This is a genomic window from Ktedonospora formicarum (genome assembly GCF_016587355.1).
In the GTDB taxonomy this organism is placed as follows: Bacteria; Chloroflexota; Ktedonobacteria; order Ktedonobacterales; family Ktedonobacteraceae; genus Ktedonobacter; species Ktedonobacter formicarum.
In genome coordinates this window covers 2642691-2700361 of record NZ_BNJF01000001.1, presented here as the reverse complement: position 1 = coordinate 2700361, position 57671 = coordinate 2642691, and the positions used below count along the sequence as shown (strand labels likewise).

General features: G+C 50.0%; 46 protein-coding genes, 5 tRNA genes, 1 rRNA gene, 2 pseudogenes and 1 other annotated feature (2 of these 55 cut by a window edge). Of the genes and pseudogenes, 34 read left to right on the top strand and 20 right to left on the bottom strand.

The window, feature by feature from the left end; translation table 11 throughout:
* On the top strand, nt 1–1591 hold the 3' portion of the coding sequence (locus K3T82_RS11655; protein ID WP_220193625.1) for a transglycosylase domain-containing protein. It extends 815 nt beyond the left edge of the window; 1591 of the gene's 2406 nt are visible here — the last part of the coding sequence; the start codon falls outside the window, past its left edge; the stop codon is at nt 1589–1591.
* 81 nt (nt 1592–1672) lie between these two features.
* Here the strand turns inward: K3T82_RS11655 and K3T82_RS11650 are convergent, their stop codons facing one another.
* Nucleotides 1673–2530: a PHP domain-containing protein gene (locus K3T82_RS11650; protein WP_220193624.1), complete on the bottom strand. Its 858-nt coding sequence runs from the start codon at nt 2528–2530 to the stop codon at nt 1673–1675.
* 335 nt (nt 2531–2865) lie between these two features.
* Here K3T82_RS11650 and K3T82_RS11645 point away from each other — a divergent pair, with 335 nt between their 5' ends.
* From K3T82_RS11645 to K3T82_RS11620, 7 genes are all read left to right on the top strand, one after another.
* On the top strand, nt 2866–5328 hold the full coding sequence (locus K3T82_RS11645) for an ATP-dependent helicase (RefSeq protein ID WP_220193623.1): 2463 nt from the start codon (nt 2866–2868) through the stop codon (nt 5326–5328).
* 333 nt (nt 5329–5661) lie between these two features.
* Nucleotides 5662–6492 (top strand): hypothetical protein, encoded by an 831-nt coding sequence (locus tag K3T82_RS11640; RefSeq protein ID WP_220193622.1) that lies wholly within the window; start codon nt 5662–5664, stop codon nt 6490–6492.
* A gap of 352 nt (nt 6493–6844) precedes the next feature.
* Complete coding sequence (locus tag K3T82_RS47655; protein WP_236031115.1) at nt 6845–7735, top strand: DHA2 family efflux MFS transporter permease subunit; 891 nt, start codon at nt 6845–6847, stop codon at nt 7733–7735.
* A gap of 5 nt (nt 7736–7740) precedes the next feature.
* Nucleotides 7741–8484, top strand: a complete 744-nt coding sequence (locus K3T82_RS47650; RefSeq protein ID WP_236031283.1) for an MFS transporter — start codon at nt 7741–7743, stop codon at nt 8482–8484.
* A 52-nt stretch (nt 8485–8536) separates the two neighbouring features.
* Complete coding sequence (locus tag K3T82_RS11630; protein ID WP_220193621.1) at nt 8537–9190, top strand: biotin/lipoyl-containing protein; 654 nt, start codon at nt 8537–8539, stop codon at nt 9188–9190.
* Nucleotides 9191–9279: 89 nt separating this feature from the next.
* Nucleotides 9280–9747: a hypothetical protein gene (locus tag K3T82_RS11625; RefSeq protein WP_220193620.1), complete on the top strand. Its 468-nt coding sequence runs from the start codon at nt 9280–9282 to the stop codon at nt 9745–9747.
* A 224-nt stretch (nt 9748–9971) separates the two neighbouring features.
* Nucleotides 9972–10607, top strand: coding sequence for a TetR/AcrR family transcriptional regulator (locus K3T82_RS11620; RefSeq protein ID WP_220193619.1), 636 nt, complete (start codon nt 9972–9974; stop codon nt 10605–10607).
* A gap of 70 nt (nt 10608–10677) precedes the next feature.
* On the opposite strand, the gene K3T82_RS11615 is transcribed toward K3T82_RS11620, so the two are convergent.
* The 8 genes from K3T82_RS11615 to K3T82_RS11580 form a co-directional block, all read right to left on the bottom strand.
* Nucleotides 10678–11109 (bottom strand): hypothetical protein, encoded by a 432-nt coding sequence (locus K3T82_RS11615; RefSeq protein ID WP_220193618.1) that lies wholly within the window; start codon nt 11107–11109, stop codon nt 10678–10680.
* A 179-nt stretch (nt 11110–11288) separates the two neighbouring features.
* Entirely contained in the window at nt 11289–12239 is a 951-nt protein-coding gene (locus K3T82_RS11610; protein ID WP_220193617.1) for a hypothetical protein, read from the bottom strand.
* Nucleotides 12240–12242: 3 nt separating this feature from the next.
* Complete coding sequence (locus K3T82_RS11605; protein ID WP_220193616.1) at nt 12243–12551, bottom strand: 4Fe-4S dicluster domain-containing protein; 309 nt, start codon at nt 12549–12551, stop codon at nt 12243–12245.
* Between the two features lie 8 nt (nt 12552–12559).
* A complete protein-coding gene (locus K3T82_RS11600) occupies nt 12560–14437 on the bottom strand; it encodes an NAD(P)/FAD-dependent oxidoreductase (RefSeq protein WP_220193615.1) in 1878 nt (625 codons plus the stop codon).
* 73 nt (nt 14438–14510) lie between these two features.
* On the bottom strand, nt 14511–14861 hold the full coding sequence (locus K3T82_RS11595; protein WP_220193614.1) for a hypothetical protein: 351 nt from the start codon (nt 14859–14861) through the stop codon (nt 14511–14513).
* Nucleotides 14862–15224: 363 nt separating this feature from the next.
* Complete coding sequence (gene selA / locus K3T82_RS11590) at nt 15225–16613, bottom strand: L-seryl-tRNA(Sec) selenium transferase (RefSeq protein WP_220193613.1); 1389 nt, start codon at nt 16611–16613, stop codon at nt 15225–15227.
* 117 nt (nt 16614–16730) lie between these two features.
* Nucleotides 16731–17162, bottom strand: a complete 432-nt coding sequence (locus K3T82_RS11585; RefSeq protein WP_220193612.1) for a type II toxin-antitoxin system PemK/MazF family toxin — start codon at nt 17160–17162, stop codon at nt 16731–16733.
* Between the two features lie 55 nt (nt 17163–17217).
* Entirely contained in the window at nt 17218–17442 is a 225-nt protein-coding gene (locus K3T82_RS11580; RefSeq protein ID WP_220193611.1) for a hypothetical protein, read from the bottom strand.
* Between the two features lie 684 nt (nt 17443–18126).
* On the opposite strand from K3T82_RS11580, the gene K3T82_RS11575 reads away from it, so the two are divergent.
* The 14 genes and pseudogenes from K3T82_RS11575 to K3T82_RS11510 all read left to right on the top strand — a co-directional run bounded on the left by K3T82_RS11575 (nt 18127) and on the right by K3T82_RS11510 (nt 29164).
* Nucleotides 18127–18210 (top strand) — tRNA-Tyr (locus K3T82_RS11575).
* A 23-nt stretch (nt 18211–18233) separates the two neighbouring features.
* Nucleotides 18234–18305 (top strand) — tRNA-Thr (locus tag K3T82_RS11570).
* A 257-nt stretch (nt 18306–18562) separates the two neighbouring features.
* A pseudogene (gene tuf / locus K3T82_RS11565) lies at nt 18563–19767 on the top strand (elongation factor Tu).
* A gap of 116 nt (nt 19768–19883) precedes the next feature.
* Entirely contained in the window at nt 19884–20054 is a 171-nt protein-coding gene (gene rpmG / locus K3T82_RS11560; protein WP_220193610.1) for a 50S ribosomal protein L33, read from the top strand.
* Between the two features lie 75 nt (nt 20055–20129).
* A complete protein-coding gene (gene secE, locus K3T82_RS11555; RefSeq protein WP_220193609.1) occupies nt 20130–20507 on the top strand; it encodes a preprotein translocase subunit SecE in 378 nt (125 codons plus the stop codon).
* A 32-nt stretch (nt 20508–20539) separates the two neighbouring features.
* Nucleotides 20540–21130, top strand: coding sequence for a transcription termination/antitermination protein NusG (gene nusG, locus K3T82_RS11550; protein ID WP_220193608.1), 591 nt, complete (start codon nt 20540–20542; stop codon nt 21128–21130).
* Between the two features lie 127 nt (nt 21131–21257).
* Complete coding sequence (rplK, locus tag K3T82_RS11545; RefSeq protein WP_220193607.1) at nt 21258–21680, top strand: 50S ribosomal protein L11; 423 nt, start codon at nt 21258–21260, stop codon at nt 21678–21680.
* A 145-nt stretch (nt 21681–21825) separates the two neighbouring features.
* Nucleotides 21826–22536, top strand: coding sequence for a 50S ribosomal protein L1 (gene rplA / locus K3T82_RS11540; RefSeq protein WP_220193606.1), 711 nt, complete (start codon nt 21826–21828; stop codon nt 22534–22536).
* A 66-nt stretch (nt 22537–22602) separates the two neighbouring features.
* Nucleotides 22603–22797 (top strand) — a sequence feature (ribosomal protein L10 leader region).
* Nucleotides 22798–22859: 62 nt separating this feature from the next.
* A complete protein-coding gene (gene rplJ, locus K3T82_RS11535; RefSeq protein ID WP_220193605.1) occupies nt 22860–23396 on the top strand; it encodes a 50S ribosomal protein L10 in 537 nt (178 codons plus the stop codon).
* Nucleotides 23397–23505: 109 nt separating this feature from the next.
* On the top strand, nt 23506–23886 hold the full coding sequence (rplL, locus tag K3T82_RS11530) for a 50S ribosomal protein L7/L12 (RefSeq protein WP_220193604.1): 381 nt from the start codon (nt 23506–23508) through the stop codon (nt 23884–23886).
* Nucleotides 23887–24235: 349 nt separating this feature from the next.
* Nucleotides 24236–24505 (top strand): 30S ribosomal protein S15, encoded by a 270-nt coding sequence (gene rpsO, locus K3T82_RS11525; RefSeq protein WP_220193603.1) that lies wholly within the window; start codon nt 24236–24238, stop codon nt 24503–24505.
* Nucleotides 24506–24919: 414 nt separating this feature from the next.
* Nucleotides 24920–27328 (top strand): polyribonucleotide nucleotidyltransferase, encoded by a 2409-nt coding sequence (locus K3T82_RS11520; protein ID WP_220193602.1) that lies wholly within the window; start codon nt 24920–24922, stop codon nt 27326–27328.
* A gap of 189 nt (nt 27329–27517) precedes the next feature.
* Nucleotides 27518–28159 carry a uracil-DNA glycosylase gene (locus K3T82_RS11515; protein WP_220193601.1) on the top strand — a complete coding sequence of 214 codons (642 nt, stop codon included), beginning with the start codon at nt 27518–27520 and terminating at the stop codon, nt 28157–28159.
* Nucleotides 28160–28645: 486 nt separating this feature from the next.
* Entirely contained in the window at nt 28646–29164 is a 519-nt protein-coding gene (locus K3T82_RS11510) for a L,D-transpeptidase (protein ID WP_220193600.1), read from the top strand.
* Nucleotides 29165–29220: 56 nt separating this feature from the next.
* Here K3T82_RS11510 and K3T82_RS11505 read toward each other — a convergent pair whose 3' ends face one another.
* From K3T82_RS11505 to ruvB, 6 genes and pseudogenes are all read right to left on the bottom strand, one after another.
* The gene (locus tag K3T82_RS11505; protein ID WP_220193599.1) at nt 29221–29724 is read right to left on the bottom strand and encodes a hypothetical protein; all 504 of its coding nucleotides are present in this window, start codon (nt 29722–29724) and stop codon (nt 29221–29223) included.
* 220 nt (nt 29725–29944) lie between these two features.
* Nucleotides 29945–31039: a peptidoglycan-binding protein gene (locus tag K3T82_RS11500; RefSeq protein ID WP_220193598.1), complete on the bottom strand. Its 1095-nt coding sequence runs from the start codon at nt 31037–31039 to the stop codon at nt 29945–29947.
* A 63-nt stretch (nt 31040–31102) separates the two neighbouring features.
* The gene (gene yjjX / locus K3T82_RS11495) at nt 31103–31645 is read right to left on the bottom strand and encodes an inosine/xanthosine triphosphatase (RefSeq protein WP_220193597.1); all 543 of its coding nucleotides are present in this window, start codon (nt 31643–31645) and stop codon (nt 31103–31105) included.
* 226 nt (nt 31646–31871) lie between these two features.
* Nucleotides 31872–33809, bottom strand: coding sequence for a S9 family peptidase (locus K3T82_RS11490; RefSeq protein ID WP_220193596.1), 1938 nt, complete (start codon nt 33807–33809; stop codon nt 31872–31874).
* 249 nt (nt 33810–34058) lie between these two features.
* A pseudogene (queA, locus tag K3T82_RS49865) lies at nt 34059–35146 on the bottom strand (tRNA preQ1(34) S-adenosylmethionine ribosyltransferase-isomerase QueA).
* Between the two features lie 23 nt (nt 35147–35169).
* Nucleotides 35170–36204, bottom strand: coding sequence for a Holliday junction branch migration DNA helicase RuvB (gene ruvB, locus K3T82_RS11475; protein WP_220193594.1), 1035 nt, complete (start codon nt 36202–36204; stop codon nt 35170–35172).
* A gap of 667 nt (nt 36205–36871) precedes the next feature.
* Here ruvB and K3T82_RS11470 point away from each other — a divergent pair.
* Nucleotides 36872–40042: an efflux RND transporter permease subunit gene (locus K3T82_RS11470; protein ID WP_220193593.1), complete on the top strand. Its 3171-nt coding sequence runs from the start codon at nt 36872–36874 to the stop codon at nt 40040–40042.
* Nucleotides 40043–40181: 139 nt separating this feature from the next.
* On the opposite strand, the gene rrf is transcribed toward K3T82_RS11470, so the two are convergent.
* Nucleotides 40182–40298: ribosomal RNA gene (rrf, locus tag K3T82_RS11465) — 5S ribosomal RNA — on the bottom strand.
* Between the two features lie 311 nt (nt 40299–40609).
* Here rrf and K3T82_RS11460 point away from each other — a divergent pair.
* Both K3T82_RS11460 and K3T82_RS11455 read left to right on the top strand, forming a co-directional pair.
* A complete protein-coding gene (locus K3T82_RS11460) occupies nt 40610–40834 on the top strand; it encodes an ATP synthase F0 subunit C (protein WP_220193592.1) in 225 nt (74 codons plus the stop codon).
* A 224-nt stretch (nt 40835–41058) separates the two neighbouring features.
* Nucleotides 41059–41781 carry a histidine phosphatase family protein gene (locus tag K3T82_RS11455; RefSeq protein ID WP_220193591.1) on the top strand — a complete coding sequence of 241 codons (723 nt, stop codon included), beginning with the start codon at nt 41059–41061 and terminating at the stop codon, nt 41779–41781.
* Nucleotides 41782–41925: 144 nt separating this feature from the next.
* Here the strand turns inward: K3T82_RS11455 and mgtE are convergent, their stop codons facing one another.
* The 3 genes from mgtE to K3T82_RS11440 all read right to left on the bottom strand — a co-directional run bounded on the left by mgtE (nt 41926) and on the right by K3T82_RS11440 (nt 46337).
* On the bottom strand, nt 41926–43866 hold the full coding sequence (gene mgtE, locus K3T82_RS11450; RefSeq protein WP_220193590.1) for a magnesium transporter: 1941 nt from the start codon (nt 43864–43866) through the stop codon (nt 41926–41928).
* Nucleotides 43867–44778: 912 nt separating this feature from the next.
* Nucleotides 44779–45474 carry a dTMP kinase gene (locus tag K3T82_RS11445; protein WP_220193589.1) on the bottom strand — a complete coding sequence of 232 codons (696 nt, stop codon included), beginning with the start codon at nt 45472–45474 and terminating at the stop codon, nt 44779–44781.
* Nucleotides 45475–45572: 98 nt separating this feature from the next.
* Complete coding sequence (locus K3T82_RS11440) at nt 45573–46337, bottom strand: dTMP kinase (RefSeq protein WP_220193588.1); 765 nt, start codon at nt 46335–46337, stop codon at nt 45573–45575.
* 384 nt (nt 46338–46721) lie between these two features.
* On the opposite strand from K3T82_RS11440, the gene K3T82_RS11435 reads away from it, so the two are divergent.
* Both K3T82_RS11435 and K3T82_RS11430 read left to right on the top strand, forming a co-directional pair.
* Nucleotides 46722–47381, top strand: coding sequence for an alpha/beta hydrolase (locus K3T82_RS11435; protein ID WP_220193587.1), 660 nt, complete (start codon nt 46722–46724; stop codon nt 47379–47381).
* Nucleotides 47382–47481: 100 nt separating this feature from the next.
* Complete coding sequence (locus K3T82_RS11430; RefSeq protein ID WP_220193586.1) at nt 47482–47946, top strand: GNAT family N-acetyltransferase; 465 nt, start codon at nt 47482–47484, stop codon at nt 47944–47946.
* A 79-nt stretch (nt 47947–48025) separates the two neighbouring features.
* On the opposite strand, the gene ppk1 is transcribed toward K3T82_RS11430, so the two are convergent.
* On the bottom strand, nt 48026–50191 hold the full coding sequence (gene ppk1 / locus K3T82_RS11425) for a polyphosphate kinase 1 (protein WP_220193585.1): 2166 nt from the start codon (nt 50189–50191) through the stop codon (nt 48026–48028).
* A 423-nt stretch (nt 50192–50614) separates the two neighbouring features.
* On the opposite strand from ppk1, the gene K3T82_RS11420 reads away from it, so the two are divergent.
* The 7 genes from K3T82_RS11420 to K3T82_RS11390 form a co-directional block, all read left to right on the top strand.
* A tRNA-Leu gene (locus tag K3T82_RS11420) sits at nt 50615–50697 on the top strand.
* A 47-nt stretch (nt 50698–50744) separates the two neighbouring features.
* Nucleotides 50745–50819: transfer RNA gene (locus K3T82_RS11415), tRNA-Gly, on the top strand.
* 83 nt (nt 50820–50902) lie between these two features.
* Nucleotides 50903–50977, top strand: a tRNA-Gly gene (locus K3T82_RS11410).
* A gap of 373 nt (nt 50978–51350) precedes the next feature.
* Entirely contained in the window at nt 51351–52793 is a 1443-nt protein-coding gene (gene tig, locus K3T82_RS11405; protein WP_220193584.1) for a trigger factor, read from the top strand.
* Nucleotides 52794–52861: 68 nt separating this feature from the next.
* The gene (clpX, locus tag K3T82_RS11400) at nt 52862–54133 is read left to right on the top strand and encodes an ATP-dependent Clp protease ATP-binding subunit ClpX (RefSeq protein ID WP_220195102.1); all 1272 of its coding nucleotides are present in this window, start codon (nt 52862–52864) and stop codon (nt 54131–54133) included.
* Between the two features lie 134 nt (nt 54134–54267).
* Complete coding sequence (gene lon / locus K3T82_RS11395; protein WP_220193583.1) at nt 54268–56892, top strand: endopeptidase La; 2625 nt, start codon at nt 54268–54270, stop codon at nt 56890–56892.
* A 535-nt stretch (nt 56893–57427) separates the two neighbouring features.
* On the top strand, nt 57428–57671 hold the 5' portion of the coding sequence (locus K3T82_RS11390) for a DUF4870 domain-containing protein (RefSeq protein ID WP_220193582.1). The gene runs 368 nt beyond the window's last position; only the first 244 of its 612 coding nucleotides appear in the window; it begins with the start codon at nt 57428–57430; its stop codon lies beyond the right edge, outside the window.

Below are 57671 nucleotides of genomic sequence, written 5' to 3'. Positions count from 1 at the left end.
TAAAAACTCGATCCTCGGTCAGCAGCAGACCGCGATTCGTAAGCTACAAGAAATTCTCCTTGCTCCTGATGTAACACGTAAGTATACAAAGGAGCAAATTATGACGATGTACCTTAATACCATCTATTATGGACATCAAGCATATGGAGCTGATGCCGCTGCCCAAACCTACTTTGGTCTTACCAAGAAAGGTAATCGTACTGCTGCTCAGCAACTAGATCTGGCTCAAGCCGCAATGATGGCTGGCCTTCCTCAGAACGGTGATTACTTCGATCCCTGGTATCATCACGAACGTGCGATGAATCGTATGAAAGAAGTTCTGCATAATATGCGCATGCAGGGCTATATCACGCAGAATCAGGAGATTCAGGCCTTCGCCGAAGCCCAGCAGCCAGATTTCCTTAAGAAGGCAAAAATTAATAATAGTATTGCACCTCATTTTGCGCTCTATACTTTGCGGGAACTTACTGACAAGCTTAATCTGAAGTCAAATGATCTCCCGCGTTCAGGGCTCTCAATCAAGACAACGCTTGATCTTGACAAGCAGAATCAGATTCTTAAGATTGCGCAGAAGCACATTGCCGAGAATGCCCGGACTCATAATATGTCTAATGCTGCTGTTGTGGTGATGAATCAGCATGATGGATCGATTCTGACCTTGCTGGGTAACATCGATCCAAGCAATCCAACCAATGGCGCATTTGATGTGGCGAGTCAGGGCTTCCGCCAGCCTGGTTCCTCCTTTAAGCCGTTCATTTATTCGACGGCTTTCAATCAGGGGGTAAGCCCAGGTGACCATGTGCAGGATGGACCACTTACCATTCAAATGTGCTGTGGACTTCCATCGTACTCCCCGACGAACTACGATATGAAGTACCATGGTAACATCACGTATCGTTATGCCCTGCAGAACTCGTTCAATATCCCCGCTGTGAAATTGCTTATGCAGACGGGCGTTGAACCTGCCCTGAACATGGCAATGAATCTGGGGATTACTCAATATCAGGGTGTTCCTAACTATACGATGGTGCTAGGTTCACTGAGTGTGCATTTGACCGATATGACGACCGCGTATGCGACGTTCGCGAATAACGGCGTAAAGATGACTCCACACGCGATTGCGCAGGTGACCGATTCGACCGGAAAAGTCGTGTATACTCCCAACATAAAAGGAAAGCGTATCATTAGTCCCCAGCTCTCGTACCTGATGTCCAACGTGCTGAGTGACAATGCTTCGCGTACCTTTGAGTTTGGTAAGTGTAGCGTGCTCTACCTGTACTCAACCTCGCAGTCCGCATGTTACGCTGGCAATCCTGGTGCTGTGCGCCCTGGCGCGGTGAAGACGGGAACCTCCAACGACTTCAAAGATAACTGGACTATGGGCTATACCACTGACTATACTATTGGTGTTTGGGCTGGTAACAATGATGCCTCACCAATGGTGAATGTTACTGGTGTTGATGGTGCGGCTCCCATCTGGCATGAGGCTATGCAGCTCTTTGAACAGGGGAGGCCTATCAAAAATTTCGTGAATCCTGGTGGTCTCGCTACTAAGGGCAACGACCTCTACATTCCACAGAATAAGAAATAGACCATTGTAGTACGAGCCAGTTAAGAAGCCCCCTGAATGTTAATGTCAGGAGGGCTTCTTATATGTGAATGCTGGCAGGTTTTAAGCGACTTTCACACCGAGCCGTTCCAGCAAACGCTTGCTGACTTCCGCACGGTGTTTGCGGGGCATACGGCTGGGCAGTCCATGTGAATCTGAGCCAGTGCTCAGGAGCAGGTCATGCTTGTGTACATACTCGATGTACATGTCAATTGTTTCCTGGCTATGGTAGGGATGGTAGACCTCGATGCCATCCAGAGGGATCTCCGTGCGTAACTTGTCCAGAAGCATGGTATCGTAGAAGGTAAATCCACTCTCTTTTCGTCCAGGGTGAGCAATGAGACAGACCGCGCCACTTTGGTGGGCCGCGTCAACGGCTTCCGCCATCTCTGCCATAATAGTGCGGAAACCTGCTTGCTCGATAAGCCTCAAGCCGCTGGCACGATCCGCGACGTAGCCATGTTCTAGCAACAAGGTAATATTATCTGTTGGACGGAAGAGCTTGCCGCCTCGCTCTTTAAGGGCTTCAGCCTCGCGAGGAAACTGATGGCCCTGACGCAGGAGGGTATCATGCACTTCATGTGTGTTGTCTAACTGCGTACGTGCTACACGCTCAGTCACTTCTTGAAGCACGTTATCTTGGGGATCAAAACCGTAGCAGAGCATGTGTACCATATTGCCATTCCAGGTACAGGTAATCTCTACCCCTGATAGGACTGGCAGTCCTTTGCTAGCCGCCAGCGCCTGAATTTCTGCTACTTTATCGACACGGTCGTGGTCGGTGACCGCTACAAGGTTAAATTCGTGTTCTATCAAATAATCGATTAACTGGTCAGCGGGCCAGCGTCCATCACTATAGGTTGTATGCATGTGCAGGTCTACTGCCGCATCGGGAGATATTACCAGGTTTGGCGTCGTCATGCCTATTTGCTCCTCTGCTTGCTACAGATGATACGAAAAATACCTGCCTTTATCGTATCACAGCCATAGAATGATTGGTTATTGACTCTGTTCGTAGTGCTCAGGGCAAGTAAAGAGTGTTCTAGATAGAGAGTACCAGGATGCTCCTCTCTCAGTTTTGACTGTGATACAATTGACTGTACTTAGGGGGGCGCATCATGAAATTGCGCCATTTTGTATGCAGAATTTGGTTTGATACGAAAACTAACACCATTGGTGTGACTAGCACTGACTCCATGAGGAGGTACGGTGCGCTCAGGTTTTCGCACAAGGAGCTACTTGTATCTGGGAGTGTGATGATGTTGGAACAGATTGATTTACTTGCCGGGTTGAATGAACCACAACGCCAGGCTGTGACGACGACACAGGGACCTGTCCTCATCCTGGCAGGCCCTGGTAGCGGCAAAACGCGTGTCATCACGCATCGTATAGCATACCTGGCACAGCATGAGCATGTCTCCCCCTGGAATATCCTGGCCGTTACCTTTACTAATAAGGCCGCGCGCGAGATGCGTGAGCGCCTGGAAAAGCTTGTTGGCGTAAGCGCTTCCAAAGAAATGAGTATTGGTACCTTCCATGCTATTTGTGCCCGTGTGTTGCGTATGGAGGCCGATGCCCTGCTTCCTATTGGCTTGAATAAGTCTTTCGTCATTCTCGATACTGATGATCAACTTACCCTGGTCAAGCAAGCTATCAAAGAGCTTAATCTTGACGAGAAGCTCTATCGCCCCAATGCCATTCATGGGCATATTTCGCGAGCGAAGAACGAGATGCGTGGTCCTGAGCAGATGGCTGAACTCGCTCGCAAATATAGCGAAGAGGTTGCTGCTCGCGTATATAAGGTTTACCAGCGGATGTTGCGCGCGAACAATGCCGTGGATTTCGATGATTTGCTTATGCTTACCGAGCAACTTTGGAGGCGAGAGCCAACAATTCTGAGCCGTTATCAGCGCCATTGGCAGTATATACATGTCGACGAGTTCCAAGACTGCAATTTGCCGCAATATAAACTGATTCGTCTACTTGGTGACGGGGTTGGCGACCATCATGAAGGGCTTCGCAATGTCTGTGTCGTTGGTGACGATGACCAAATGATCTATACCTGGCGCGGTGCCAGCGCAGAGAATGTTGTGCGCTTTGAGCAGGACTTCCCTCGTACGAAGGTTATTCTGTTGGAGCAGAATTATCGCTCGACACAGACTATTCTTGACGCAGCGCAGGAAATCGTACAGCAGAATCGCTTGCGCAAAGAGAAAAACCTCTGGACCGCTCAGGGGCAGGGCGAGAAGATTACCTTCTATGAAGCCTATAACGAGGAGATGGAAGGTCAGTTTATTGCTCACGAAATCGTTCGCTTGCTTGCACGCCTTGATGTTGAGAAGCGCGGTGATATTGCCGTTATGTATCGCACAAACGCCCAGTCACGCGCCCTTGAAGAGCAATTCTTGCGTCTCAATATTCCGTACAAGGTCATCGGTAGCCGGAAGTTCTATGAGCGCAAGGAAATCAAGGATATGCTCGCCTACCTGCGCTTGCTTGCGAATCCTGATGATGAACTAAGTCTTGAGCGTATCATTAACGTGCCGAATCGTAAAATCGGTCCGAAAACCCTCAGTGAGCTCAAGAAATGGGCCCGACACCAGGGCTGCTCACTGTATACTGCCGCGCAACAAATAGAACACCATCCCACGTTGAGTACAGCTGCTCGTAAGTCTCTGCAAAACTTCGCGACCTTGATTGCTGATCTGCGAAGTGCCGTTGAGGAGCTATCGCTGCCAGAGCTCTTAGATCGTATCGCAGAGCGCTCTGGCTATGGACCCGAGCTACGCGCCAATCCCGAAGAAGAATTGGATCGCTGGGCTAATGTGCTTGAGTTGCGTCGTGTGGCTGAGGATTATGCCGAGATTGAGACGCCAGTAGCCCTCGAACTCTTCCTCGAAAATGTTGCCCTGGTGGGAGGAGCCGATACGACTCAGACAAGCGAGAATGGCGCTTTGGTGAATGAAGAGAATCGTGATGCTGTGACTCTCATTACATTGCATGCCGCCAAAGGTCTTGAGTTTCCGGTGGTCTTCATTGTTGGCATGGATGAGGGCTCACTCCCCCACTCCCGCTCGCTTAATACACCTGAGGAACTAGAAGAAGAGCGCCGCCTGGCTTATGTGGGCTTTACACGGGCAATGAAGCGTCTCTATCTTGTGCGGGCTCGCCGTCGTTCATTGTGGGGAGAAACCCAGTATACTGAGCCCTCTCGCTTCTTGAGTGACATCTCTCTACACCTTCTTAATCGCCCTGGCCTTGGCTCAGATGATACCAGCCGTTCCACCTCTTCACAGAGCAATAATGTGCAGATCACACGTCGCCGTGCGCCTTCCTGGGAAGATGATTTCAACCAGGATCCAGGCGGTGATGATACCGGGTATGTGTTTGGTCGAGGCGATGGTTCAAGCCACGGTTCACGCCGCGTCAATTCAGAAAATGCAAATCGTTGGTCTTCTCAGCCAACGCGCCCTGTAAATGGCGAGAAGCAAGGCCCTTCTATCCCACCCTCGATAAAGAAGCGTGAGCCTACTAGGCAGAAGGCTCAAGAGCCACAGTTTAAGGCTGGTGATAGAGTGCGTCATGATAAGTTCGGTGAGGGAATCGTGCTCAAGAGTGAGATGGAGGGGCAGACCGAATATGTTGAGGTTCAGTTTCAAGGCAAGGTTGGTAAGAAGAATCTCAGCATGGATTTCGCTCGCCTCACAAAGTTCTCATAAGCTCACGGACTTCTCCGCGCCCAGATACGTAGAGGCCATAGGAATATGCATACGATTGTCGATAAGCAACCGCATGCATATTCCTATGGCCTCTATGAATTTGTAGTGGGATATTCCTACATGGGAGCGTGTGAAGGCGTCTAAAAGCGTGCTCAGCAAGCAAAATCTGATCATTATGGTATCGAAAAGCAAAACATCGATCATTATGGAATGCTTTATTTGACATTGATACACGCCTGGTTGTAATATAGCAAGCAAGACAGTTCATGCGAGCTGCTTTGACATCTCTCATCGGAAGCGCCCTTGGCTTCCCCTAGCGAGAAAGGTAGAGTCATGCCGTCAGGTGATGAGTACTATCAATTGCGGCGGAAGAAGTTGCGTTCGGGCGGTCTGGAAACGTCAGTTATGACTGAACCCGTTACGCGAACAGAGGAAAGACGATCTCTAAGATCTGGGGTGTATATGGCAGATGATTTTGATGAGCCTCGTCCTGGCACCAGTACCGTACGGTACGCCAAACAGACAACGCAATCTCATCGAACGACATCCGCACAACTCCCCACTACAAGCATTCCACGTCGTCAGGTAGGCTCCACACATGATTTGCCTCGTCAGCCACGCATTCCCAGCTCCAATTTGAAGAACCCCAGAACTACCAGCATGCATAAGAGTTCGCGCCCCCTTAATTCCGCTCATACGCGAAGGCGTATTCATTGGTTGCTGCCTCTTGGGGTTGGTATGCTAGCTATGCTAGCTATCTGGATTGTTGGCTCTCTAGGCTTAGCTTGGTTTCATCAACTCTCGGATGATTACACCTATGGTAATCCCCGCACATACCAAACGGATTATGTTGTTGGGCATGGGAACGACGCTACGACACACGCGAGCCACTTTGTAGCTATTAACCTGAATCGTCAAGCCGTCGTTTTCGAGATGGTTGCGGGCGATCCTGCCAAGTCTGTAAGCTATGTCGCGCCTATTTACATTGCAGGGGATGGTGGCGATAAAGCCCCTGTGACCCTGGAGTTCCGGGATGTGACTGGTGATAAAAAAGTGGATATGATTATCCATATTCACCTACCATCTCAGGAACAACTTTCTGTCTTTATCAATGATGGCAGTAAGTTCAGGCCCTCAACGAATAAGGACAAAATTGATCTGTGACGCTCATGTGCCAGGAATGGCACATGTACACTCACGCATGAAGGTGGATACAGCCTGATCTCGTTTGTATTTTGTTTCTGTCAGGCATATCCACCTTTTTCTATTTTCTCCCCTCACCAATTCTAGCTATCTTTTCTCCCCTCCAATATATCCCTATTGACAAATCAGGTGACGTTCTGGTAAATTTATGACTATCGAGTCAAACATTCTAAGCTTAAGTCAAAATGAGTTTGATCTGGTCATGTTTTAGCTGGATCAGTCATAAAAGACAGGCTTGCTGTCACGCTCGTATCGATACTTGCATATGTGTATTCCACCCCTGTGTGCAGGAGGTGTAAAAGGAGGTCCTTGAATGCAAGTTCCTGCCCCCGCCGCCAAGCGGGAAGGAGGTCTTCCCTATAAGTGGATCGTAGCATGCGTGGTTATCTTTGGCACCTTCATGTCTATTCTGGATAGCACGATTGTCAATATTGCTATCCCACGCCTACAGACCGCCTTCGGAACCGATCTGAATAGCGTGCAATGGGTATTGACGGCTTATACGCTTGCTCAGGGCGTTGCCACGCCTCTGACGCCCTTTCTTGCGGATCGCCTCGGGCTCAAGCGCTTCTATATCCTAGCTCTGACCGGGTTTACGCTTGGCTCAGCTCTCTGTGGTGTGGCCTGGAGCCTCCCCGTTCTGATTGCGTTCCGTGTTTTCCAGGGTGCAACTGGCGCTTTCCTGACGCCGCTCGCTATCACTCTTCTCTATCGTGAGTTCCCGCCGCAGGAGCGTGGTACCGTAATGGGTGCGTTCGGTATTCCTATCTTGCTGGCTCCCGCGATTGGCCCTAGTGTTGGTGGCTATATCGTCACCTATATGGATTGGCAGTTGATTTTCTACATCAATGTGCCTATTGGCATCTTTGGGCTGCTGATGGCATTCTTCTTCTTGCAAGAGAGTGAAATTATTCGGGATAAGAGCTTTGATATCCCTGGCTTTATCCTCTCCGCTACTGGTCTGGGCTTGCTTCTCTATGGGCTCTCTGATGCCAGTAGCAGTGGTTGGACCTCTGGTCCTGTGATGGGTTCGCTTGGAGCGGGTCTTGTTTTGCTTATCGTCTTTATTGCCTATGAGCTAGGGCTTCAGCGCCAGGGAAAGCAACCCTTGCTCGATCTGACGGTGTTTGCTGACCGTTCTTTCACGACCAGTAATATCGCCAGTCAGCTTGTGGTCTTTACGCTCTTTGGGGACTCTTCTTGATCCCGGTGTACCTGCAAAGCTTGCGTGGACTTAGCGCCTTCGACTCTGGCTTGGTCCTGTTGCCACAGGCGTTCGCGTCGATGGTCACCATGGTCATTGGCGGTCGTTTAGTCGATAAAATTGGTGTGCGTGCCGTTGTTATCCCAGGATTGATTATCATGGCGATTGCCATGTGGCTCTATTCATCCCTGGATGCCTATATTCCGATTGGTCAGTTCCAATGGCTCCTCATCTTGCGTAGCTGTGGAATTGGCCTGTGTATGCAGCCTTTAATGGTTTCGGCTCTGGTAAATATTGAGCCTCGCCGCCTAGCGCAAGCATCGTCGACAAATACTACTTTGCGCTTTGTCTGTAGCTCGCTAGCGGTCGCGATTATGGCGACCCTGGTGCAGACACAAAATAAGGTGCATTATGCTCACCTGGCTGAACGTGTCACGGCCATTTCTCCGCTAGGTCAGATGATTATGGGGATACAGGCTATGCTGATGGCGAAGGGTGCTTCGGCGACTGCCGCCTATGGGTATGCGCTCCAAACGGTGAGCGGTCTGCTGCATCGGCAATCCTATATTCTTGCCATGCAGGATGCCTTCCGTTTGAGCTTTGTGCTCTCCGTGGTCGCGATTGTTGCGACTTTCTTTGTGAGTGGTGCTAAGAAGAAAGCTGCACAGGCGACCGAAACAGAAAACATGTCAGCGGAAGAGCGAGCAGAGGCTGAGAAAGCCCGCGAGGAAGCTGCTCTGGCTGTATAGTAACGATTGATTTATTACAATTTATTATGCTTATATTAGGAGGAAACGCATCGTGCGTCGTCTCATTCTTGTTCCGATCTTTGTTTTTGTGGCTCTGCTCGCTATCGCAGGGGCTGCTGGATACTGGGTCTATAGTAGCTATTACTTTTATTCTACCGATGATGCGCAGATCAGTGGTCAGATCGTTAATGTGAGCAGCCCACAACCGGGTCAGCTAACTACTCTCACTGTGAAGCAGGGTGACAAGGTGCAAGCGGGTCAGGTGATCGGCCAGGTTTCCGCTGTTTCGCAGACCGGGCAGAAGGTGACTGTCAATCTTACTAGCCCTATCGATGGGACTGTTGTTCAGACTACTGGTATCGAGGGGCAACTTGTTAATGCTGGTATCGCTCTGGCTCAGGTCGTTGATCTCAGTAAGCTGAACGTGGTCGCATATGTCGATGAGGGGCAGCTTAATAATCTTAAGACCGGGCAGGACGTCGATATTACCGTTGATGCTTTTAGTGGCACCTCGTTCACTGGTCATGTGACGCAAATCGTACAGGCTACCGCTGGTCAGTTCTCTTTACTTCCCTCTTCTGACAACTCCAGCGGCAACTTCACCAAAGTGGGGCAGCGCGTCCCTGTAGTGGTGACACTCGATGGCAATGGTGGACATACATTGGTCCCCGGCCTGAGCGCCGAGGTGAAGATTCACCTACACTAAATACCTACTCCTCCTTATATGAAAACCTGAGCCCGCAATGGCGTCCCAGGTTTTCATATAAGGCTTTGTAGCATCGAAAGGACGTTTGCATGTTAATCATCGGAGGCCTTATCATCGTCGCGGTGCTGGCGATTCTAGGGGCTTTCCTCATGGCGCGCGGTGGAGGTAATAGTGACGCAACTGCCGCTCCCGCGACTACCGCTGTGGAGCCTCAAGCAAGCGCGACTCCATCACAACCCCTGGTGACGGAGACTCCCACGTCGGAGGAGCAGACCATTTATACAGGCACACAGAGTCCACGCTCTCTGCCAACCGATGCGCCCTATGGCGATATGATGGGAGCTTCTCTCCCGCTTTACGCACTCCGCCAGGAGATTCATATGCTTCAGGGCCAGGTATATCAATTATCCGAGCATATCCAGGTCTTGAATCAACATGCGCATGAAATTGAGCAACGCCTTAGCCGTGTGCATGAATTGTTGCCTGAAAAGGGTCGAGAAGACCATGCCGGGGTTACAGGATCGCCGAACGCATATAACGAAGGGCATAGCTACTAGCTGCCCTTATCTTGGAGTGGCATTTTGCTAACTCAGGCCACGTTGTAAAGTAGGCGAGTGCTTTTGCGAGAAGTGGCTTTCCTTAAGGATATCCCTTCCCAAAGCCTCGCCTTTATGGCAGACTTTGTATTGACGGTTTTCTATTTTTTTCTGCCAAAGAGCGCACATACGACTCCACTGCATTTTATTGTGCGCTTCTGTTCATATCCTCTGGAGGGAGCCATATGCATGAGCCTGTACGCCCTCTCTCGCTGAAGGAGCGCCAACGCCAGCAACGTAGGGCGCTCATTTTGCAGGCGACCGAAGAAGTTCTGCTAGAGAAGGACTACTATGAGCTATCTATGGAAGAAGTTGCCGCACGTGTTGGTATAGCTAAAGGGACTTTGTACCTTCACTTTTCTCGCAAGGAAGAGCTTGTTCTGGCGTTACTTGAAGAGCAACTCAAAATTATAATCAAGTCGGTGCAAGAGATTTTAGTTGCGTCCGAACCCGCTCGTGTACGTCTTGAGATGCTTCTTGCGATAGTCTTTCTGAGCTTGAAAGACAGGCGTAAACGTCTTATTTACGCGCTTTTTGGGGCTGTCGAATTACGTACCATTCTCAAGGAGCGTCATCATACTCTCTTCAAGCAGTTCTCCTCTGCGCTTACTAAGATTATTGATGATGGCAAAGCTGCGGGAGAGTTTGATGCTTCTCTATCCACTCCTATTATGCTTCACACTTTTCTGAGCTTGCTGGGTTCATATCCCTTTAAGCACTTGCTTCTCAATGAGACTGTTACTCCAGAAGAATTGGTCCAGCACGTGAGTACTATTTACTTTCGTGGTGTTGTTAATCCTCTCCTTCGGCCAATTCAGTAGAGTATGAGATGTCTTATGTGGAGAGAAGTGGCTGAGAGTTTGGTATTCTTTGCCACTTTTCTAGAATATTTTAGCGTAGTTGTTCCCATTCCTCTGCGTCTATATAGACTTTCTTGCCATCATGGAAGATGTTCTCATAATGTTCGGTTACGAACTCTTGGGGAAAGAGGCGGAGCATATTCGTCGCGAAGAGTGCGAATACCGCCCAGTCCAGCCCTGCATCTAGTGGTATTCCAAGGACTTCGCCAATAACTGGTAGGACTGTGCCTGCCAGAAGAACTTCCAAGTCTGGAATGAGCAAGAGAGCGAGAAGGAACGCAACCACACCTCCAAAGGCTACTTTGCGTAGCGCAGGTACGCGCCTATCGACCAGCAAACGCTTGACGAGCTTACCCGTTTTAATGAAGTGAAAGAGGATCTCAAGGCGTTTGGGATGACGAAGCAGATGTACCGCCTGCTTCTTTGCCTGTTGCCCGGCTCGCCTGGTTCGTTCTTGCATCATGCCTTTGGCTCCTTTTTATGACTGTGCTCATTGATAGATATTTTGTTGCTAAAATGGTTCTTTGCTACAGCCCAGGAGCTGGGCAGATAGAAGAGAACTCATATATATAATACGTTCTATCTGCCCATTTTGTTTTTGGAAGTCAAGTCTTCACGAAAATCCCTATGGGTCTTTTCTGACTAATGTTTTAGCCAGACCGGAATGAGCAATTGCAGGGCATAGACAAGATGCCAGATTGTCAGACCCAGAGTAACGAGAGCTAGCAGCTTATGTATGAGACGCCAGTATCGTAGTGTATAGCGATAAAACTGTTCCTTGTGCAAGGAATGCTGTACATTTTTGATCTCAAGCATCTGCTTCTGTGTCTCGTTGCCAGACGTAGGATTGGTTGCCAGGGTAATTTCTCGCTGTTTCAATTCTTGTGGCGTCTCTTCCAATGAGATGTATGCCAGATCCCAGGATGGTGGAATCGAGAGCCCAACCATTGATGCATCTCGCCGTTGAGTTCCAGCTAATCCGGGCTGGCTTTGATCTCTTCCATAGAGAATACCAGCCAGGCTGAGTTGAAGCTTACTGCTCCCCTTCTTCTGCTCGCTAACAGCCTGAAGTTTGCGCGAAATTCGTTCAACCTTGTCTTCTCCTGAGCTTGTCAGCGTTTGATGTACCTCTTGGGTAATGAGCCTGGGGAGAATGCGGTCCAATATCTTGCCTACGCTACCACTTATGACCATGGCGATCATGCCATAGAGAGCATAGGTGCCAGAGCGAGGATTAAAGTTGCCAAAGCTATGTAGAAAGAGGAGTGCTAATCCCACCAGCCCAAAGCACATATGCCAGTTTAGGGAGGCGTTGAGCTGTCCAATGGCCCGTTTACGCGCGCGTCGGACCATGCTATAGCGAAATGCAGCTAGTAGTAGGAAACCCATACCCGCAAAGGCTAAAATATAACCCGCCACGCTATCAGGTGAGGCATCCTCACTCAATCGTTGCCACAATAGATAAAAAACTACGCCTCCTCCAAACAGAAGAAAGCCAACGGCACTACATTTTACCCAGGCACTATTTGCGTAAAAGAAGAGGAGGTGATAACCCTGCTCGCTTCTTGTCTGATGGGTTCCAGGAGCACGCATAATTTACTCCTCCAGTGTTTTGCGCAGTAAGCGTACCTTGAGCCACATCATCATGGCATCTCGATGGAGTCCTACCGGACATGGGGAAACACAGGCTCCGCACTGATAACAGGTTCGAGCGAAGCGAGCTACAGCGGGTGAAATGCCGCCCGCAAGAGTCTCTCGGTTCAACCGGTCAATAGTGATAGGCTCAGCCAGAGCTGGACAGGCGCGCAAACATTCGTTACAACCGATACAGGCATTAATTTCTTGCAAGACCTGTGGCCCTGTTTTGTGGAGCATAACTGGTTCCGGCTTGAATACGCTACTCATGAATATAGTTACTCCTTCTTGCTATCCTGTCGTTTTCCGTAGAGCCAGAGCTGACCAGTATTTCCCGGTGACGGCGATGTCTCCATATTCTTTTGTGTTTCTGCTCTGCGTCCGGGAGTTTTCTCCGCATAAGACCAGAGCTTTTTTGGCTCATTTTTCCTTTGATTTGGATTTTGTATGCCTGGCTGGGGGCGATTACCACTAAAAGGCTCGCGCTCCTGATGTGGGACCATAGAGGACATCGGTTGCGGAAGCCGACCACTAAATACCTCTATCTCCTCATCGCCTAACAATGAGTATCCAGGTACGGGTAAATTGCCATTGAAGGGATTCAAACTATGTTGAGATGCTTGTGGTGCTTCCGATGCACCATCCAATAACCAGGCTTCGCCGGTATCTCTTTGTTGATCATTGTTGCTGGGTTGCCTGGTTGCGTGTGTCATTTCTATGGGGCCTGTATGTTTTTGCATTTCGCTGTGTAACGACCCTTGCAACTGTATAGGACCTGTTCCCTTTGCTGCTACGGCGGGCTGTTCATCGAGTTGAGGTTTGAGATTCTTCGTTGTGGTTGATGTTGGAGCCTGGATGACAGGGAGCTTGCCCGAAATAATCCCACGTGCGGTGTGTGAGTTGAGGCGTGAAAGATATTGTCGGGCGTCGAAATTCCCCTTCTGAAGCTCGCGCAGAATGTTGCGGACCGAATGCCCCTCCTCGATGATACGCTTGATGGCGAGGCTATCAGGTTGTGTTTGGCCTAATGAGAGGTAGCCCACAAGGCGGTCGCCCTCCAATGCCAACCTCCGATATCCTCCCTGGCTTTTATCTGTCACCTTTGAGATGGTGGGTCCTTCGAGAAGTGGATCACCAACGGTCAACATTGAGAGCTCACCCACATGTGTTGCGTGCCAGGCAATGCCAAATTGTTGTTGTGCGAGATCCTTACGACCTGCCAGCATTGCACCTACCAGGCGTCCCTGGAGTACTGCTGAGTACCATTGAGCACGCGGCGCGTATTTACCTGTTTGGGGATTGGGAAGTGCAGCCACATCGCCTGCCGCAAAGATATGTGGTACATTCGTCCTCAACTGGTCATCTACAATGATGCCTTGCTTATGCTGGATTGGAATTGTGCTCCTCTTCGCTAAATCCATTGCAGGCTGGGTTCCGGTGCACATTAGCACTAACTGGCAGGGGAGCATCTGTTGCTGGTTAGTAATCACGCCAATAACCGCACCTACCCGCCCTACAACTCCAATGGCTTCTGTTTCCGTATGAACTTTTGCACCTGCGCGTCGTACATTATCGAGTACAATCTGTGACGCTTCATTATCCAGAGTGCGGCCCATAAATGTTTTGCCTCGAATGAGCCAATGTACTTGCATATTTAGGTACAGTAGCCCCATTACTGTCTCAATCGCATGAACACCGCCGCCAATAACGACTGCCTCGCGCACCTCTGGCAAACGTCTGCGTAGATCCAGGTAATTCTGCAAGCGATGGAGAGTGAGGACGCCATCAAAGTTTCGCCCTGGGATAGTTTCTGGTAGACCTATTGGAACGCTACCTGTAGCGATTAAGAGCTTCCCATAGCCGAGTGTTTGCCCATCGGTCAGGGTCACATAGCGACTATTGGCATGTATCTCCTCAACGTGTGCTGGCATGATACGAATATGTTCCTGTCGTTCTGTGCCAGCTGGGTATGCCAGCAATTGCTCGCGTGACAATCGTCCAATCGCAAATTGCTTTAAAGCCGGTGTATTAATTGTGGGATGCACTTGTTCTGTGATAATGACGATGCGCTTATCAGTTGCATAGCGACGTGCTTCAACCGCTGCTGTCAATCCAGCAATGCCATTCCCGATAATGACGATGTCTGCTCGCTGCATCTTCCTCTCTCTTCTCGTTGGCTTTCTTTGGGAATCTGTGAAGACAGGTTGAATTCTTCTTGATTTGTAGACATCAATCCACAGAAACCGCCTGTAGCTGTTGCCCTTGTTTACCTTGTCCGGGCGTAATCAGATAATACACATCGGTTGTGGCTTTTTCCGTTAGATGTCTTTGCATATGGCTGAGTGACGCTCGGCATCCTGTTCCACAATGAAAGGAGAGTACGCGCTTGTCAGCTAAGAGAAGCTGGAAATCTTTCTCTGGTCCCATGATTTTGATAATCTTGCCCTGGGCATGCTGCGTTGCGTTGGCTTGTGAGAAATGGTTTCCTACCATTTGCGTGCCTAGCACCCCAATCCCTATCAATCCTCCCATCAAGAGCAGAACAAGTAACCCCGCTTTTAAGCGAGCAAAAAAAACCATCGGCGACTCCTTCCCCCAGTTTCAACAAAGCCTCTTATATCAACCGCATATAACTCCCCTGGCTTTGCAAGGTATATTTATAGCTCGGAATGAGTGTGATTGAAAGCAAATGACGTAGTTGAATGTATTTATGTAACTGTTATACTATTGTACCTGATGGTACGTCAAAATTCAGCTTTCCACATTCAGAAATGGCCTGAATGTCTTATGCTATAACGCCGCTTCTTAACCGCAGATATGGCATTGTGTGAGGAGGCTTTATAAGCCTATATACATGGTTTATGGGAATTGCTGTGGAGGTGTTATGTGAATTGATTGAGCTGCGGAGAAATGTGGGTATATATGTAGATGCCAATCGAGAGCCTACGTATAATAGCTTTCGATTAGCGCCTGGACGAACTCCGCGTCCTGCTCCTCTAACATTGTACGTGGATCAAAAAGCAAGGTATCGCGTGAAATTCGTGTAATGACTGGTACGGGGCGCATGCGTAAGTGTCGAGCGAGTTCAGCGAGTGGTTTCTGGCTGTCATGTGCTTCTAGCGCGAGCAGAATTGTGGGTAATGTCTCTGTGGGGAGCGAACCACCTCCCACCGTTGATTGTCCAATCCGGCGGCGCGTGGTTATGCCCCGATCACGCAATTGCTCAATCCATCGGTCAACTCTTCGCCCCAATGCCTCTGACCGGGCTGAAATCATGCGCCAGACCGGAATATGGCGCTCCGCCTCACCACGCCTGTAGTGTTGTAACGTCGCCTCAAGAGCTGTTAACACCATTTTGTCAACGCGTACTGCTCGCATTAAGGGATGCTGTGCTAATTGCTTGATAATATTGGCTTTGCCTACCAGAATCCCTGCTTGCGGACCGCCTAAAAGCTTGTCTCCAGAAAAACAAACCACATCTACTCCGGCCTGAATGCTTTCCTGTGGCATAGGCTCATGAGCTAGCCCATAATGCTCGCTATTTAGCAGGCAACCACTTCCCAGATCATGCATAACTGGTAAACTGTATTTCTGTCCCAGTGCCACCAGTTCCTGTTCGGAAGTCGACTCAGTGAAACCGGTAATCAAGAAATTACTTGGATGTACTGTCAGGAGGAGTGCCGTTTCAGTGGTAATTGCGTTAGCATAATCGCGCGCGCGTGTCCGATTAGTTGTTCCTACCTCAATCAGCTTACAACCGCTCTGACGCATAACATCTGGTATACGGAAACCACCACCGATTTCCACTAACTGTCCCCGAGATATAATTACTTCGCGTCCCTGTGCCAGCGTGCTAAGTGCAAGTAGCACTGCTGCCGCGTTATTATTCGTAATCAGAGCCCCTTCCGCGCCTGTGATCTCACATAGGAGCGCTGAGACATGATCGTGTCTGGAGCCACGCTCACCCGCAGTTAGATCATATTCCAGGTTGGAATAACCGTGTGCGACCCTAGCTACAGCTTCCAGCGCGGTCGCGCTCAGAGGAGCCCGCCCCAGGTTCGTATTAATAATGACACCTGTCGCGTTTATCAAGGGGCGTAGATGGGGAAGGTCCTGTTCTTCCAGTTTCCGCGTTGCGCCCTCTAGAAAAAAGTCTCTTGGCGGGCAAGGTGTACCTTTGAGAATCTCTTGTCGTCCCAGCGTGAGCGCCTCGCGAAAAGCGCGTACAGTTAGAGGGCGTGAATAGTGCTCAATTAATTTTTGCCCGGTAGGAGTGAGCAGGAGTTCTTCAACAGAGGGCAACAAACGTAACTGGTTCTGATCAATTGGCATTATTTGGACTTTCTCACTAGATAGAGCATCCCTTATTGTCCAGCTTGGTTAGACTCTCTATGCTCTTAAATAAGAGAGGATTGTTTTGCCAAAGTATCCTCTCAAAAAGCCAAATGATTAGTGAAGAGAGTAGTAGAAAGTAATTGCCAGACTATTTGCGACCTTTGCCATGATAGAACGCATATCCATATCATGCAAGCGGCAAATTGCATATTGATCTGCCAGCAGAGAGCGTAGTACTGGATACATAAGCTCTGTTTTGACCAGACTATCAGTATCTAGAAGAGGGTAATCGCGTTTGAGAAGGAGATGGTGATAGGGGCGTAACTTGCCGCGATAAGAAGTCAAAGCGACAACGTTAATGGCCCCTGCATGACGACAAAAAGGCTCCGCGGAAACGACAAGCGCGGGATGCCAGTCGAGAATGCGCTTCTCCTCAATGCCAGGTGGCAGAGAGGGATAGCCGAAATTTACCCAATACACCATGCCAAACTGCACAGGTGTTTGATAGGTTAACTCTTCCGGTGCAAGTTCTGGTGGGTGGGGCATAATATCATTCTACTTGTGTTTTTTCTAAGTGAACGCTCTCGACTAACGACAATCACTACTGGTGGGCTAAAACGGCAGGGGCATACACAGTTGACTCACTGGTTTCCAGTTGGCTCTGGAAGCAGGCAGTGGTGAGGGACCATGAACGTGTGACTAGACCTAGACGTTCTTCACGCTCATCCTGGCTCTCTTCTTGCAGGGCAAGAGCTATGAGTTCCATTTCCTTTTGATATTGTTCCATGAGAAAGGAAGAACGACTGAAGTCATAATTCGTTGCCATAGCACTTTACCTCATAATTCCAAGCCATAATGTCAGGCGCAAAACAGCCATTAAAAAAAGAATCGGCTGTACTGCTCCTGGCTCGCGGATGACTAAGGATAACTGCGGAAGGAATAAAAGAATTTCTCCAACGTTGGGAATTATACCAGCAAATTGAGCGAGAAGCAATGCTTTCCTTCTCTCATTTTAAAATTTGCTTAGAAATAATTTACAATTCCCTTACGATTTTGTGCTCGCAATTCTACCTCTCTATGCTCATATATCCTTGCTTCAGGCTGTATTTTTGTTGCTATTCTCACTCCATAGTAGCCACCCATTTTTCCTATATGTTGCCTTTCAGCGATGTCCCATGCTCATGCAAAAATGAGAGTGGGCTTGTTCCTTGACACTGTTATTGCCAAAGCTCTTCTAAGATTGTACCTGGATCAGCCTTTAGCGTACGGATTTTTGCATAAGATTCCCTGAGCGATTAGCTATGATGAAGCTACCTTTCTGATTGATGATGTGTTTCTCTCTCCCTTTCTTTTATAAACCCGGCAATATAACGAATTTTTTAAATCTTCGCCGAACTGCGAAAGAAAGTGCTTGACATCGTAATAAGGGTCGGCTATAATACACCACGTCGACCGGTTCAGAATGACGGCGACAAATCTGGTGTAACTTCAAAAGTAAGCGACACCTCTTGGGCAGTTACCAAAGTGGCCAAATGGGACTGACTGTAAATCAGTTGCGAGAGCTTCGGAGGTTCGAATCCTCCACTGCCCACCAAGCAGACCCCTCTGGTCTGCCTGGCCCGTGTGGCGCAGGGGTAGCGCACAGTCTTGGTAAGACTGAGGCCATGGGTTCAAATCCCATCACGGGCTCCGTGGTTTCTTGAGTGATACCGGCTGGATACATATCAAAGATCCGCTTTCACCTTCACGAGAATCCGCGCAGAAAGTACTAAAAGCTTTTGCTGCCGTCTTCTGAATTGATCGTCCATTCCCTTCCCGTTGGTAAAATAAATAGGAAGATATTTTTCAAGGAATGCGATCATGTATCAGGGGGCGGCTGCTGCATGTCTACACCCCCCCATTGCTGTCTGATCGCAAGAGGATTGCAAAGGAGCCACATTTAAGAAATGGCAAAGCAGAAGTTCGAGCGTACAAAACCACACGTTAATGTGGGTACCATTGGACACATCGACCATGGCAAGACGACCCTGACCGCGGCCATCACCAAGACCCTGGCCTCTGCTCAGCTTGCCAAATACACGGCCTTCGACCAGATCGACAAGGCCCCGAAGAGCGCGAGCGCGGTATCACCATCTCGATTGCTCACCTGGAATACCAGACCGAGAAGCGCCACTACGCTCACGTGGACTGCCCTGGTCACGCCGACTACATCAAGAATATGATCACCGGTGCCGCTCAGATGGACGGCGCCATCCTGGTGGTCAGCGCTCCTGACGGCCCCATGCCTCAGACGCGCGAGCACGTCCTGCTGGCACAGCAGGTTGAGGTTCCGGCGATGGTCGTCTTCCTCAACAAGTGCGATATGATGGAAGATGAGGAGCTCCTTGAGCTCGTCGAGCTGGAAGTCCGTGAGTTGCTCTCACGCTATCAGTTCCCTGGCGACGATGTGCCTGTCATCCGTGGCTCGGCCCTCAAGGCGCTGGAGAGCAAAGGCGATCTGACCCGCAACGATCCGGATGCCAAGTGCATCTGGGACCTGATGGACCAGGTGGACGAGTACATCCCAACGCCCCCACGCGCGACGGACAAGCCGTTCCTGATGCCAGTAGAAGATGTCTTCGGCATTAAGGGTCGCGGTACCGTGGCGACGGGTCGTATCGAGCGTGGTGTCGTGAAGGTCGGTGAGAACATAGAGATCATCGGCATGAAAGAGGACATCCGCACGGTGGTGGTGACCGGTGTTGAGATGTTCCAGAAGACGCTGGACGAGGGTCAGGCGGGAGACAACGTCGGCTGCTTGCTGCGTGGTGTTGAGCGCACGGACATCGAGCGTGGTCAGGTCCTGGCGAAGCCAGGCTCGATCAAGCCGCACAAGAACTTCCTGGCGCAGGTGTATGTGCTCTCGAAGGAAGAGGGTGGTCGTCACACGCCATTCTTCAACGGGTATCGTCCTCAGTTCTATGTCCGCACAACGGACGTGACGGGATCGATCAAGTTGCCGGAGGGAGTGGAGATGGTGATGCCAGGTGATAACATTGAGATGACGGTCGAGCTGATCCAACCGGTCGCGATGGAAGAGGGCGTGAAGTTCGCCATTCGCGAAGGTGGTCGCACCGTCGGTGCTGGCATCTGTACGAAGGTTCTTGCATAATCGAAGGCTTGTAAACGCATGGGCGCTCAGCAGCAATGCATGTTGCGCCCATGTTCTTTCCAGGTCGCTCGATCTAACAGATCTTCTGCAAGCCAGGCAACATAACGGAGAATATCATGGCTAGTAAAGGCAAAGAGAATCGCATCGTGGTCACGTTGGCTTGCACAACCTGCAAGAGCCGCAACTATTCCACGGAAAAGAACAAGAAAAACAATCCTGATCGCCTCGAATTGCGCAAGTTCTGCACAACTTGTCGAGAGCATGTACCCCACCGTGAGACCAAGTAAGATAGTAGGGTATGTGTGTGCTAGTGCTCGCACTAGCATACGTGTACGATCTCTACTGATCGAGAAAGGCTGAACGTGGCAAACAAAATGGCCGAGAAAAAGAGAAATACTAGCCGGAGTCAAATGGCTGAGGCGAAGGTGAGCGGTAGGGAGAAGGAGCAGCCAGCTAAGAGCGCAAAAACGGCACCTAAGACAGGTTCCAGAGAGAGAAGCCGAGCCGCGCGCCGCGAGCAGCGTGGTAACTCGACCTGGTCGCGTTTTCGTAATACTCGCTTAGGTGGGTTCTTTGTTGACTCTTACTATGAACTCCGCCACAAGGTGACATGGCCTACCTTCGAACAGGCTCGCAATTTGACTATCGCTGTGATCGTCATTTCTGCTGCGGTTGGGTTGTTTCTGTGGTTGATTGACCTGGGTCTTTACCAACTTTTCCTGCTTATTAATGGTAAATAGCTTCGTCACCAGGCGACCAGAAGGGGAAAACCGTGTTTACTGAACATACCAGTGAGAATGATAGACCTGATGCCAAAGTCGGTGTTGATACCGAAGAGCGCGCCTGGTTTGCTATTCATACCTATTCGGGATACGAAAACAAAGTGCGTAGCCACCTTGAGGCTCGTATCGCCTCTATGGATATGCGCGGGAAAATCTTCCGCGTAATTGTTCCTATGGAGGAAGAGGTTGAGATTAAGCAGGGGCAGCGTCGGACAGTTCAGCGTAAGGTCTTTCCCGGTTACGTACTCGTGGAAATGATCATGAGCGATGAAGCCTGGTATGTTGTACGCAACACCCCTGGGGTTACAAGCTTCGTTGGTTCTGGTAATCGCCCAATTCCTCTCCAGGAGCACGAGGTTAGAACGATCTTAAAGCAGGTCACAAAAGAGACTGAGAAACCCAAGGCCAAGATCAGTTTTTCCAAGGGCCAGAGTGTTCGTGTTATCGATGGACCGTTCGCGGATTTTATTGGTACGGTCAGCGACTTGAATATGGATCGTAACAAGGTCACTGTACTCGTATCATTCTTTGGTCGCGAAACCCCGGTCGTGCTGGACTTCCTACAGGTTGAGAAGATCTAACAGATTGCCCAACTTGCATAAGTCCTGATTGCAGCAAGTGAAACACGTTGGACGAGCGGAGTTTCTAGCTGAGTTTTGATGGCAAACAATTCGTCCATTCGTAATTCTTGAGGAGTTTACACGGTTTATGGCTAAGCGTATTAAGGCTGTTGTACGCCTACAAATTCCAGCGGGTAAGGCAAATCCTGCACCCCCAATTGGTACTGCGCTCGGTCCTCACGGCGTCAACATCATGATGTTCTGTAAGGAATACAACGCACGTACCGCTGATAAGGCTGGTATGATTATCCCAGCTGAGATCACCATTTATGAGGATCGCTCATTCACCTTCGTGACCAAAACTCCGCCTGTCTCTTATCTACTGAAGAGTGCTGCAGGCGTCGAGAAGGGATCTTCGGTTCCGAATAAAGATAAAAAAGGCTCGATTACGCGTGAGAAGCTCCGCGAGATCGCCGAACTGAAGGTCCAAGATCTGAATGTGAATAGCATCGAGGCGGCTGAGCGCACTATTGAAGGCACCGCCCGGAGCATGGGTATTACAATCGGCTAAGATCTTTTGTGAAGACTAGGTCACTGAAGCCGTTAGCGCTAATGGGCTCAGGTTTTCTCACAAAGAGTAAGTCGCACATTCGTTGACCTTGCATTGGCCCGAGAGTCACTGCGGTGGTTTAGCCTCAAGGAGGGCTTTCATTTCTATGGCAACTCAGAAACATGGCAAAAAGTACCTGGAGGTCAGCAAGCTGCTAGAAGCAGAGAAGCTGTACGAGCCCAGGGAAGCCGTCTCACTCCTCAAGAAACTGAATTACGTTAAGTTCGATCCTACCGTCGAGCTCCATATGAAGCTTGGCGTCGACCCACGCCACGCCGACCAGATGGTTCGTGGTGTGGCAATGCTACCTGCTGGCACCGGTAAGGAAGTTAAAGTCCTGGTGTTTGCTCAGGGCGAAAAAGTCTCAGAAGCCGAGACTGCTGGTGCGGATTTCGTAGGTCTCGATGATCTGATCAAGCAGATCGAGAGCGACTGGTTGGGCTTTGATGTCGCGATTGCAACTCCCGATGTCATGGGCAAAGTTGGCCGCCTCGGTAAGAAACTGGGTCCCAGGGGCTTGATGCCCAGCCCAAAAGCTGGTACTATTACTTTCGACCTCGCCAGAACCATTCGTGAGGTTAAGGCAGGACGCGTAGAGTTTAAGGTCGATAAGACTGCTTTACTGCATATTCCTGCTGGCAAGCTTTCGTTCAGCGAAGAGGCGCTGATGACGAACATCTCGTCAGTTGTTGACGCGGTGGTACGTGCTCGCCCCTCTGGCGCGAAAGGCACTTATGTGAAGAGCGTTGTGCTGACATCAACAATGTCACCTAGCATTCGCCTGGATGTCGCAACAGCTCTGGCACTCAAGCCTTAGTTTTATAACGTAAATCGCTTTTGTATGAATTTTCCACTGTTCACCAGGATAACCCTTGTGTGAGCAGATTCTAGATAAGCGCAACCGAAGACAGCAAGCACGCCTAGCGCGTTCAAACGATGCCCTTGGTATCAGCTTGCCGAGGAATGCGTGTCATAACGTGGAGCCTTAGCCATAGTATCGTGTGCTTGTGGGCCCATGTATAAAGATACGTAATACCTCATGCCTTCGGTTGCTTCCGAAGGCTTTTTTCTTGCCCTGTATGTTCTACATCATGGGGTTTCGAATAGATTTTCACTTTCCGGGAAAGGAGGATGAGCAACATGCCAACGCAAGCAAAGGCTCAGTCAATCGATGAATTAACTGAGAAATTGGGCCGCGCGACTATTGCTATCCTGGTCCAGACACAGGGACTTTCGGTCAAAGACATGAATGATCTGCGCAAGAAAATGCGTGACGCCAGTGTCGAGTTCAAGATCGCGAAGAATACCCTGCTGCGCATCGCCAGCGAGCGCAACAATATGACCGAGCTTGATACAAGCATTTTCAACGGTCAAACTGCCGTCGCTTTCGGTTACGATGATGAAGTGGCAGCCGCCAAGGCTATTGTCGACTATACCGGCAACTCCAAGGTGGTCGTGCTCAAGTCTGGCATTCTTGCTGGTCGTACATTGAGCGCCGAGCAGGTTGAAGGTATTGGTAAGATCAAAGGTGGCAAAAACCAGATAAAGTCTGAGGTTGTTGGTACCATTCAGGGTCCGTTGTCCAATGTCTTCAATGTTATTAGCGCTCCTATGCGCGAGTTGTGTTATGTCTTGCAGAACCATGCCGAGCAATTGGGTGGGGCGAGCGCTGAGTAATCATTTTTATTCACAAACTGTCTTCTACGAAAAATCAATTCCACTTGAGTGGTGGGCGTTTAGGGCCCGGGTTTTCGGAAGGTGGTATCTATCTTAGGAGGAACTAGACATGTCCGTTGAGAGCATCATTACAGAGATCGAAAAGTTGAATGTCCTTGAGCTCGTTGAGCTGAGCAAGACCCTTCAGGACAAGTGGGGTGTGAGCGCTGCTCCCGCCGCTGTTGCCGTTGCTGCTCCCACCACTGGTGGCGAGGCCGCTCCAGCCAAAGAAGAAGAGAAGACCGAGTTCGACGCGGTTCTCACCGAGGTTGGTCCTAACAAGATCAATGTCATTAAGGTCGTGCGCGAGCTCACCGGCCTGGGCCTGAAAGAGGCGAAGGCTGTGGTTGATGAGGCTCCAAAGCCCGTTAAAGAAGCAGTCTCCAAGGAAGAGGCCGAGCGCATCGCCGCCAAGCTTGCTGAGGCTGGCGCGAAAGTTACTATTAAGTAACTTTCCTCTCTTTGAAGCTTCAACAGCTTCACTGATACAAAAGCATGAGACAGGGATGATACAATTATCCCTGTCTCCTTTCCAACATTGACGGTGTGCTTTTTACCTCCCCCTTTCCCCGATGCAGAGGTTTGGCCCCTTCTCCGCTGGAAATCCCTTCAGCCTGACCAGAAATAGTAAAGGCTCTTCAAACGCTTTCCATCCGGCTTTTGCAGAAAAGTGACCCTGACAAACTAAAAGCTGATCCGCAGGCCGCATTTCATTGCGCCCTCTAGTGATCCATGCTATAATGCTGAAAGATATCATGTCTATCCCAAATTTCCTAAACAGTAGGAGGTGAGTTAGAAGCGTGGCTTTGACAGTTGAAGATAAAGCACAGTTGATTGCGGATTCCCGCATGCATGAGACCGATACCGGGTCTCCTGAAGTTCAGGTAACTATCCTGACCACTCGGATTAAGAACCTTACAGAGCACCTCAAGGTGAACAAGCAAGATGTGCACTCACGACGTGGTATGCGTTTACTCGTTGGACAGCGCCGACGCCTGCTTGTATATCTGAGTAAGAAAAGTCCAGAACGCTATCGTGCCCTGATTGCTAAATTAGGATTGCGCGGTTAAAAGTTTCTGCGAAAGCCGTTTGGATGTGGTTGATGCGGTCGGCGCAATCCTGGCGCACGCCTTAGCGTTCGCTCGACCGCTGCACCTTTACTCTCCTCAAGTTTGATTTCATGTCATTGTGTTGTTTGTGTTGAAGGAAGCTAGAGACGAAAGAACGAGCGAAGACGATTGGCAGAAGAGGGTTGTATTCTCCCACACAGGAACGAACCAGCACACATGCGCCGCTAGAGCTAAGAAGATGCGATTAAATCATTTATAGCTATGCTTGCGCAAAACAGTACATTTCACAAGTAAGCGATTTGCACCCAGTTGTTATATGAATGAAGAGATGGGCCGGCAAGATAACAGATCCTCTTTGAAGAGCTTTAACACACTTTCTGGTTTAGGTATCGGGTGCTATTAGTCGGAGGAAATATGATTCACCGTCAAGAAGCCGTCATAGGCGGCCGTGTCATGAGCATTGAGACCGGTCGCGTGGCTGAGCAGAGTAGTGGCGCAGTGCTTGTGCGCTATGGTGACACTGTGATCCTGGCAACTGCGGTTGGCAGCGATGAACCCCGCGAGGGTATTGACTTTTTCCCGTTAACTGTAGATGTTGAAGAGCGTATGTATGCTGCCGGTAAAATTCCTGGTGGCTTTATTAAGCGTGAGGGTCGCGCAACTGAGCATGCAATTCTTGCCAGCCGACTTACTGATCGCCCCCTTCGCCCTCTCTTTCCCAAAGGTTATCGCAACGACGTTCAGATTGTGATTACCGTTCTCTCCGTTGACCAGGAAAATGATCCCGATATTATGGGCATTGTCGGTGCGTCCGCAGCGCTCTCTATTTCGGATATTCCTTTTTCGGGTCCCGTTGGTGCGGTCCGTGTCGGATATGTGGATGATCAGTTCGTGATTAATCCATATGCATCGACTATGTCACGCAGCAAGCTTGATCTGACTATTGCTGGTACTGCTGACGCGATTATGATGGTTGAGGCTGGCGCAAAAGAGCTGCCTGAAGATATGATGCTAGAGGCGCTACGTCTTGGTCATGAGGCCCTGCAAGATATTATCAAGATGCAGGAAAAACTCGTTCAAGCTTGTGGTAAGCCCAAGCGGGTCTTTGAGGCACCAGCCCCCGATGCGGAGCTTCAAGGTAAGGTTGCCGAGTTCGTACGCCCACGCTTTGAGGCGGCGGTCAATAATTCAGATAAAGCCGCACGCTCGGCAGCACTGAGCCAGGTGCAAGATGAACTGGTAACGGAACTAGGCGCGCAGTACCCTGACCGCTTGAAGGAAATCATTTCTTTCTACGAGAAGGAATTGAAGTCCTATGTGCGAAATACCATTCTCGATACAGGTGTACGTCCCGATGGTCGCGATACTAAGACCATTCGCCAGATTACCTGCGAGGTTGGCTTACTGCCACGCACACATGGCTCGGCTCTCTTCACGCGCGGTCAAACACAGGTGTTGAGTGTGGTAACTCTAGGGTCGCCAGGTGAGGAACAGATTCTCGATGGTCTGGGCTTGAATGAGAACAAGCGCTTCATGCATCACTACAACTTCCCTCCTTATTCGACAGGTGAGAGTAAGCCGCTTCGCGGTCCTGGCCGTCGTGAGATTGGTCACGGTGCTCTGGCTGAGCGTGCGGTCTTGCCAGTAATCCCAACGCAAGAGGAATTCCCATACACCATTCGCACCGTGTCGGATATCCTCTCCTCAAATGGTTCGACCTCCATGGGATCTGTGTGTGGCACAACTCTCGCGCTGATGGACGCTGGTGTGCCCATTCACGCCCCTGTCTCAGGCGTCGCTATGGGCCTGATTACTGGCGAGGGTGAGCGCGAAGGTAAGTGGTCTGTGCTTTCCGATATCCAGGGTATCGAAGATGCTCTTGGCGATATGGACTTCAAGGTTGCTGGTACGGCTGATGGCGTGACTGCCTTGCAGATGGATATCAAGGTCAAGGGAATCACGTACGAAATTATGGCGAAAGCTCTTGAGCAGGCACGCGAAGGCCGCATGTTTATCATGGAGAAGATGCTGGACGCTATTGACGCGCCACGCGAGGACCTCTCCAGCTACGCGCCACGTATTCAGAGTATCAAGATCAATCCCGACAAGATTGGCGCAGTGATCGGACCAGGCGGTAAGATGATCCGCAAGATTCAGGACGAGAGCGGCGCGAAGATTGATATCGAGGATGATGGTACTGTCAACATCTCGGCGACCTCTGGTGAGGCCATGCAGCGTGCGATGGATTCCGTTCGCGCCCTGACCGAAGAGGTTGAGGTTGGTCGCATCTATACCGGAACAGTACGCCGCCTTGTCGATTTCGGCTGCTTCGTCGAAATTCTCCCTGGTAAAGAGGGTCTGGTACGCACCTCGCAGCTTGCTGATTATCAGGTAATGCGCCCTGAAGATGTGGTCTCTATCGGCGACGAAATCACCGTGATGGTGATTGAGGTCGATGGTCAGGGCCGCGTTAATCTGTCGCGCCGTGCTGCGTTAAGCGGTGAAATGCCCAGCCAGGCCGAGATTGAGAGCGATCGCGGTGGTCGTGGTCGTGGTGGCCCCGGCGGTAGTCGTGGTGGTTATGGTAGCCGCGAAGGTTCGTCTTCTGGCGGGCGCATGGGTGGTGGCTATGGTGACCGTGGCGGTTATAGCGGTGGTCGTGGTGGCTATGGCGGTGATCGCGGTGGTGACCGTGGCGGTTATAGCGGTGGTGGTGACCGTGGTTTCGGTCAGCGCCGTCCAATGGGGGGGCCAAATCGCTCACCCAGTGGTCCACGCCGTGATGGTGGTTTTGGTCAGCGCTCGACTGATCGCCGCTGGTAATTACAATCAAAAACAAATAAAGATTTGGGCGACCTTGTGTCGCCCAAATTGTTTTCGCGCGGCGGTTCTTTCACATATTGGTGCAGATAATTCGAAGTACCTGCATATTACATATGTAGGTGTACCTTGGGAAGGCGATGTCTCCGCAAGAATAAATTCCCGAGGTGTTAGGAAAATGAGGTATATGCTATGTCATCAGAGGAAACACTGAGAGAGGTAGCAGCAGAGGTTTCTACCTGTTCCAAATGTAATCTCTGCAAAGGTCGAACTCGGGCCGTTCCCGGCGAAGGTAGCACCAGCGCCAAAATTCTTTTTATTGGCGAAGGCCCTGGCTTCCACGAAGATAAACAAGGACGACCATTCGTGGGTCCCGCAGGACAATTCCTCGATGAACTTCTGGCTAGCATCAATCTTAAACGCTCTGATGTCTTTATCACGAACGTTGTCAAATGTCGCCCCCCACAGAACCGTGATCCTCAACCCGAGGAGATCTCAGCTTGCGATGATTATCTAGATCGTCAGATTGAAGCTCTGAAGCCAAATGTAATTGTTACTCTGGGGCGCTTCTCCATGGCAAAGTTCTTTGGCAATGAGAGAATTAGCGCGATTCATGGACGGGCGCGCAAGAAGGACGCTGGCTATATCTGTATTGCAATGTATCATCCAGCGGCAGGACTCCATCAAGCTAGCCTTAAGAATGTGATTCGTGAAGATTTTAAGAAAATACCCCTGGTAATCGCTGAAGCCGAACGCATGGCGGCCGTGGCTCCTAAAAGCGTTACTCCACCCAAACCCAAAGAAGAGCCCCCACAGCAACTATCACTTTTCTAAGGTCTTATGCAAAAACCAACACCGCGCTGCCGCGACTAGCTAACGTTCAGGCAGTGTTGGGGTGCATTTCAATAAGAGCACACTCAGGTTTTTGTCTAAGGCGTGAGTAAGAGCGAAAAAGAGAGGCTAAAGGATTACGCGCAATCCTTTAGCCTCTCTTTTTCGCTCTTATTGATGAGCTTGTTAGCTCAGGCAAAATATATATGTAACGTTATTGATGTTACCTTACTAGCAAGCCTTACGAATAAGGGCGGTTACGGATGATGCGTAATTGATGATTACAACTCATTCTGTGCCTATATCCCCTAGATATTGAGAAGATAGTTGTTTCCCCCTATAGACAATATCATTCGCCCTTATTCTTATAAGATGAAAGGAGCGTACAGGTTTTCAGGCAGTTTGGATTGTTGTTTGCCTGTGCGTGGTGGATTGTGTGGAAATGGTGACTTTTGTGCATTGAAGTGCATGGAAGGAGCGGAGAATACTATGAAAATAGGCTCTAAGCGTTTTCTCTTTATATCGATTATAGTCTTTTGTTTCTTGCTAAGCATTGCGATTCTACCCCTGACTATGCGTGCGGTGCATGCACAAGATAATAGTAACTCTGAATCAGCGAAGAAGATTGTCGTAGACATTTCGGATAGAGAATTAGTTGCTTATGAAGGTGATGAGGAGGTATTTGATACCCTGGTGACAACTGGGCGTAAGGGATTGGAAACCCCAACCGGAAAATTCAGCGTTTTGCAGAAACTTAGCCCGACAACCTTTAATTCCCCCTGGCCTAAAGGGTCGCCTTATTATTATCCCCCAACACATATTAACTATGCTTTGGCTTTTAAAGATGGAGGCTACTTCCTGCATGACGCGACCTGGATTACACAATTTGGACCGGATGAGACTGACGATAATCATAGCTCTCATGGCTGTGTAGGTATGCCTCTGGATGCAGCGAAATGGCTGTATAATTGGGCTCCTATTGGGACACCAGTAATTATTCAACCCTAACTAGATAGTGTTGTACGCCATGGGCTAGTAGATGGCGTACAACACCCGCTCTCTGTTTATTCGGTCGTCGCACCTAAAACAAATGCTTCAATCGCATTTAGACGCCCACGCCAGTAGGGCAACTTCGTCTTATGCCCACCACTTAAAATGGTAATGTTACGTAAATGAACGTACTCAAAGAGCACTGGCAGTCCGGCAGGTCCGACTTCGGGTTGGTCGGCTGGCGGCACCAGATTTGTATAAAACTCCCGTAAGAAGTCGGCTGTGTCGGGGTCCTCCTGACGATACATTTCCTCATATAGCTCAATATGAAAGCGCGCATAGGTCAGGGTGCTGATTATCGAACCAAAGATGAGCTGACCTGACATCTGAAGCATGACTGGGAATTCTTGATTTGTCTGCTCCGCAAGCTTGATCCAGAATTGCAGGGCAATATCCTGCTCCCCATATTCTTTCAGCCAGATGTTGCGCCGTTCTGTCCTGGTGATGGGGCGGAAGTTGGGGTCCATCGATGGTAGTTGCTCCGCACCGTTTTGCTCTTGTGCTGGTGTATCGGACATAAAGAATGTGACCTCCTGAGGGCAATGTATATATATTTCTAAGTAAGTGAGAAGTTAATACGATCAGTATATATCATATTTGATTACTGGAGCCATGCCTGGCGCATCCTGGTACCGTAATGTGTAAGGGGGTATGCGTAAATGGTAGGCTAAGCCATCTCACCATTTACACATACCCTCTTAATTACAGGGCTACATACTATCTTGATCTTACTCGTTACTAGGCGTAGATCTGATCATCACGCCAGATCTGAATGTGCTCTTCGATATACTCAATGTAGACGTGCTCATTGTTGTGATCGGCCTGGGGAGCGTAAACAGGTACAATCTGAGTTATGGTATACAGGTGATTCTGATCCAGATATAGCTCGCGGATCAGTCGATACCAATCTTCAATGCCTTCAGACCAGGAACCATATTTGCGGAAACTTCCATTTCCCTCAGTGGCGAGGCAAATATAGCCGGCGGTACAACGAATATTGCCCAGGCTGTGCGTCTCCACAGCGATGCCATAGAGGCCAAAAGAGCTCTCATGCCCAAAAAAGGCCAGAGCGAAGGCTGGATCAATGCCGTACTTTACGCCATTGTCATAAATCGTTTGTCCTAGCCCTTGAGCCGGGGAGTGATAGTATGCCAGCACCCGATTGATAAATGTTGCGTTGATAGTTGGCTTCTGATCCAAACCGTAAAGGCCATGAAGGCTGCTGCTGGAAGCTTTGTTTGTTGTGCTTGGATGTGATGGCTTGGATGTGGTTGTACTGGTCCGAAACTGACCGATATGGTTGCTTTTCTCCTGTGTCGCGGTTGTTGTGAGGAGGCTCATCCATGTGCGGATACCAGCCACTCCATCAGTGTTTAGCCCCGTGTGTTGCTGATATTTACGCACGACCTTCTCTGTCTCTGGACTAAATATGCCATCATCGTTGAGTGTGAAACCAGCGCGGTTTAATAAGTATTGGAGCGCCATAATCGCGTAGCCCTGATCTCTAAGCTTGCCCGCTTTGATGAGTTTGGGCCAGGTTAATGCTCCCACGATGCCGTCTGTGCGCAAATTGTTCTTGGCCTGAAAGTTCTTGAGTGCTATACCAGTCGCTTGATCATATGTGCTGGTAAGGTCCAGAGAGTAACCCTGATCCTTCAGCAGATATTGAATGGCGCGTACGTTTTTGCCACTGCTCCCTGGTGTGTAAACCGGCCAGGTGGCGGTGGTAATGCTGGTCGCATGCGCCGTGCCACCTGTGAACAGGTTGACCCCGATGAGCGCTAGAAGGAGCAGCAAGGCTCTCTCTATCCTTGAGAGGGCTTGTCTCTTCATGAACGTTTCCATCCCTGTTGAAATAACAATTCACTTGCCAATGCAGTGGATTAGGCGAACATCCTATTTCTCTTTCGATTCGGGAAAGAGGTGGGGATGCACAAAGCGTGCCAGCGCCGCTACCACGCCATCAGAGTAACAACTGGCACGCGTCAGGGCATTTCCCGTCATCAGACCAAAGTGGCCTTCAGCTTGTTTGCTGTTCTGGCGCTCGAAGATGGTATCAATCACATCTCCTAGCTCCATTCCTTCGCGGATCATCTTGAGCATGGCTTCCGGCACGACGAGTTTAATGGTGGCGCCTGTTCCCTGATGTCCTTTGCTGTCGGTGACCACGATCCAGCCACAGTCAAACCATATGCCGCCAGTCTCTTGCAGCCCACCCTCTAGTCCGACGCCATAGTCTGCTCCTAGCGCTTCAAGTGCTCTTACAGCCCGGTTACGCGCGCCGCGAATACTCTCTTCATCGCTCATGGGCTGGGCTCCTACTCCTGATCTCACATCAATACCACTCACTTCCCATTCCTGCTCAGGCCAGATGCGCTTGAATGCCAGCGCCACGGCCTCTATCTTGACCGGGTTTCGCGATCCTACCGCAACACGCACGTGTAACCTCACAATCTCTAATGGTGGTTATTCTCTTTTAAACTACCATAATATATTTTTGTCTTTTTGGCAAGAAAGTTCTATCTATCGATAGTGTATTCCAAATTGGTTCAGGCAGTGGAATCGCTCGGTGAAGCAAACCTTAGAGTGAAGGGGAATGTGCGCGTAACATTTTTCACGCACATTCCCCTTCACTCTGAACACCAAAGTATTGTATGTGAAGAGATCAGGCGCGTAGCCAGCGATCATACCAGGCGCGAACACGTCGTAATCTGTCAATCAGATGGGCGCGCTCCCTGAGACCATGCGGCTCACGTGGATAGACAACAAGTTCAACTGGCACGCCATAGTGGAGGAGTGCGCGATGGAAGCCTTGGGCCTGACTCAAGGGAACACGCTCGTCGCGTTCGCCGTGTAGAATCAGGGTTGGTGTGCGCGCATTCTGTGCGAATGAGATTGGGCTGAGTTGCGCATGCCGGTGTGGCCCGATGCCGTCCCAGGGGGCACTTCCACCTAGCGCATGCTCGAAGCTTTGCATATCGCTAGTCATAACCATCATGCCCCAGTCGCTCACACCGGCCCCCATAATCGCAGCCTTGAAGCGGGTCGTCTGTGTTATAGCCCAGGCACTCATAAAGCCGCCCTGGCTCCAACCTCCGATGGCGATCCGTTCAGGATCGGCGATGCCACGCTCAATAGCAGTGTCGACCGCCGATATGACGTCCTGGTAGTCTGCGCCTCCTACATCACTGCGAGCAGCAGCAGCAAAGCGCTCGCCATGCCCAAAGCCTCCACGCGGGTTGGGCATTAGCACTGCATAGCCCGCTGTCGCCAGCCACTGCGCCCAGTTAGCGCTACTGAGATAGAAGCGGTGATCCCAACGCCCGTAAGGGCCACCATGTACCAGCACTACAGTTGGCAGAGCTTGCCCCTCGTTAACCTCAGGTGGGCGAATGAGGATGCCATCCATCTCCCAGCCGTCAGGTGCTGTCCAGTAAAATGATTCTTGCTTACCAAGGGGAATGCCTGCCAGGTAGTCATGGTGGTGTGTGAGCCGATATAGCTCGGGAATGGAGGCTTCACTTTCTGTTATGCCACACCAGACTTCTGGCGCGTTATGGGCTGACGAGCGCACTAGCGCGAGTACTGTGCTGCCATCAATCACGACTCCATGTATACTATCTATATCACATTCACGTTCTACTTGTGTGTCTGGTAGGAGTGAAGTCAGCGCTCCTGTATACTGATCAAGGCGGCAGATCTTCGTTTCTAATCCCTCGGCGACATATGCAAGCGTTTGTTTGCCCAGCACCTGGAGATCGAGGATACAATTTGTCTCGCCACCAGCAATGCGCTCTGGTGTACCACCACTGGCAGGAACAGCATAGACCGCGTATGAGGATTGATCGCGTTGGGCGGTCGGGGCGATAAAGAGCAGTGTCTCGCCGTTTGCGCTCCAACACAGGCTCTCTATATTGTAGCCAAAGCGGCATACCACCTGGGGCTCGCCTCCCGCCAGGGGCACTCGCTCAATGAGGGTCTCTTTGGATGCTGATGCTAATTCAGGAGTGCGCCAGACTGAGTATGCCAGTTCGGTACCCTGGGGATGCCAGGCAAAATTCGCTATATGTCGCTCGCCACCAACCAGTGTAGTGACCTCACGGGAAGCCAGAGAGAGCAGGCGCAGGCGCGCGTACTGCCATCTCTCACCGTATACCTGGGCGTCGTCCTGCTCTTTCTCGCGGCGCTCATCCTCCTCGTCTGGTTCATCAGCACTGGTAAAGGCGATCTGGTTTCCGCTCGGTGACCATGCAAACTGGTTTATGCCGCGTTTGTTTTCCTTCGAGGTCAAGGCCTGCGCCTCACCACCATCAACCGCGATCATATGGAGTTGTGAAATACCTGGCTGCGCTCGATCCGAGAGAAAGGCTAGCGTCTTGCCATCTGGCGACCATCGAGGGCTACTCTCCTGAGATTCGCCGCTGGTGAATTGTTTGGGTGCATGCTCTCCATCCGTAGTGGCGAGCCAGATGGCATTTGTGCTTTTCCCCTCCTTCTTGTAGTTTGCTCCTAATGTATAGGCAACACGTTTGCCGTCAGGAGTTACCTGTACATTTGCGAGAAGCTGTATATCGACGATCATCTCTGCATTGAGTTCGCTCATATCTTTTCCTCCTGCCTGCAAATAGCATATCTTCTCCCTTGGGAATACGTGAGTTTAATGAGAACGTTCTATGATCTGGTCAAGGTGGGATTCTTGTGGTTCTTTTCTCTGGCTCTGATTCCTGCTTGTTTGGCTACTATATATATGCTGTTAATCGTTCTCACCTCACTGTGTTTGTGCTTCATCTTTAAGCAGCATCAGGCACCTCCCCGATGCTGCTTAAAGATGAAGCACAATGATCTGAGCTATCTACAGCAGAAGCATGGCATCGCCAAAGCTAAAGAAGCGATAGTGTTGTTCGATGGCTTCCTGATAGGCTCGCTCCATCAAGGGCTTGCTCATAAAGGCGCTGACCAGTAGGAGTAGGGTCGAGCGGGGGAGGTGGAAGTTGGTGATAAGTGCGTCAACCGCTTGATAGCGATAGCCAGGTGTGATAAAGAGCCGGGTATGTCCTTTGTAAGGAACGAGGTGCCCCTCATGAAGACTAGCAATACTCTCAAGCACCCGGACAGAAGTTGTGCCTACTGCTATGATGCGTCCGCCTTCACGTCGAGCTTCGTTGATAAGCTTGGCGGTGGAGTCGTCCATCTCAATCTCTTCGCTATGCATTTTATGTTCGCTGACAAGCTCGCTCTCGACTGGACGGAAGGTGTCCAGGCCCACATGAAGTGTCACAAAGCCTGTACGCACACCCTTAGCGCGCAGGCGCTCAAGAAGTTGCGGCGTAAAGTGTAGGCCAGCCGTAGGGGCCGCCGCTGAGCCGCGAATGCGTGCATAGACGGTCTGATAGCGTTCTGGATCGTTGAGTGTCTCATGGATATAAGGGGGGAGCGGCATCTTGCCGATCTCATCGATAGCCTGGCGCACATCGAGAAGAGCATAGGGGTCATCTGACTGGGCCGCTCGACCTGGAACCTGGAAGCGTACAATACGCCCCCTGCCTCAGTACGCCCAAGAATCTCACCAAGCAGGTGTGCCTGCTCTTCTGTGTCACCGCCAAAGAGTATGCGCGCTCCTTCACGAAGCCTCCTACCGGGTCGAACCAGAGCTTCCCAGGTATCTATTCCTAGATCTGGGCGCTCGGCAAGGAGCAGCACCTCTACATTCCCACCGCTCTCGGCTCGTTTACCAAGCAAGCGAGCTGGGATGACACGGCTCTGGTTAGCAATCAAGACGTCGCCCGGTTGGAGATACTCCTCGATATCGCGGAAATGGCGATGTTCCATGGCCTTGTTCTGGCGATGAACGACGAGTAGCCGGGAGGCATCTCGCGGTTCCATGGGAGTTTGTGCTATCAATTCGGTTGGAAGATGATAGTCAAAGTCGCTGATCTTAATATCTGATATACTGGTTGCTGGCTCTAAGGTGTTGCTGTCCACAAATTCGGTCCACTTTCTCCACCCGGCGGTGTTAGGTTGAGATGGTCATAAGCCGCCCGCATCGCGACGCGCCCGCGTGGAGTACGTGCGATAAAGCCTAGCTGAAGCAGGTATGGCTCATAGACATCCTCAATTGTCTCTGAATCCTCGCTGGTACTGGCGGCGAGGGTGTCCAGGCCAACGGGTCCGCCATTGAACTTATTGATGATAGTTAGAAGCATATTGCGGTCGGTCAGGTCAAGGCCAATCTCGTCTACTTCCATTGCATTGAGGGCCTTTTGTGCTACCTCGCGTGTAATGACACCATCCGCGCGCACCTGGGCGTAATCGCGCACACGTTTGAGCAAGCGGTTAACGATACGAGGCGTACCGCGTGCGCGGCTGGCGATCTCGGAGATACCTTCATCATTTGCTGGAACTTTGAGGATGCTTGCTGATCGCTGGACAATCATTCTCAAGGAATCTATATCGTAATATTCCATGCGATATATAGCCCCGAAGCGGTCGCGGAGTGGCGCTGTCAGTGAGCCAACTCTGGTGGTTGCCCCCACAACGGTAAAAGGGGGAAGCGAGAGGCGTAGTGAGCGTGCGCTTGGCCCTTTCCCAATGACAACGTCCAGGGCAAAGTCTTCCATCGCCGAGTAGAGGCGCTCCTCCACGGCTCGCGAGAGGCGGTGTACCTCGTCAATAAAGAGTACCTCACCCGGTTGTAGTGAGGTCAGAATTGAAGCCAGATCGCCCGCGTGTTCGATGGCAGGTCCGGCGGTCGTTTTGAGGTTCACTCCCATCTCAGCAGCAATAATATTACAAAGTGTAGTTTTTCCCAGTCCTGGTGGCCCATAAAGTAAGACATGGTCCACCGGCTCGTTACGCCGACGTGCTGCCTCTAGCAATATGCCTAGATTCTCTTTGATCTTCTCCTGCCCGATGTATTCGGCCAGGCGACGCGGTCGCAAACTACCTTCCAGTATTTGTTCCTCATCGCTCACGTGCGGCGAGACGAGGCGATCGCTCATGGCTTACTCCTCTCCGAAGACCCTACTCCTGCAATGAAACTAGTGTTCTACAGTGTTATCGCTTCATTATATCAAAATTTGCCCCCTTCCGTCGAGTTGGCTCTCTATGCCAGCAGGGCATTCTAGATCTCTGCATCGGTCCCAGCTTTGTCATGTTTTGTGTCTTTGGTGGTCAAGAAGTGAAAGGAAGTATGCGGCAGATCCCCTCCTATGCAGAACTGGAATGCATAGTCTATTACAGCGAGGGAGGATAATTCCCCTTATCTTCTTTAATTTACGCTTTTTAGAGAGCATATGCAAAGATACATATATAGAGGGAAAATGGTACCTTATGTCTGTATTATTCTATTCTTCTAGGTTTTATTACCTCTCTGAGTACAATAGATAACATGACTATTCGAGGCCCCATGCTATCGTAGATGGCTTATGGCCTGCTAAGGCTTGCCGGACAATGGGATTGTTAGAGAGCTGATGACAATCCTAAATCCCCTTACAGCGGCAATCGAAGCCCTGAGCGTTCCGTATGTAGGCGCAGAGCTTGAGCCTGTGCAGGACACATAGTTGTATAAGCGTTGAGCAATGCCTGTCTGAGTAGTGACGAGATTAACATTAACGCATGCGTGTTTGCATGGACGCATAAAGATGTACTGTCATCAGGAGTTTCTATATGGTAATGCTTTCACGATTTAGTCTCGCCAATAAGGGTTTGATGGCGCTGGTTACCATTGCCATCTTACTTATTGGCGGCTTACTGATACCGCAACTCAAACAAGAGCTGTTTCCCTCTATAGATTTGCCTGTCGTGGCTATTGTGACGGCATATACCGGAGCCTCTCCCACCATTATAGAGCAAGAAATCACGAACCCAATTGAGCAAAGCGTCCAGGGAGCTCCAGGTGTGAAGCAGTTGACGTCGATTTCCAACGATGGTAGCTCTATTATTACTGTGGCGTATGATTATGGAACAGATACCGCCCAGGCTCGCCAGGATCTCTCGCAACGTATCGGGGCTATCCAGTCACAGTTACCAAATGGCGTAACTCCCTCTCTGCAAGCCTATAGCACGGAGAATATACCTATTCTCACGCTTGGCGTCTCATCATCACAGGAGACCCGGGATCTGACCACAGCCCTAAAACAGATTGCCGTGCCAGAACTGCAAAGCATTCAAGGTGTCGCCAGGGTCGACCTGCTGGGTGTGCGCACGCCACTGGTGACGATTACTCTCAACCCTACCAGAATGCAGAGTTCAGGTGTTACGTTTGAGCAGGTACAGGCCGCTTTACAGGCTGATAATGTAACTCTTCCCGCTGGTAAGCTTATTACTCAGGATAAGGCACAGCCTATCCGGGTTGGAAATACCTTTACCTCGTTACAGGATATTCAGAATATCATTGTTGGTTCGCATAATGAGACTGTGAGTGATACCACGTCTGAGAGTGGTATCTCTACAGTCGCGCAAGCAGTTCGCCTGGGAGATGTTGCCGAGGTAAAGCAGGAACTTACATCCGAAACCTCGCTCTCGCATATCAATGGCAAACCGAGTATTGGTATCTCGCTCTCCAAAACGAATAATGGCAATAGTGTCGCTATCTCTCGGTCTGTGCGAGATCGCCTGCCCAGCCTGGAAAAGAAACTTGGTCACAATGCCAGGATCTCTACTGTCTTTGATCAGGCTCCTTTTATTGAAGACTCGATGGCAGCTATGGTGCATGAGGGTCTGCTAGGCGCGCTCTTTGCCATCATTGTTATTTTGATATCACTGTTCTCGCTACGCTCAACATTGGTCGCGGCCTGTTCGATACCGCTCTCGGTTGTCGTCGCGCTTATCGCGCTCTGGATTGGTAACTATACCCTGAACGTACTTACCCTTGGTGGCTTGACTATCGCAATCGGGCGCGTTATCGACGATTCAATTGTTGTGCTCGAAAACATTTATCGCCATTTGCAACGGGGCGAGGGGAAGCAAGAGGCGGTTTTAGCAGGCGTGCGCGAGGTCTCGGCGGCAGTTATCGCCTCTACGCTGACGACTGTGGCGGTCTTCTTGCCGCTGGGTTTTATTGATGGTGAGATAGGTGTGCTCTTCCGCCCCTTTTCCGTGACGGTCGCGGTCGCCCTTCTGGCCTCGCTGCTTATCTCGTTGACGATCATTCCTGTGCTGGCATACTGGTTCCTACGCGCCCCAAAGAAGATGATTTCTCCTTCGCGGCAACGCGCCTCCTTTGTTGAGCGTTGTTACACTCCTATCGCCACCTGGGTTACAGGCAAGCGCAATCGAGGCTTTACCATTCTCGCTGCCGTGGTGTTGCTAGATGTCACCTTTGTGCTCATTCCAACGCTGCATACAACCTTCTTTGATAGCTCTGACCAGAATAATTTTCGCCTGACGCAGGAATTTCCAGCGGGCACAAGTCTGGAGAAGGCGCGTACCGAGATCAAGAAGGTTGAGGATACCCTGGCCCACTTCCCTGAGATTCAGACCTATCAGGTATCTATGGCACAGGATAGCTCCTTCTTCTCCAGCGCACCTAATAGCGCGACATACACTATTGTGACAGAGAAAGGTGTAGATCAGCGTGGTTTGCAACAGGATGTGCTCAGTCGTTTGCGCTCGATTTCTCATGCCATTGCGCTCTCAAGTAGTGATAGCACCTCAAGCAATACGCTCCTGGTTAATATCCAGGCTCCCAATGAACAAGCGCTAGCGCTAGCGAACAAGCAGGTTTTAGATGCCATCGCGCATGCCGCCAATGTGACGAATGTCAAAAGCGATCTTGCTGCTGCCTCACCTCTGATAGATGTTCACGTTGATCCCCAGCGGGCTGCCAGGTATGGTTTGACTCCCGCCCAGATTGGACAATATCTGCGTTCGACCTTTACTGGTACAAGCACTACAAAAATTATTCTGGGTGACACGCAGCAGGATGTGCAGCTCCATTTGGGGGCTCCCGCTACGAGCCTGGAACAGCTAAAGGAGCAACCTGTGCCAACCCCGAGCGGGATGGCCGTGAGTCTGAGTGACGTGGCGGACGTAACAGCTACGCTTGGCCCAACCCAGATAACCCATTTGAAAGGTGTCCGCACTGCGACGGTTAGTGCCGATATTACAAGTAAGGACGTTGGTGCGGTGAGTTCCGATGTTCGTGTTCGCCTGAGCAAGCTCAAGTTCGCGGCAGGGACCTCTTACACCTTTGGAGGTGTTACGCAGCTCCAGGATGAGTCCTTCTTCAAGATGGGTATCTCGTTGCTCGTTGCCGTCTTTATCGTCTTCTTCATCATGGCGATTACCTTCCGTAGTCTGGTACAGCCATTGATTCTGCTTATCTCCATTCCCTTTGCCGCCACTGGTTCTGTTCTGCTCATGCTCATTACTAACACGACGCTTAGCGTGACGGCGTTAATTGGCCTGTTAATGTTGGTTGGTATTGTCGTGACCAATGCTATTGTGCTCATTGATCGCGTGAATCAGTATCGAGAGCAGGGCATGGACGCGCGTAGCGCCGTTATTCGTGGCAGTAGCGAAAGAGCACGCCCGATTCTGATGACAGCCAGCGCGACTATTTTAGCGCTATTCCCAATGGCTCTAGGCCTTAGTGCGTCCAGCGCGGTTATGTCGAAATCACTCTCAATTGTCGTCATTGGTGGCCTGACCTCTTCGACGGTTCTGACTCTGCTCCTGGTACCAGCGTTGTATATGGTAGCTGAGAGCATGCGTAAGCGAGATGTAGACCAGCCAGTGAAGCCTGTAACACAGACCTCACAACAGTTGCGCGCTTTCGCGCCTGCCAAATGGATTGTGGTCCAGAAATCACCAACAAGCTCACTCAAAATACGTTAGCCTGTATGGACCTGTACTGAGCATAAGATGTGAAGCCAAAGAGAGAGCGAGGACGCTGGCCTGTAAACCAGCGTCCTCGCTCTCTCTTTGGCTTCTAATGTTTTTTGAAACGCAAAGGAACCGCCCATGTGAGCGGGCGAAACGGCGGTGTCTTATTTTCCCGTGGGGCTGCCCCCAAAGTATCGTCAGGGCTGAAGAGCTTAACTACCGTGTTCGGGATGGGAACGGGTGTACCCTCTTCGCAATAACCACCGGTTCGCCTGCGCATACAAGCGGTTCCGATTGACATGGTGTATAATAGCATCCCCTTGGGGATTTGTCAACACTTTTTCTCCCTCTTTTCAAAATTCGTAAAAGTCATGCATAAAGCTGCATAATTCTTTGCTATCCCCATTTTGCTCCCGCATCCATTGGCTTGAGACGTGACACCATTGTTCAGGAACGGAGGAGTCTGTTTGTATGAGTATCAATCATTCTTCTGGACGATGGTGTCAGGTAGAGTAAGAGACTACAATAAGAGCACTAGAAATAAGAAACATGAGTTATATATGCAAGGAGGTAATATTTATGGTACTGCAAGTCATTGCCGCTGCAATCGCAGTTGGTTTGGGCGCGATTGGCGCAGGTATCGCAATGGGTTTGGCAAACGGACGAGCGTATGAAGCTCTAGGACGTAATCCGGGTGCGAATGAAGCGATAAGGATGAATTTCATTCTGGGCTTGGTCTTTTCTGAAACCATTATTATTCTCTCTCTTGTTGTAGGCCTGTTGATTTTATTGAGGCAGGGATAGATTCAATCTTGTAGGCTACATGTGGGTCAGGTTGTAGGGAAAGCTTCTAATTGCCCTCTTAATCGTGGCGGCGCGAATCCTCCTCGCGCTTGCCGATGGCGTAATATCGCAGTACATGCTCTACACTGCAATACATGCTTGAGCAGATATATGTGTTACAATCTTAACAGGGCAAAGTGTTCATTGTAGTTCGATTTTAAGGAAAGAGAGGGCTCTATCTACACATGACTACCCAGTTGTATCTTATTCGGCATGGTGAAGCGACTAGTCAAGTACATGATATTATTCGTGATGATGGCTTGACTAGTATCGGAGTGCGCCAGGCTGAGCGGTTACGAGATCGCTTGCTTGCTACGCATGAGATTCAGGCAGATGTCTTGATTGCCAGTACTTTTCTTCGAGCTCGGCAGACTGCTCAGATCATTGCGCCAGCTCTGAATCTGCCTATTATCTTTGACGACGAGGTACAGGAGTTACGCGACGGCGAAGCCTATGGTCTTACCTATGAGGAGCGTAGAGAGCGCTTTGGTCCTCCTCCTGATTTCCTGTATCATCCTTTTCAGAAAGTCGCGCCAGGAGGTGAAAACTGGCCTGCCTTCTCCTTGCGTGTTGCAACAGCTCTGGAGCGTATCACGCGTGAGCATGCGGGTAAGACCATTGTGATTGTGTGTCATGGAGGTGTCATTGATACAGCCTTCTCTTACTTTTTCCACTATAGCTCTTTCGCTATGCCAGTATCGCACTTCAGCACACAAAACACCTCGATTACGCAATGGCGACTGGATGAGAAGCGAGGGCAGATTTTCTGGCGCTTGATCCGCTACAACGATAACATGCATGTATGGGACATGGATGCCGATGTGGATATCCCCTGGAGCAAACTCGCGCCTCCAACACGTCGTCCTTACCGCAATGAACAGCCAGACGTACCTGCGACTGAGGAGTAGATAGAGACGCCCGTAAATTCAGAGTTTTGGCAGCGAAGCCAAAAACAGAAAGCGCTGAGACCTGCCTATGTTGAAATGGCTACTGGTCTCAGCGCTTTGGTTTATATGGAGTCATTATGTTTTGAATTGACCTCTGCTTTATTGTTAGAACACGATACGGTTAAGCAGCATCATTGTAATACCTAGAAAGGTGCTCAGACTCACAACCGCGATGACTGGATCAAGCAATGGAGCGGTAATCAGGCTTCCTCTCAAATGTAGCCTTTGAAGCAGGTTAGGCAGTCCCAATCCGCAGAAGTAGGCGATAAGTTGAGCGAAACCAAAGCCAAGCGCCGATATCAGGCTTAGAGAAGTTGATCGGAAGAGGATAAAGGTCGCAAGCCCTACCAGGAGACTCACAACAATACCTCCAAAGGTACCCATGAGTAACTCGCGGAGAATCGTCTTCCAGAGATCTTGCCCCCGCGTACTACGCAGATTCCAGCCAGCAATACCCAAAGCTTGTGAGCTCACACTACCACTGGTCAGGAGCAGCATAGGAATCAAGCAAAAGAGCCCTCCAAGCGCTAGAGAAGACTGGTGTGCACTGACCGCGCCAACCAAACTGACCAGAGTTGGCGCCTGGGTCAGGAGTGGCGCGAAAGCCTGGGTCAATACCAGAGCCAGAACGAAGCCAGCTAGCACGTTGACAGAAGGCCAGATTGAGCGACGGGCCGCGATTTTGAACGAGAAACGCTCTTCATCTTCAGCCTCCTCAACGTCAGCGCCTACAATGTCCGAGAGATCCTCCGCCTGTTCCTCATGAATCACATCGATCACATCGTCAACCGTTACAATTCCGACAAGGCGATCATCCTCATCCACGACAGGGACGCCAAGCAGGTCATATTTGGCAATCACCTTTGCCACTTCCTCCTGGTCGGCATCGACTCGTACACGAATAACATCCGAATCATTGAGGTCGGCTATGTGGGTCTCGGGGCTGGAAACTACAAGCTGGCGTAGTGAGACTACACCTTTAAGATGGTGTTCCTCATCAATAACGTAGAGATAGTAAACCATTTCCAGGTGCTCTGAATGCTGGCGTAGATACGTCAGGGCATCCTCTACGGTCGACTCCTCGGAAAGCGCCAGGTATTCAGGCGTCATAATGCCGCCTGCCGTTTCATTTCCATAACGGAGGAGGTCACGAATTGGTTGTGATTCCTCGGCTGGCATCAGATTAAGTAGGTGCTCGGCATCATCATGCGGTAGATCAGCCAGTATATCAGCGGCATCATCGGGTGCTAATCGTTCCAAGAGGTCAGAGGCATGTTCTGGATTGAGCTCATTGATCAGTTCGCCCTGCAATGGATACTCAACCTCGTTCAGAGTATCAGCGGCAGTCTCCATATCCAGGCGCCCCAGCATTGCACCGGCCTCTTCGACGTCCAACTGTTCGAGAATGTCGGCGATATCGGCGGGATGCAGATCTGTTAGCTTATTGTGGCTGACATTGAGTTGCAGCTTCGGAACAACCCCAACCGCGCCAACCGTTGCTGCTGTTCCAACGGAGCCAGCCAACGCCAGTTGTCCGGTATGGGCACCTACCACCTGAATTGGCTCAACATAGTTCCAGGTAATAGTGCGCTCTGGTAACTGTAAAGGTACAACCCGGCTGAGGCGATCCATTGTCGCTTGAAGACCCAGGCGACGAAGAAGCCCGCTCAGACTAATATCAACGCCAACTAGGCGTGCTGTATGTTTAATCTGTGCTAACTTGAGATCATTAACTTTGACGACGCGAAAGCCTTGGGTATCGACAATCTGCTTATCTAAAATGTCTCTTTTTAAAAGAAGCTCTTCACTGTGGGGGATATAAGGTGTAATTTGCTCTTTTGCCACACTTAAACGGACCACTGGCCCTTCTACCGTATGCACCTGGGACCAGGGAATCATCATCTCGCTCGCGCCTTGGTGAATGACAAGCGCGGTTACCACTGGGAAAGTCTCATCGAGGGAGACACAAACATCGCGTACAGCACCAACACGCTGTTGATTAAGATCGACAATAGTGCGCCGAAGCAGATCGCTAAGAAAAATCATGAAATCACCGCCTTTCGACAGTCAGTAATACATAGCCACATAGCCACATAAGGTGTGCGATGTGGAGGTCCTTCTCTCTTTAAAGCATGAGATTACTGTTGTCTGGTTGCGACATGGCGACTGATAAAGATGCTCATTTGTGTGTTGCCCACCCATAGGTGACACACTGGCGGATGATATACAAGCCATGCGCAGGTCTGTCTGTTACAAGAGGCGTGTTTGGATAGGGGCTAGTATGATTCCTCAATGGAACTACATGCACCCGTACACTCTACTGTAAACAGAGCTTTAAAAGACATAGGGGGATGCTGCTGAGCAGCAAAGGACATACTGGCAATGGAGGGGTGATCCCTACTCAATATCCTGGCTACATTGCGACTGTGCAAGGGGGATATCCAGGTGTTTCACTCATCGAGTAAGGATGCGGTGATAGATGATTAACTTTATTCCTGACCGAAAACCTGAGCGCTTGAGCAATCGCGGTGCTGGTTTTCGTAGAAGACCTGAATTTACGTAGAAGGCGCAAACCACGTCCGGTAACTCGATGAGGAGCAGAGCACTCCTGTTGACAGGTTCAATGAAGACCTGTCGTTGCTAGTACTATGACTAGAACTAGGGCCAGCGTCCATGTCCCTCACCTCCTTTGCCCGGACAATCAGGCGTAATACTCCGGGAGCACCAACCCAGGTGCTCAATAGGGACAGAAGCGGAGTAATCGCGATGATCGTGGGTATGCAAAAATTTGTTCGTTGTGAGATTTGTCTCCGTTCTGAGTATAGCACGTCCTACAACAGGATACAAGTAACTTAGTGTACATAGTACGTATTCTCTAGTAGCGCATTATGCACATACTTCCTGTTTATAAACCCGAGCAATTTTGATTCCTCATCTTTATAGAGCGGAAAGTGTGCTTCAGTTATTAGCTAGAAGCGAATGAATTTCATGTTTTAGTAGTGCGCATATCTCTTCTACTTGAAGCCGGGCATCAATAACATGGAATTGATACACTCTAGACATTTGCTCAAATTCATGCAAGATGCGCTTCTGGTAGATCACAAAACTCTCATATAGATCTGGACCCAGGCGCATGTCCATGCCAGATTCCCAGTAATTAAAACCACCGCGTTGAAGGACGCGCGGGATCAGGTCCTCTATACCCAGATGTAAATAAAAGATTGCATCTGGCTTCAGAGCCAGGCCATAAATCGATTTTAGCCATCCAGCATCCGCTCCACGTACCAGTGCACGAGCCATCAGGGTATAGATGTAGCGGTCAATCAAAACAATAAAGCCTGCCCGTAGCGCAGGAAGTACTTGCTGTTCCAGGCGATCCACGAAGTCGGTCGCGTAGAATAGCTGCATTGTGATTGGGCCCAGTGCGTGCCCGGCCTTGGCCTCCTTAATACCCTCCCCAGCGAGTATAGAATGCGTCATTTCAGTATCAATGACTGCGTAGCCCAGACTTTCAAGCCAGGGACGGAGAAGCTGGATCTGGGTCGTTCGGCCTACTCCATCGGTCCCTTCAAGCACAATCAGCCGACCTGGAAGGAACTCTTCGACTACTTGCAGGTCCAGTGTATCAATGCCATAGCAATGTGGACGAGTCATCGGTGTATGTTTCTCCTCAAAAATAAGCTTTAGGGATGGAATTTCTTGACTACTTTTGTGGTGGGCGAACTGAAAAGCAAGAGCTACACTTGTTTGGACTAAGCCGGAGCCTGCTCATTATTGGGCGTTGGGATAAACTTTTTCCATTCTGTATGTTCCAGATGCGAGGTGAGAGGAGATTGAATAGATCTAGTGGTACTGCGCACGCCTTCAAGATAAGGAAGTACCAGTTCACGCATGCGACGCTGTTGCTCAGGAATAGGAAGGGTAGCGTCCATAACCGTCAAATGAAACTCATTTATCATTGCTTCATACTCCTGTACCACCCGATGCTGAAAGAGTTTAAAGCTCTCGAAGATATTAGTGCTTAATTCCAAGTCCATACCCGCTTCATAATATTTCAATTGTGGGCGCGCATTCATGATACGGCGCAAGGAGAGCTCTAATGGCACGCGATAATAAAATGCTAATGTTGGTCTGACCGCGAAGCGATAGAGCTCGCGTACCCAGGAACGATTAACATTGCGGGCTGCGTCCCGAGCGAAAGCTGTATAGATGTAGCGGTCGGCGAGCACAATCGCACCCGCTTTAAGTGGGGGGATAATATCATGCTCAGTGCGATCTGCGAAATCAGTGGCATGGATCAGACTGAATGTTGTAGGCGAAAGGATTTGTTTCTTCTTACCACGTGCGGTGGTTCTCTTGACCAGGGGAGATGAATTCCATTCACTGAAGAAGACGGTATATCCCTGACTTATCAACCATTGACGTAGCAATGCAATCTGTGTGCTCTTCCCCGAACCATCAACTCCTTCGACTACGAACAGTTTGCCAGGAAAGTGATGTGAGCCATACGTCTCCATAGAATGTCCTTCTCGTTATCTGCAATATATTATTAAGACCAGATACCAGCCCCAAAGACAGATATCGCAAAACCAGGAGAGCCTTTTTGTATACGTGTGTATACGTATATACGTGCAGTATAGACACTGAATGCTAGTAATATATGTGCTAGCATTTATGCATGCTCTGCATTGGTAAGTTCATCCATCAGCTTTTTCATTGCTCTGGTACGCTAACCTTTTGTACTGGTGAGGCATGGGATTATGTGATACTATCAAGGCAGGAGAACGGTCTCAAGAGTGTAGGGGGATTAATTGGGCGAGGATGCACCACAAATCACCCCAGCTAGGCGTTTATACAGATCAAAAAGCTGAAAACTAACTATATTGGAAGAAGTGATTTACATGGCAAATCAGATCTTACATGTTAATATACAAACGCCAAGCGGTCATCTGGAGGCGATTCACAAACCTGTAGATGAAGATTCTAAGCCCGCCTACGTCAGCATTATTTGTCATCCGCATCCTCTTTATGGTGGAACCATGCATAATAAAGTTGTTTTTAAAGCGGCGCAAATTATGCAGATGAGTGGTGTCCCCTCGCTCCGTTTTAATTTTCGAGGCGTGGGCCACAGCACAGGAAGCTATGATGATGGGCGTGGCGAAATGGATGATGTGCGGTATGCGCTGGACTTCATGAGCCGGAAATATCCTGGTGTGCCAGTCATTCTGGGAGGTTTCTCGTTTGGAGCCTTTGTCGCTTTAAAAGTAGCTGCCATTGATGACCGTGTGCAGGCGATGATTGGCCTTGGGGTTCCCGCACGCTGGTTTAGCAAAGGCAATCCGCTTAAAGGCTGCCATAAACCCAAATTGTTTATTCACGGTACGAAGGATGAGCAAGCACCCTATGAGGATGCTGTCAGTTGGTTTGAACAGGTTCCAGCTCCTAAACGGATTGTTACTGTTGAGGATGCTGACCACTTCTTCCAGGGGCGTCTGGAGGAGGTGCAGGCTATCATTGCTAACTTTGTATCGACGCTACCCCAACCCTCGCATAGCGTGTAAGCGAGCACAATATTTAAGTGACGCGCATGCCATTTACAAGATTTATCCTTGTGAGTGGCATGCGCGTCTTTTGCCTGGTGAAGCCAGTAGAGAGGTATTTATGAGTATGCATGCAGCATTGGAAATGAGTTCCATCAAACCAGAAGAAACATATCATTTGCGGCATAGTGTCCTGCGCCCTATGCAAATGTTGGCGGATTGTGCCTATCCTGAGGATAAACAAGCTCAAACGTTGCATGCAGGTTGTTACTTGAATGGACGATTGGTAGGAGTGGGAACCATTTTTCGCGAAGATCGCGAGGAGGTTGCGGGACGTATCGGCTGGCGTATACGTGGCATGGCTGTATCTTCTGAAGCTCGTGGTTCCGGATGTGGCGGGGCCATTCTGCAAACATTGCTAAATCATGCCCGAATGCAGACCTCAACGGAGAAAGAGATTGAGGTGTGGTGTAATGGACGCGCTAATGTCGAGGGGTTCTACCGCCGCTATGGTTTTCAGCGTCAGGGCGAAATCTTTGAAGTGCCGCCCATTGGCCCCCATGTACTTATGGTCAGGTTCGGATAAGTGTTGTATAGGTGGTACAGGCTGCCATCTATACAACACTTATCAAATGGTCTGGCGCTTAAGGGGCGCCAACGCTCCATTAGACGGATGAAGGGATCGCACTGATCGTTTGATCGGGCCCCTCATCCTCATCTGCCAGATCGAAAAGAGGATGATTTATAAACCAGGATTGACTGTCCATGGGTTGTGCATCGTTCTGGATTTGTACATGCTTGTATGTGCCATCCGCATCTAGTATATGTGCGTTCACGTTATCCGCCAGGATTGGGCAGAGCAGGTTCTCATAAACCGCATCGCGCATATAATGACGCTCAATAGGAAAGAGGACTTCTACCCTATTATTGAGGTTGCGCTGCATCAAATCGGCGCTACCTACCAGCACTTCGGGATTACCGTTATTGCCAAAGTAGTAGATGCGGCTATGCTCAAGGAAACGCCCTACAAGACTACGCACGCGAATATTCTCGCTGATACCAGGCAGATTAGGGCGTAAACAGCATATACCTCGAATGATCAGGTCGATTTGAACCCCTGCCTGTGAGGCTTTATAGAGCCGTTGAATCATTTCCGGATCAGTCAAGGAATTAAATTTGAAGATCAAGCGCCCATTGCCGAATTCACCATGCAAGCGGATCTCACGTTCTATGAGCTCTACAAAGTGACGGCGTAGGCCGAGAGGGGCTACGAGCAATTGCCGATAGCGATATTGACGCGAATAGCCTGTTAGCGAATTAAAGAGCATTGTCGCATCATCGCAGATCTCAGGATGGCTGGTGAATAGGCCCAGATCTTCGTAGATTCGGGCTGTTGTCGCATTATAATTGCCAGTACCCAGGTGCACATAGCGGCGCAAACTCTGACCCTCTTTGCGTACTACCAGAGCCAGCTTAGAGTGGGTTTTTAGTCCCTTCAGACCATAGACTACGTGAACACCTGCTCGCTCAAGTTCTCTCGCCCAGACGATATTGTTTTCCTCATCAAAGCGTGCCTTAAGCTCAACTAGGACTGCGACCTGCTTACCATTTTCTGCCGCACGCAACAGTGCCTGGACGACTGGTGAGTTGGGTCCAACACGATAAAGTGTTTGCTTGATTGCCAGCACATCCCGATCATCGGCGGCAGCGTTAATAAAGTCGACCACTGTACTGAAGCTATCGTAGGGATGGTGAAGCAGCACATCGTGATTTCTAATCGTCGTAAAGAGATCTGGCCCACGCCTGACGAAACCAGGGATGCGCGGGGTAAAAGAGATGTCCTTGAGTTCGGGCCGATCCAGGTTGCGTAACTCGATGACATCACCCATACCCAGGGTTCCATCAATTGTGCTTACATCATTTGGTGTAATCTCAAGGTTATCAATTAGTAATTGGCGAATACGCTGTGGCATGGCTGGATTAACCGCTAGATCCACTACCATGCCAAAGCGGCGTTCGCGAACCTCTTGCTCAATGACTTCGATCAAATCGGAGGCATCATCTTCTTGTAACTCAATATCGGCGTCGCGTAACACTCGGAAGGGATACGATTCCCAGACATCAAAACCGGGGAAGAGCATACTCAGATGTGCTGCGATTAACTGCTCCATCCAGACAAAGACCGCATAGGGTTGTTCGGTTTGTTCTGGACCATCTATGGTCAGAGGAACCGGGACTAGACGTGGTAGTGTGGGTGGGATTTTGACGCGAGCGAAGAGCTCCTCTTCATGTAGCGCATCGGTCAAAACCACCGCCAGATTCAGACTGAGATTAGAGATGTGAGGGAAGGGATGGACCGAGTCTACAGCCAGAGGGGTAAGCACTGGAAAAACTTCGCGCTCAAAGTAGGCGCGCAGATTTTCCCGTTGTGGTTCGTCAAGCTGTTCGTAGTCGAGAATATGAATATGTTGGTCCGCGAGCAGCGGTAACAATGTGTGGCGCCAGTACTGGCGTACCTCCTGTACCAGGGGAGCCAGTTTGCGGCGTACTTCTGCGAGTTGTTGAGCTGCGGTACGCCCATCTGGACTCCGTGGCGCGGCCCGAGAAGCAATCTGATCCTTTAAGCCGGCCAGGCGGATCATAATAAATTCATCCAGATTGTTTTCGAAGATGGATATGAATTTTACACGTTCTAAAAGGGGATGGCGTGTATCTTTAGCTTCCTCGAAGACACGGCGATTAAACTCAACCCAACTCAGCTCTCGGTTGATATAAAGGTCTGGTTGAATTGTGTCAGGTGAGTTTGAAGCGGACGAAGTTGTTTGGCTCATACAAAAGGTCCTATAATACTACGCGGCATCGTTATCTGCCAATATTGTATCATTCACATCTGACCAATGCCAAAGGGCTTGCTCCAAAGTCAGGATATTCTAGTCTCTCTTTTGTACTAATCTCCATTCGTTGCGTGTGCCTTAAGGAGAGAGGGGTTTTGAAGGAGGGGCATACCCTTAAAGGTAGGAGTCCCCAACTTTTAGACTCCTGCTATTCTCGGATGAAGAGAATGACAGTTGTACGAAAATATAGATGCCCAGGCGCCCATGAACGTGTATTTTGTCAATATTGTAGCCTGAAGGTATAAAAACACAGAAATTATCTTGACAGCAGGTCACTCACTGATGTATTATCCACAGGTGAGGTGGCTGGCATTGTTCCTCTTCAGTATCATGCTAGACATATAACCTTACAAGTCAAATGGGCGGTTGCTGAAATTGGTAGACAGGACAGACTTAGGATCTGTTGGTGATGAACCGTGAGAGTTCGAGTCTCTCACCGCCCACCGAAACCATAAGGTTTCTGATAGGCTAAATAGTATATGGGTTTTCTGCGGGAGTGGCTCAGTGGTAGAGCGTCACCTTGCCAAGGTGAATGTCGCGGGTTCGAATCCCGTCTCCCGCTCCAGGTAAGTCTTCTTCTCTCGGTTTCTCATTGAGAAGCGGTATTTCATAGGAGGGAAGGGGAATTTACCATTACAACTGAATATTGCGGGAGTGGCTCAGTGGTAGAGCGTCACCTTGCCAAGGTGAATGTCGCGGGTTCGAATCCCGTCTCCCGCTCCAAAATCTTAAAACAGAGGGCGACTGGTAACACGGTTAGCCCTCTGTGGGCAAGTGCAGACAAAACCCACACGAGACACCATAATCCCATCTACCCTGAGGGAAGAGACACGCAAGGCGATATACTCTGTTGTGGGGTGGTCTATGTGTGGAAGATAGCCAGGAGAGTACGGCGCATGGCTGGTTCGCGTAGTCGATAGGTGAGTCACGCCCTCAGTTTAAGCCTCGAATATGCCAGCGATGTATATATTCTCCCAGGATAGGTACTTCCCACAGCCTACTTACCCGAGATATAATAATACGACTGTAGCTTTGAGTTTTTATTTGTGAACAAAGACTACGTAGCATACTATAAAGAAAATCGGTTGGAGGAACTGTGAAGGTCTCTGTTGAAAAACTGCCAAACAGTGAGGCAGTCCTGGATATAGACGTTACCTGGGACGAGATGGAAAAAGCCTCGGATAAGGCGTTTAAAAAGATTGTAAAGCAGGTAGATATACAAGGTTTCCGCAAAGGAAAAGCTCCGCGCTCATTACTAGAGCGCCGTCTTGGTAAGGAGTACATTTATCAAGAAGGTCTGGACGACCTTGCCAATGAGATCTATCGCAATACTCTGAGGGATGAAGATATCGTTCCTATTACACAACCTACGCTCGATGCCCCTGAGATCGAGATGGGAGAAGACTATCACTTTAAGATCACTGTACCTATCATTACTCCCGTAGAACTAGGTGATTACTCCACGATTAAGCTGGAGCGCGAGGATGCTAATATTACCTCAGAAGAGGTTGACAAAGAACTGGATAATTTGCGCCAGCGTGCCGTTTCCTGGCAGGAAGTCGATCGCGCCGCCGATTATAATGATCGTGTTACTATGAACCTCAAAGTTACCAGTGGGGAGCAGAAAGTTTCCGATCTCAAAGATAATCCTTTTGAACTTACAAAGGAGCGTGTTGGGCTCTTCACTGGCATGGATGAGCAAGTTGTGGGCATGAAGGCTGACGAAGAGAAGAGCTTCACGACCACCATTCCTTCCGATTATGGCAATGAAAAATTGGCAGGCCAAGAAGCTCAGTACGAGGTGAAACTGCTAAAGGTCGAGGAGAAGGAACTGCCTGAACTGAACGATGAGTTCGCTCAAAAGGCAAGTGACGGTCAATATACGAACCTGGAAGACCTGCGCAAATTCCTCAGTGACAACCTGCTGGAAAATCAGAAGCGACGCGTCCGCGATGAGCTAAAGACGAAAGCGCTTGAGGCGGTCGTTGAGCAGTCCAACTTTAACATTCATCCTCTTTTGATCCAGGAGCAGGCTGAAGAGATGCTCCACCAGTTTTCGCACCTGTTAGAGCAGCAAAAACTATCGTTGGACCAATACCTGCTGATGTCACGTAAGTCGCGCGCGGAATATCTGGACGAGCTACGTCCGGACGCCGAGAAAAGTGTAAAAGAGCAGCTTGTGTTGGATGCGATTGCGAAGAAAGAAAATATCACTATTGAGGCTGAAGAGATTAAAATGCTCTTTGACCTCTACGAGCAGACGGGGCAACCATTGCAGCGCTCAAACGAGCAGGCTGAAGCGCTAGCACGGAGTTATCGCCGCGAAAAGACGGTGACTCGCCTGGTTGAAATCGTCGCTGGACCTGACCCAGACGTAACTGAGGATGAGGCAAGCCAGCAGAGCGAAGAGAACGCATTTGCTGCCGCCACAGTTGCGGAGGAGATTGCGACTGAGACCCATAATGAGAGTAGCGAGAGTGAGGCGTCTGCAACGGAAACATCTCTACCCGAGGACACAAAGGATCAGACTGTAGAGTAATCGATATCACTATTAGGTGCGGGGCAGCACTAGTAGGAAAGGTAACAGACGTGGCAAACTCGAAAAACATGCGCACAACATACCGTTGCTCATTTTGTGGCAAGAGCCAGGACCAGGTTCAGCGTTTAATCGCTGGGCCTGGAGGGGTCTATATCTGCGATGAATGTATCGATCTGTGTCGAGAAATCATCGAAGAAGAGCAAGCCACTGTTGCCAAGCCGCGAGGTGCGCAGACAGGGAAGATCCCAACGCCTAAGAAGATCTATGAGCAACTGAGCAACTATGTGATTGGTCAGGAGCGTGCGAAAAGAGCGCTGGCAGTGGCTGTATACAATCACTACAAGCGCATTGGCGTCGGAATGCAAATTGATGATGTCGAGCTAGGGAAGAGCAACATTCTCCTGATCGGTCCAACGGGTAGTGGCAAAACCCTGCTTGCTCAGACTCTGGCGAAGATTCTTGATGTCCCTTTCTGCATAGCTGATGCCACGGCGCTTACAGAGGCTGGCTATGTGGGCGAGGATGTAGAGAATATTCTGTTACGTCTGATTCAGACTGCCGACTTTGATATTGCACGTGCTGAGCGTGGCATTGTGTATATCGACGAGATTGACAAGATTGCTCGTAAGTCTGATAACCCTTCTATTACGCGCGATGTGTCTGGCGAAGGGGTGCAGCAAGCTCTCTTGAAGATCATTGAGGGCACTGTCGCGAATGTGCCTCCCCAAGGTGGCCGCAAACATCCTCATCAGGATTTTATCCAGATCAATACCTCAAATATCCTTTTCATCTGTGGAGGCGCTTTTGAGGGATTGGAAAAGATTGTTGAACAGCGTCTTGGCAGTAACAAGACAATGGGCTTCAGTGGTGTCAAGGTTGGTGAAGAGCAAGACAAGGATAAGGATCAACCAATCCTGGCTCGCCTTAACCCTGATGATTTGCTGAAATATGGTCTTATCCCTGAGTTTGTTGGCCGCTTACCAGTGTCCGTCTCGCTTGATCCATTAGATCAGGAGGCGTTAGTACGAATTCTGACTGAGCCCAAGAACGCTATCGTCAAACAATATCAGAAGTTCTTACAGCTTGATCACGTAGATCTGGTCTTCACCAATGATGCATTGGAAGCAGCGGCGGAGAGTGCTCTGCGCCAGAAGACTGGGGCGCGTGGCTTGCGCTCGATTATTGAGGATGTGCTGCTTGATGTTATGTATGAGATACCTTCACGTGCCGATGTCAAGAAAGTCGTCATTAATGGAGAAGTAATAACGTCGCGGCATAAGCCATTGCTTGTGACGCGAACGGATCGCTCTAACGCCTATTCTGAGAATGAGTCTGCCTAGCGCAGACTCATCAATTTTTGCGGCGCTCATAGCAAGCAGCTTATAGCATCTATCCACTATAGAATGTTCGTTAACTGTTAGACAGCAGGTTTTCGTAGGTAGGTGACCGGTCAGGCTAGACAGGTGGGAAACCAATGAGTGAACAGGAACGCCAGGAAAATATAGAGGAAACAATTGAGAGCTATCCGCTTGTGGCGTTGAAGAACATTGTGGCCTTCCCGCATAATCGGCATGCCCTGGTCATTGCTCGTGAGAAAACGGTACGTGCCGTCGAAGAAGCTATGCTGCGTTCGGATCGCATGCTGGTAGCGGCAACACAGCGGGATGCTGAGATAGATGATCCTGAGCCTAAGGATATCTACACAATAGGCACTTTAGCTGAGATCTCCACAATGCAGCGTCAGCAAGATGGTAGTATGCAAGTCCTGTTGCGTGGCGTCAGGCGCGCTAGCGTGAAGGATATACAAGAGACAGAACCCTTCTTGCGTGTTTTGGCTGAGATTCATCCCGATGAGCAGGCCAGTGGAGCACAGGCTGATGCTCTGGTACGCCATGCCATCGGTCGCTTTGAACAGTATGCCCAACTCAGCCGCCGCTTCTCCGTCGAGGATATTAACTCCATTGTCGCCCTCAAGACTGCTAATAGGCTCTCCGATACGCTGGCGGCTCATATTGTTACGGATGTACAACAGCAACAGGAATTGCTGGAGACTTTTGATCCTCTAGAGCGCCTCGAAAAAATATGCGTCTTGATTGGTAATGAGATCGAGATTCTGGAACTGGAAACCACTATTCGTAGCCGTGTGCGCTCCCAGGTTGATCGTACCCAGAAAGAATTCTACCTGCGTGAGCAACTGCGCGCGATTCAGGAAGAGTTGGGAATGGATCTCACCTCAGAATCGGATGAGCTACGCAAACGTCTAGGCGAGAAGCAGTTACCACCCGAGGTTGCTACCAAGGTGCGTAAAGAGATTGATCGTCTGGAGCGTATGCCCCAACAATCCGCCGAAATTAGTGTCATTCGCTCATATATCGATTGGGTGCTGGCCTTACCCTGGAATGAGCGTAGTCAGGATACCTTCAACATTGAAGATACCCGGCGCATCCTGGAAGAAGATCATTATGGCCTGGAAGGTATCAAGGAGCGCATCATTGAGTTCCTTGCTGTACGCCAACTTCGTTTACAGCGTGCCAATCGTGAGGGGCAACCAAGAAGCGAGAGCCTGGGACAGATACTCTGCCTGATTGGACCACCTGGAGTAGGCAAGACTTCGTTGGGTTATTCCATTGCTAAGGCATTGGGGCGCAAATTCGCGCGTATCTCGCTTGGTGGCGTCCATGACGAGGCTGAGATTCGCGGGCATCGGCGGACCTATGTCGGGGCGCTCCCAGGACGTATCATCCAGAGTATGAAGACGGTTGGAGTACGCAATCCAGTCTTTCTACTAGACGAGATTGATAAGCTCTCCTCTGAGTATCGTGGCGATCCCAGTGCTGCTCTGCTAGAGGTGCTGGACCCCCAGCAGAACAAGTCTTTTGTGGATCATTACCTGGAGCTCCCTTTTGACCTTTCAGAGGTTTTCTTCATCTGTACTGGCAACGTCAAATATCAAATTCCTAGACCTCTGGCTGACCGCATGGATATTATTGATTTGCCTGGCTACATGCTCGATGAAAAGGTTAATATTGGTCTCCAGCATCTGTGGCCAAAGGTATTAAGGGAGCATGGCTTAGGCTCAGAGCAGGTTCGTGTTCCACAGCCAGTTATGCAGCATATCGTGACTGACTATACGCGTGAAGCAGGCGTACGCAGCCTGGAACGCCAGTTGGCGACGATATGCCGCAAAACAGCACGCCGTGTTCTGGAGAAGCCCAATACACGTGTTCGCCTGACGGCTCATAACCTTGAGCAGTACCTGGGCATGCCTCGTTACACAGACGTGCAATTGTCACATAAGCCACGCATTGGTTCCGCCATGGGGCTGGGGGTGACTGAGAATGGTGGCGTGACGCTCCCAGTTGAAGTTGTGACCATGGTTGGCAAAGGTGATCTCTTGGTAACAGGACAATTGGGCGAAGTAATGCGTGAGTCCGCGATTGCCGCGCTTTCTTATATCCGCACGCGCGCCAACGAGTTAAAAATCGATCCCAATTTCCAGGACGCGGCCGACTTACATATCCACATGCCAGAGAATGCTATGCCTAAGGATGGTCCGTCAGCAGGCATTACGATTGCGATGGCGCTGGTTTCTGCATTGACGCGACGGCCCGTTAGGGGCGATGTGGCGATGACTGGCGAGGTCACTTTGCTGGGCAATGTTCTTGGCATAGGTGGCTTGAAGGAGAAGGTACTCGCCGCACAGCAGGCGGGCTTCACTCATATTATTGCGCCAGCCGAGAACAAAAAGGATCTGACAGAGATACCTGCCAAAATCCGCCAGCGCATCAAGTTTTCACTGGTGGAAAGCATGGACGAAGTCATTGATATTGCCCTCATGCCGGACGAAGAGAATACTGAAGTGCGGGGTGGAAATGGTGGCGAGATTGTTGCTTTGCGCCGTGATAGCCCTCTTGCCTCAGAGAATGAGAGTGAGGGGAACAAGCTGATGCAAACTGATAAGAGTGTCGCCCAAAAGCAAGAAAAACATGCTCAAGAGAATGCGCAGGAAGCGAGCGAATCCTTTATTGTACCTTCTGAGCCTTCCTCCTCCCAGCTATATCCGCAAGCCCGCTCTCGCCGGGAAGAGGAGCGACAGTAGAAGTTTACGATACAGCCTGATGAGGTGTATTGCTGGATTTCTTGTTTCTTTAATAGAAATGGTCCAGGAAAAATACTGTGCAGTATTTTTCCTGGACCATTTCTATTATTTCCGTTTTTGTGAGTAAGACCATAGCAGCGCAATAGGAAAAATTGTATAATGCATCGAGGTACACCAATGAAATCTTGCTGAGACTCCTACGATTTGGTCGCAAAGAGAGATAAAGAAGGCAACAACGAATTAGCAAGCGTTCGCTCGTTCTAGATATAGAAAGGATAGCGTACATCTCTTATGGGGATGTATGTGTGGATGAGCGGAACATTTGATGGGACTGAGATACTCGCGTTCTACTAACTATCTATCAGAAAGTTAAACGCCGTGTTACAAACGCTAGCTTTCATGAGAGTGCGAAGGGAACGCAACCAGGGAGCATTGCTATACAGGCCAGAGTTGCGATACAATCAAGGGAACAAAATTAATACCGGGCTTTTCCCTGATTGGATTTATAAATTGCTTGAAGAGAGGAATTGTTGTCATGAGTTATTACGATCCGAATCAACAGCAGCCCAATCCCGAGTATGGGAGTGGCTATCCACAGCAAGGCAGCGATCCATATAGCGGTCAACAGCCAGGCTATCAGCAACCTGGTCAGGAAGGCTATCAACAGCCTTATGGCCAGCCGGGCCAGCAGGGTTATCAACAGCCTTATGGCCAGCCGGGCCAGCAGGGTTATCAACAGCCTTATGGCCAGCCGGGCCAGCAGGGTTATGGACAGCCCG

Excerpts from the sequence above, each read along its gene's own strand:
- K3T82_RS11650 (WP_220193624.1), bottom strand. The coding sequence starts at position 2,530 with ATGACGACGCCAAACCTGGTAATATCTCCCGATGCGGCAGTAGACCTG.
- K3T82_RS11645 (WP_220193623.1), top strand. The coding sequence starts at position 2,866 with ATGATGTTGGAACAGATTGATTTACTTGCCGGGTTGAATGAACCACAA.
- K3T82_RS11640 (WP_220193622.1), top strand. The coding sequence starts at position 5,662 with ATGCCGTCAGGTGATGAGTACTATCAATTGCGGCGGAAGAAGTTGCGT.
- K3T82_RS47655 (WP_236031115.1), top strand. The coding sequence starts at position 6,845 with ATGCAAGTTCCTGCCCCCGCCGCCAAGCGGGAAGGAGGTCTTCCCTAT.
- K3T82_RS11625 (WP_220193620.1), top strand. The coding sequence starts at position 9,280 with ATGTTAATCATCGGAGGCCTTATCATCGTCGCGGTGCTGGCGATTCTA.
- K3T82_RS11620 (WP_220193619.1), top strand. The coding sequence starts at position 9,972 with ATGCATGAGCCTGTACGCCCTCTCTCGCTGAAGGAGCGCCAACGCCAG.
- K3T82_RS11615 (WP_220193618.1), bottom strand. The coding sequence starts at position 11,109 with ATGATGCAAGAACGAACCAGGCGAGCCGGGCAACAGGCAAAGAAGCAG.
- K3T82_RS11610 (WP_220193617.1), bottom strand. The coding sequence starts at position 12,239 with ATGCGTGCTCCTGGAACCCATCAGACAAGAAGCGAGCAGGGTTATCAC.
- K3T82_RS11605 (WP_220193616.1), bottom strand. The coding sequence starts at position 12,551 with ATGAGTAGCGTATTCAAGCCGGAACCAGTTATGCTCCACAAAACAGGG.
- K3T82_RS11600 (WP_220193615.1), bottom strand. The coding sequence starts at position 14,437 with ATGCAGCGAGCAGACATCGTCATTATCGGGAATGGCATTGCTGGATTG.
- K3T82_RS11595 (WP_220193614.1), bottom strand. The coding sequence starts at position 14,861 with ATGGTTTTTTTTGCTCGCTTAAAAGCGGGGTTACTTGTTCTGCTCTTG.
- selA (WP_220193613.1), bottom strand. The coding sequence starts at position 16,613 with ATGCCAATTGATCAGAACCAGTTACGTTTGTTGCCCTCTGTTGAAGAA.
- K3T82_RS11585 (WP_220193612.1), bottom strand. The coding sequence starts at position 17,162 with ATGCCCCACCCACCAGAACTTGCACCGGAAGAGTTAACCTATCAAACA.
- K3T82_RS11580 (WP_220193611.1), bottom strand. The coding sequence starts at position 17,442 with ATGGCAACGAATTATGACTTCAGTCGTTCTTCCTTTCTCATGGAACAA.
- rpmG (WP_220193610.1), top strand. The coding sequence starts at position 19,884 with ATGGCTAGTAAAGGCAAAGAGAATCGCATCGTGGTCACGTTGGCTTGC.
- rplK (WP_220193607.1), top strand. The coding sequence starts at position 21,258 with ATGGCTAAGCGTATTAAGGCTGTTGTACGCCTACAAATTCCAGCGGGT.
- rplA (WP_220193606.1), top strand. The coding sequence starts at position 21,826 with ATGGCAACTCAGAAACATGGCAAAAAGTACCTGGAGGTCAGCAAGCTG.
- rplJ (WP_220193605.1), top strand. The coding sequence starts at position 22,860 with ATGCCAACGCAAGCAAAGGCTCAGTCAATCGATGAATTAACTGAGAAA.
- rplL (WP_220193604.1), top strand. The coding sequence starts at position 23,506 with ATGTCCGTTGAGAGCATCATTACAGAGATCGAAAAGTTGAATGTCCTT.
- K3T82_RS11520 (WP_220193602.1), top strand. The coding sequence starts at position 24,920 with ATGATTCACCGTCAAGAAGCCGTCATAGGCGGCCGTGTCATGAGCATT.
- K3T82_RS11515 (WP_220193601.1), top strand. The coding sequence starts at position 27,518 with ATGTCATCAGAGGAAACACTGAGAGAGGTAGCAGCAGAGGTTTCTACC.
- K3T82_RS11510 (WP_220193600.1), top strand. The coding sequence starts at position 28,646 with ATGAAAATAGGCTCTAAGCGTTTTCTCTTTATATCGATTATAGTCTTT.
- K3T82_RS11505 (WP_220193599.1), bottom strand. The coding sequence starts at position 29,724 with ATGTCCGATACACCAGCACAAGAGCAAAACGGTGCGGAGCAACTACCA.
- K3T82_RS11500 (WP_220193598.1), bottom strand. The coding sequence starts at position 31,039 with ATGAAGAGACAAGCCCTCTCAAGGATAGAGAGAGCCTTGCTGCTCCTT.
- K3T82_RS11490 (WP_220193596.1), bottom strand. The coding sequence starts at position 33,809 with ATGAGCGAACTCAATGCAGAGATGATCGTCGATATACAGCTTCTCGCA.
- ruvB (WP_220193594.1), bottom strand. The coding sequence starts at position 36,204 with ATGAGCGATCGCCTCGTCTCGCCGCACGTGAGCGATGAGGAACAAATA.
- K3T82_RS11470 (WP_220193593.1), top strand. The coding sequence starts at position 36,872 with ATGGTAATGCTTTCACGATTTAGTCTCGCCAATAAGGGTTTGATGGCG.
- K3T82_RS11460 (WP_220193592.1), top strand. The coding sequence starts at position 40,610 with ATGGTACTGCAAGTCATTGCCGCTGCAATCGCAGTTGGTTTGGGCGCG.
- K3T82_RS11455 (WP_220193591.1), top strand. The coding sequence starts at position 41,059 with ATGACTACCCAGTTGTATCTTATTCGGCATGGTGAAGCGACTAGTCAA.
- mgtE (WP_220193590.1), bottom strand. The coding sequence starts at position 43,866 with ATGATTTTTCTTAGCGATCTGCTTCGGCGCACTATTGTCGATCTTAAT.
- K3T82_RS11445 (WP_220193589.1), bottom strand. The coding sequence starts at position 45,474 with ATGACTCGTCCACATTGCTATGGCATTGATACACTGGACCTGCAAGTA.
- K3T82_RS11440 (WP_220193588.1), bottom strand. The coding sequence starts at position 46,337 with ATGGAGACGTATGGCTCACATCACTTTCCTGGCAAACTGTTCGTAGTC.
- K3T82_RS11435 (WP_220193587.1), top strand. The coding sequence starts at position 46,722 with ATGGCAAATCAGATCTTACATGTTAATATACAAACGCCAAGCGGTCAT.
- K3T82_RS11430 (WP_220193586.1), top strand. The coding sequence starts at position 47,482 with ATGAGTATGCATGCAGCATTGGAAATGAGTTCCATCAAACCAGAAGAA.
- ppk1 (WP_220193585.1), bottom strand. The coding sequence starts at position 50,191 with ATGAGCCAAACAACTTCGTCCGCTTCAAACTCACCTGACACAATTCAA.
- clpX (WP_220195102.1), top strand. The coding sequence starts at position 52,862 with ATGCGCACAACATACCGTTGCTCATTTTGTGGCAAGAGCCAGGACCAG.
- lon (WP_220193583.1), top strand. The coding sequence starts at position 54,268 with ATGAGTGAACAGGAACGCCAGGAAAATATAGAGGAAACAATTGAGAGC.